Source organism: Cryobacterium fucosi, assembly GCF_004403515.1.
Classification (GTDB): domain Bacteria; phylum Actinomycetota; class Actinomycetes; order Actinomycetales; family Microbacteriaceae; genus Cryobacterium; species Cryobacterium fucosi.
The window spans coordinates 1-54,676 of sequence record NZ_SOHH01000066.1; the positions used below are offsets into that span (position 1 = coordinate 1).

The 54,676-nt window shown below is 67.3% G+C and carries 58 protein-coding genes, 2 tRNA genes and 2 pseudogenes (1 of these 62 cut by a window edge); 31 read left to right on the forward strand and 31 right to left on the reverse strand.

The genetic code is table 11. The annotated features are described in order from the left end of the window. Nucleotides 1–270 precede the first annotated feature (270 nt). From E3T48_RS09080 to E3T48_RS17605, 3 genes and pseudogenes are all read right to left on the reverse strand, one after another. Nucleotides 271–1,128 carry a Cof-type HAD-IIB family hydrolase gene (locus E3T48_RS09080; protein WP_134523746.1) on the reverse strand — a complete coding sequence of 286 codons (858 nt, stop codon included), beginning with the start codon at nucleotides 1,126–1,128 and terminating at the stop codon, nucleotides 271–273. A 72-nt stretch (nucleotides 1,129–1,200) separates the two neighbouring features. After that, a complete protein-coding gene (locus E3T48_RS09085) occupies nucleotides 1,201–2,193 on the reverse strand; it encodes a glycoside hydrolase family 1 protein (RefSeq protein WP_134523747.1) in 993 nt (330 codons plus the stop codon). A gap of 38 nt (nucleotides 2,194–2,231) precedes the next feature. Continuing rightward, nucleotides 2,232–2,437 (reverse strand): annotated as a pseudogene (locus E3T48_RS17605) (PTS sugar transporter subunit IIA); the annotation flags it as partial. Between the two features lie 206 nt (nucleotides 2,438–2,643). Between E3T48_RS17605 and E3T48_RS09095 the strand changes: the two are divergent. Further along, a complete protein-coding gene (locus E3T48_RS09095; protein WP_134523748.1) occupies nucleotides 2,644–2,898 on the forward strand; it encodes a hypothetical protein in 255 nt (84 codons plus the stop codon). Between the two features lie 232 nt (nucleotides 2,899–3,130). Here the strand turns inward: E3T48_RS09095 and E3T48_RS09100 are convergent, their stop codons facing one another. Next, on the reverse strand, nucleotides 3,131–3,724 hold the full coding sequence (locus E3T48_RS09100) for a TetR/AcrR family transcriptional regulator (RefSeq protein WP_134523749.1): 594 nt from the start codon (nucleotides 3,722–3,724) through the stop codon (nucleotides 3,131–3,133). Nucleotides 3,725–3,797: 73 nt separating this feature from the next. Here E3T48_RS09100 and E3T48_RS09105 point away from each other — a divergent pair, with 73 nt between their 5' ends. Together E3T48_RS09105 and E3T48_RS09110 are read left to right on the forward strand one after the other, a co-directional pair. After that, nucleotides 3,798–4,265 carry an anthrone oxygenase family protein gene (locus E3T48_RS09105; protein WP_166789681.1) on the forward strand — a complete coding sequence of 156 codons (468 nt, stop codon included), beginning with the start codon at nucleotides 3,798–3,800 and terminating at the stop codon, nucleotides 4,263–4,265. Continuing rightward, nucleotides 4,262–4,645: a hypothetical protein gene (locus E3T48_RS09110; protein WP_134523751.1), complete on the forward strand. Its 384-nt coding sequence runs from the start codon at nucleotides 4,262–4,264 to the stop codon at nucleotides 4,643–4,645. The genes E3T48_RS09105 and E3T48_RS09110 overlap by 4 nt, the downstream gene beginning before the upstream one ends. A gap of 209 nt (nucleotides 4,646–4,854) precedes the next feature. Here the strand turns inward: E3T48_RS09110 and E3T48_RS09115 are convergent. The 4 genes from E3T48_RS09115 to E3T48_RS09130 form a co-directional block, all read right to left on the reverse strand. Then, nucleotides 4,855–4,926 (reverse strand) — tRNA-Arg (locus E3T48_RS09115). 34 nt (nucleotides 4,927–4,960) lie between these two features. Next, nucleotides 4,961–5,959, reverse strand: a complete 999-nt coding sequence (locus tag E3T48_RS09120) for a CHAP domain-containing protein (RefSeq protein ID WP_134523752.1) — start codon at nucleotides 5,957–5,959, stop codon at nucleotides 4,961–4,963. Nucleotides 5,960–6,064: 105 nt separating this feature from the next. Beyond that, entirely contained in the window at nucleotides 6,065–6,562 is a 498-nt protein-coding gene (locus E3T48_RS09125; RefSeq protein ID WP_134523753.1) for an HNH endonuclease, read from the reverse strand. A gap of 463 nt (nucleotides 6,563–7,025) precedes the next feature. Then, nucleotides 7,026–7,733, reverse strand: coding sequence for an iron-dependent transcriptional repressor DtxR (locus tag E3T48_RS09130; RefSeq protein ID WP_134523754.1), 708 nt, complete (start codon nucleotides 7,731–7,733; stop codon nucleotides 7,026–7,028). 74 nt (nucleotides 7,734–7,807) lie between these two features. Here E3T48_RS09130 and serC point away from each other — a divergent pair, with 74 nt between their 5' ends. Both serC and E3T48_RS16990 read left to right on the forward strand, forming a co-directional pair. After that, nucleotides 7,808–8,926: a phosphoserine transaminase gene (serC, locus tag E3T48_RS09135; protein ID WP_134523755.1), complete on the forward strand. Its 1,119-nt coding sequence runs from the start codon at nucleotides 7,808–7,810 to the stop codon at nucleotides 8,924–8,926. A 75-nt stretch (nucleotides 8,927–9,001) separates the two neighbouring features. After that, entirely contained in the window at nucleotides 9,002–9,169 is a 168-nt protein-coding gene (locus tag E3T48_RS16990; RefSeq protein WP_241986754.1) for a hypothetical protein, read from the forward strand. 225 nt (nucleotides 9,170–9,394) lie between these two features. Here the strand turns inward: E3T48_RS16990 and E3T48_RS17240 are convergent. Both E3T48_RS17240 and E3T48_RS09145 read right to left on the reverse strand, forming a co-directional pair. Next, nucleotides 9,395–9,718, reverse strand: a pseudogene (locus E3T48_RS17240) (DUF3027 domain-containing protein); the annotation flags it as partial. Beyond that, the gene (locus E3T48_RS09145; protein ID WP_134523757.1) at nucleotides 9,711–10,091 is read right to left on the reverse strand and encodes a cold-shock protein; all 381 of its coding nucleotides are present in this window, start codon (nucleotides 10,089–10,091) and stop codon (nucleotides 9,711–9,713) included. The pseudogene E3T48_RS17240 and the gene E3T48_RS09145, both read right to left, overlap by 8 nt. A 93-nt stretch (nucleotides 10,092–10,184) precedes the next feature. On the opposite strand from E3T48_RS09145, the gene E3T48_RS09150 reads away from it, so the two are divergent. From E3T48_RS09150 to E3T48_RS09160, 3 genes are read left to right on the forward strand one after another with little or no spacing between them, the layout of a single operon-like run. Next, complete coding sequence (locus E3T48_RS09150; RefSeq protein WP_134523758.1) at nucleotides 10,185–10,460, forward strand: hypothetical protein; 276 nt, start codon at nucleotides 10,185–10,187, stop codon at nucleotides 10,458–10,460. Nucleotides 10,461–10,465: 5 nt separating this feature from the next. Then, nucleotides 10,466–12,343 (forward strand): helicase-associated domain-containing protein, encoded by a 1,878-nt coding sequence (locus E3T48_RS09155; RefSeq protein ID WP_134523759.1) that lies wholly within the window; start codon nucleotides 10,466–10,468, stop codon nucleotides 12,341–12,343. Nucleotides 12,344–12,387: 44 nt separating this feature from the next. After that, nucleotides 12,388–14,043: a DNA repair helicase XPB gene (locus tag E3T48_RS09160; RefSeq protein WP_134523760.1), complete on the forward strand. Its 1,656-nt coding sequence runs from the start codon at nucleotides 12,388–12,390 to the stop codon at nucleotides 14,041–14,043. 26 nt (nucleotides 14,044–14,069) lie between these two features. Here the strand turns inward: E3T48_RS09160 and E3T48_RS09165 are convergent, their stop codons facing one another. From E3T48_RS09165 to E3T48_RS09175, 3 genes are read right to left on the reverse strand one after another with little or no spacing between them, the layout of a single operon-like run. Beyond that, nucleotides 14,070–14,780 carry a pyrimidine reductase family protein gene (locus E3T48_RS09165; protein ID WP_134523761.1) on the reverse strand — a complete coding sequence of 237 codons (711 nt, stop codon included), beginning with the start codon at nucleotides 14,778–14,780 and terminating at the stop codon, nucleotides 14,070–14,072. Nucleotides 14,781–14,782: 2 nt separating this feature from the next. Further along, nucleotides 14,783–15,691, reverse strand: a complete 909-nt coding sequence (gene folP, locus E3T48_RS09170; RefSeq protein ID WP_198417647.1) for a dihydropteroate synthase — start codon at nucleotides 15,689–15,691, stop codon at nucleotides 14,783–14,785. A 1-nt stretch (nucleotide 15,692) separates the two neighbouring features. Next, on the reverse strand, nucleotides 15,693–16,946 hold the full coding sequence (locus E3T48_RS09175; protein WP_134523762.1) for an NAD(P)/FAD-dependent oxidoreductase: 1,254 nt from the start codon (nucleotides 16,944–16,946) through the stop codon (nucleotides 15,693–15,695). 110 nt (nucleotides 16,947–17,056) lie between these two features. Between E3T48_RS09175 and E3T48_RS09180 the strand changes: the two genes are divergently transcribed. The 3 genes from E3T48_RS09180 (at nucleotide 17,057) to E3T48_RS09190 (ending at nucleotide 19,924) form a co-directional block, all read left to right on the forward strand. Beyond that, nucleotides 17,057–17,749, forward strand: a complete 693-nt coding sequence (locus E3T48_RS09180) for a response regulator transcription factor (protein WP_134365269.1) — start codon at nucleotides 17,057–17,059, stop codon at nucleotides 17,747–17,749. 31 nt (nucleotides 17,750–17,780) lie between these two features. Next, nucleotides 17,781–19,511 (forward strand): sensor histidine kinase, encoded by a 1,731-nt coding sequence (locus tag E3T48_RS09185; protein WP_134523763.1) that lies wholly within the window; start codon nucleotides 17,781–17,783, stop codon nucleotides 19,509–19,511. Between the two features lie 122 nt (nucleotides 19,512–19,633). Continuing rightward, nucleotides 19,634–19,924: a WXG100 family type VII secretion target gene (locus E3T48_RS09190; RefSeq protein WP_134523764.1), complete on the forward strand. Its 291-nt coding sequence runs from the start codon at nucleotides 19,634–19,636 to the stop codon at nucleotides 19,922–19,924. 64 nt (nucleotides 19,925–19,988) lie between these two features. On the opposite strand, the gene groL is transcribed toward E3T48_RS09190, so the two are convergent. From groL to E3T48_RS09215, 5 genes are all read right to left on the reverse strand, one after another. Beyond that, complete coding sequence (gene groL, locus E3T48_RS09195) at nucleotides 19,989–21,608, reverse strand: chaperonin GroEL (RefSeq protein ID WP_134523765.1); 1,620 nt, start codon at nucleotides 21,606–21,608, stop codon at nucleotides 19,989–19,991. A 118-nt stretch (nucleotides 21,609–21,726) separates the two neighbouring features. Then, a complete protein-coding gene (locus tag E3T48_RS09200; RefSeq protein WP_166789682.1) occupies nucleotides 21,727–22,602 on the reverse strand; it encodes a DUF3048 domain-containing protein in 876 nt (291 codons plus the stop codon). Between the two features lie 266 nt (nucleotides 22,603–22,868). Beyond that, nucleotides 22,869–23,072: a cold-shock protein gene (locus E3T48_RS09205; RefSeq protein WP_134523767.1), complete on the reverse strand. Its 204-nt coding sequence runs from the start codon at nucleotides 23,070–23,072 to the stop codon at nucleotides 22,869–22,871. Nucleotides 23,073–23,340: 268 nt separating this feature from the next. Continuing rightward, a complete protein-coding gene (locus tag E3T48_RS09210; RefSeq protein WP_134523768.1) occupies nucleotides 23,341–23,904 on the reverse strand; it encodes a LytR C-terminal domain-containing protein in 564 nt (187 codons plus the stop codon). 57 nt (nucleotides 23,905–23,961) lie between these two features. Next, nucleotides 23,962–24,261 (reverse strand): DUF3263 domain-containing protein, encoded by a 300-nt coding sequence (locus E3T48_RS09215; RefSeq protein WP_134523769.1) that lies wholly within the window; start codon nucleotides 24,259–24,261, stop codon nucleotides 23,962–23,964. A gap of 187 nt (nucleotides 24,262–24,448) precedes the next feature. Between E3T48_RS09215 and msrB the strand changes: the two genes are divergently transcribed. The 3 genes from msrB to E3T48_RS09230 all read left to right on the forward strand — a co-directional run bounded on the left by msrB (nucleotide 24,449) and on the right by E3T48_RS09230 (nucleotide 25,860). Then, nucleotides 24,449–24,850 (forward strand): peptide-methionine (R)-S-oxide reductase MsrB, encoded by a 402-nt coding sequence (gene msrB, locus E3T48_RS09220; protein WP_134523770.1) that lies wholly within the window; start codon nucleotides 24,449–24,451, stop codon nucleotides 24,848–24,850. A 9-nt stretch (nucleotides 24,851–24,859) separates the two neighbouring features. Beyond that, nucleotides 24,860–25,402: a nitroreductase family protein gene (locus E3T48_RS09225; RefSeq protein ID WP_338145233.1), complete on the forward strand. Its 543-nt coding sequence runs from the start codon at nucleotides 24,860–24,862 to the stop codon at nucleotides 25,400–25,402. A 131-nt stretch (nucleotides 25,403–25,533) separates the two neighbouring features. Beyond that, nucleotides 25,534–25,860 carry a hypothetical protein gene (locus E3T48_RS09230; protein WP_134523772.1) on the forward strand — a complete coding sequence of 109 codons (327 nt, stop codon included), beginning with the start codon at nucleotides 25,534–25,536 and terminating at the stop codon, nucleotides 25,858–25,860. Here E3T48_RS09230 and E3T48_RS17610 read toward each other — a convergent pair. Continuing rightward, nucleotides 25,831–26,523 carry an ArsR/SmtB family transcription factor gene (locus tag E3T48_RS17610; protein WP_134523773.1) on the reverse strand — a complete coding sequence of 231 codons (693 nt, stop codon included), beginning with the start codon at nucleotides 26,521–26,523 and terminating at the stop codon, nucleotides 25,831–25,833. The genes E3T48_RS09230 and E3T48_RS17610 overlap by 30 nt on opposite strands. Before the next feature lie 115 nt (nucleotides 26,524–26,638). Between E3T48_RS17610 and E3T48_RS09240 the strand changes: the two genes are divergently transcribed. The 5 genes from E3T48_RS09240 (at nucleotide 26,639) to E3T48_RS09260 (ending at nucleotide 30,952) form a co-directional block, all read left to right on the forward strand. After that, a complete protein-coding gene (locus E3T48_RS09240) occupies nucleotides 26,639–28,012 on the forward strand; it encodes an MBL fold metallo-hydrolase (protein WP_134523774.1) in 1,374 nt (457 codons plus the stop codon). Continuing rightward, on the forward strand, nucleotides 28,009–29,292 hold the full coding sequence (locus E3T48_RS09245; RefSeq protein ID WP_241986749.1) for an MFS transporter: 1,284 nt from the start codon (nucleotides 28,009–28,011) through the stop codon (nucleotides 29,290–29,292). Before E3T48_RS09240 ends, E3T48_RS09245 begins: the two co-directional genes overlap by 4 nt. Next, complete coding sequence (locus E3T48_RS09250; protein ID WP_134523775.1) at nucleotides 29,289–30,026, forward strand: PIG-L deacetylase family protein; 738 nt, start codon at nucleotides 29,289–29,291, stop codon at nucleotides 30,024–30,026. Before E3T48_RS09245 ends, E3T48_RS09250 begins: the two co-directional genes overlap by 4 nt. Beyond that, a complete protein-coding gene (locus E3T48_RS09255) occupies nucleotides 30,023–30,373 on the forward strand; it encodes a DsrE/DsrF/TusD sulfur relay family protein (protein ID WP_134523776.1) in 351 nt (116 codons plus the stop codon). The genes E3T48_RS09250 and E3T48_RS09255 overlap by 4 nt, the downstream gene beginning before the upstream one ends. Nucleotides 30,374–30,568: 195 nt before the next feature. After that, nucleotides 30,569–30,952, forward strand: a complete 384-nt coding sequence (locus E3T48_RS09260; protein ID WP_166789683.1) for an OsmC family protein — start codon at nucleotides 30,569–30,571, stop codon at nucleotides 30,950–30,952. 181 nt (nucleotides 30,953–31,133) lie between these two features. Here E3T48_RS09260 and E3T48_RS09265 read toward each other — a convergent pair. Both E3T48_RS09265 and E3T48_RS09270 read right to left on the reverse strand, forming a co-directional pair. After that, nucleotides 31,134–31,209, reverse strand: a tRNA-Thr gene (locus E3T48_RS09265). 75 nt (nucleotides 31,210–31,284) lie between these two features. Beyond that, entirely contained in the window at nucleotides 31,285–32,193 is a 909-nt protein-coding gene (locus E3T48_RS09270) for a DsbA family protein (RefSeq protein ID WP_134523778.1), read from the reverse strand. Nucleotides 32,194–32,447: 254 nt separating this feature from the next. Between E3T48_RS09270 and E3T48_RS09275 the strand changes: the two genes are divergently transcribed. Together E3T48_RS09275 and E3T48_RS09280 are read left to right on the forward strand one after the other, a co-directional pair. Continuing rightward, nucleotides 32,448–33,545, forward strand: coding sequence for an ABC transporter ATP-binding protein (locus tag E3T48_RS09275; protein ID WP_134523779.1), 1,098 nt, complete (start codon nucleotides 32,448–32,450; stop codon nucleotides 33,543–33,545). A 79-nt stretch (nucleotides 33,546–33,624) separates the two neighbouring features. Further along, nucleotides 33,625–34,953, forward strand: a complete 1,329-nt coding sequence (locus tag E3T48_RS09280) for a DUF4032 domain-containing protein (protein WP_134523780.1) — start codon at nucleotides 33,625–33,627, stop codon at nucleotides 34,951–34,953. A gap of 19 nt (nucleotides 34,954–34,972) precedes the next feature. Here E3T48_RS09280 and rlmB read toward each other — a convergent pair whose 3' ends face one another. From rlmB to E3T48_RS09300, 4 genes are all read right to left on the reverse strand, one after another. Beyond that, the gene (gene rlmB, locus E3T48_RS09285; RefSeq protein WP_134523781.1) at nucleotides 34,973–36,049 is read right to left on the reverse strand and encodes a 23S rRNA (guanosine(2251)-2'-O)-methyltransferase RlmB; all 1,077 of its coding nucleotides are present in this window, start codon (nucleotides 36,047–36,049) and stop codon (nucleotides 34,973–34,975) included. Then, the gene (cysS, locus tag E3T48_RS09290; RefSeq protein ID WP_134523782.1) at nucleotides 36,049–37,464 is read right to left on the reverse strand and encodes a cysteine--tRNA ligase; all 1,416 of its coding nucleotides are present in this window, start codon (nucleotides 37,462–37,464) and stop codon (nucleotides 36,049–36,051) included. Before cysS ends, rlmB begins: the two co-directional genes overlap by 1 nt. Then, nucleotides 37,461–38,699, reverse strand: a complete 1,239-nt coding sequence (gene ispD, locus E3T48_RS09295; RefSeq protein WP_134523783.1) for a 2-C-methyl-D-erythritol 4-phosphate cytidylyltransferase — start codon at nucleotides 38,697–38,699, stop codon at nucleotides 37,461–37,463. Before ispD ends, cysS begins: the two co-directional genes overlap by 4 nt. A gap of 115 nt (nucleotides 38,700–38,814) precedes the next feature. Further along, nucleotides 38,815–39,297, reverse strand: a complete 483-nt coding sequence (locus tag E3T48_RS09300; RefSeq protein ID WP_134523784.1) for a CarD family transcriptional regulator — start codon at nucleotides 39,295–39,297, stop codon at nucleotides 38,815–38,817. A gap of 190 nt (nucleotides 39,298–39,487) precedes the next feature. On the opposite strand from E3T48_RS09300, the gene E3T48_RS09305 reads away from it, so the two are divergent. Next, complete coding sequence (locus E3T48_RS09305; protein ID WP_134523785.1) at nucleotides 39,488–39,967, forward strand: hypothetical protein; 480 nt, start codon at nucleotides 39,488–39,490, stop codon at nucleotides 39,965–39,967. Nucleotides 39,968–39,977: 10 nt separating this feature from the next. Here the strand turns inward: E3T48_RS09305 and E3T48_RS09310 are convergent, their stop codons facing one another. Beyond that, nucleotides 39,978–40,658, reverse strand: a complete 681-nt coding sequence (locus E3T48_RS09310) for a response regulator transcription factor (RefSeq protein WP_134523786.1) — start codon at nucleotides 40,656–40,658, stop codon at nucleotides 39,978–39,980. Between the two features lie 64 nt (nucleotides 40,659–40,722). Continuing rightward, nucleotides 40,723–41,877 (reverse strand): sensor histidine kinase, encoded by a 1,155-nt coding sequence (locus E3T48_RS09315; RefSeq protein ID WP_134523787.1) that lies wholly within the window; start codon nucleotides 41,875–41,877, stop codon nucleotides 40,723–40,725. A 180-nt stretch (nucleotides 41,878–42,057) separates the two neighbouring features. Here E3T48_RS09315 and phoU point away from each other — a divergent pair, with 180 nt between their 5' ends. After that, nucleotides 42,058–42,729: a phosphate signaling complex protein PhoU gene (phoU, locus tag E3T48_RS09320; RefSeq protein ID WP_134523788.1), complete on the forward strand. Its 672-nt coding sequence runs from the start codon at nucleotides 42,058–42,060 to the stop codon at nucleotides 42,727–42,729. 97 nt (nucleotides 42,730–42,826) lie between these two features. Here phoU and E3T48_RS09325 read toward each other — a convergent pair whose 3' ends face one another. From E3T48_RS09325 to E3T48_RS09340, 4 genes are all read right to left on the reverse strand, one after another. Beyond that, nucleotides 42,827–43,576 carry a phosphoglyceromutase gene (locus tag E3T48_RS09325; RefSeq protein ID WP_134523789.1) on the reverse strand — a complete coding sequence of 250 codons (750 nt, stop codon included), beginning with the start codon at nucleotides 43,574–43,576 and terminating at the stop codon, nucleotides 42,827–42,829. A 164-nt stretch (nucleotides 43,577–43,740) separates the two neighbouring features. Next, nucleotides 43,741–44,904 carry a CAF17-like 4Fe-4S cluster assembly/insertion protein YgfZ gene (gene ygfZ / locus E3T48_RS09330; protein ID WP_134523790.1) on the reverse strand — a complete coding sequence of 388 codons (1,164 nt, stop codon included), beginning with the start codon at nucleotides 44,902–44,904 and terminating at the stop codon, nucleotides 43,741–43,743. Nucleotides 44,905–44,924: 20 nt separating this feature from the next. Then, nucleotides 44,925–45,539, reverse strand: a complete 615-nt coding sequence (locus E3T48_RS09335) for a heme-binding beta-barrel domain-containing protein (protein ID WP_134523791.1) — start codon at nucleotides 45,537–45,539, stop codon at nucleotides 44,925–44,927. Nucleotides 45,540–45,690: 151 nt separating this feature from the next. After that, entirely contained in the window at nucleotides 45,691–45,954 is a 264-nt protein-coding gene (locus E3T48_RS09340) for a hypothetical protein (RefSeq protein WP_134523792.1), read from the reverse strand. Between the two features lie 72 nt (nucleotides 45,955–46,026). Here E3T48_RS09340 and E3T48_RS09345 point away from each other — a divergent pair, with 72 nt between their 5' ends. The 8 genes from E3T48_RS09345 to pstB all read left to right on the forward strand — a co-directional run. Further along, nucleotides 46,027–46,719 (forward strand): response regulator transcription factor, encoded by a 693-nt coding sequence (locus E3T48_RS09345; protein ID WP_134523793.1) that lies wholly within the window; start codon nucleotides 46,027–46,029, stop codon nucleotides 46,717–46,719. After that, entirely contained in the window at nucleotides 46,694–47,590 is an 897-nt protein-coding gene (mshD, locus tag E3T48_RS09350; RefSeq protein ID WP_166789684.1) for a mycothiol synthase, read from the forward strand. The genes E3T48_RS09345 and mshD overlap by 26 nt, the downstream gene beginning before the upstream one ends. Before the next feature lie 57 nt (nucleotides 47,591–47,647). After that, nucleotides 47,648–49,822, forward strand: a complete 2,175-nt coding sequence (locus tag E3T48_RS09355; protein ID WP_134523795.1) for an RNA degradosome polyphosphate kinase — start codon at nucleotides 47,648–47,650, stop codon at nucleotides 49,820–49,822. Continuing rightward, on the forward strand, nucleotides 49,819–50,757 hold the full coding sequence (locus E3T48_RS09360) for an NUDIX hydrolase (protein WP_134523796.1): 939 nt from the start codon (nucleotides 49,819–49,821) through the stop codon (nucleotides 50,755–50,757). The genes E3T48_RS09355 and E3T48_RS09360 overlap by 4 nt, the downstream gene beginning before the upstream one ends. Nucleotides 50,758–50,929: 172 nt before the next feature. Further along, the gene (gene pstS / locus E3T48_RS09365; RefSeq protein ID WP_134523797.1) at nucleotides 50,930–52,024 is read left to right on the forward strand and encodes a phosphate ABC transporter substrate-binding protein PstS; all 1,095 of its coding nucleotides are present in this window, start codon (nucleotides 50,930–50,932) and stop codon (nucleotides 52,022–52,024) included. A gap of 136 nt (nucleotides 52,025–52,160) precedes the next feature. After that, a complete protein-coding gene (gene pstC / locus E3T48_RS09370) occupies nucleotides 52,161–53,105 on the forward strand; it encodes a phosphate ABC transporter permease subunit PstC (protein ID WP_134523798.1) in 945 nt (314 codons plus the stop codon). Then, nucleotides 53,105–54,193, forward strand: a complete 1,089-nt coding sequence (pstA, locus tag E3T48_RS09375; protein WP_134523799.1) for a phosphate ABC transporter permease PstA — start codon at nucleotides 53,105–53,107, stop codon at nucleotides 54,191–54,193. The genes pstC and pstA overlap by 1 nt, the downstream gene beginning before the upstream one ends. Before the next feature lie 38 nt (nucleotides 54,194–54,231). Further along, nucleotides 54,232–54,676 carry the 5' portion of a phosphate ABC transporter ATP-binding protein PstB gene (pstB, locus tag E3T48_RS09380; RefSeq protein WP_134523800.1) on the forward strand. Its footprint extends 335 nt past the window's final position, so the window shows 445 of its 780 coding nt (coding positions 1–445); the start codon lies at nucleotides 54,232–54,234; the stop codon falls past the right edge of the window.

The following is a 54,676-nucleotide window of genomic DNA, read 5'->3' on the forward strand; positions in this document are numbered from 1 at the left end:
CAGACCACTGTCCGCGCCGCTGCCCGCGCCGGCATCCGCCTCGGTGAAGGCGGTGGTGGCACTGGGATCAGGGTTTCCTGCCATGCCCCCAGAATACCACAAATCGAACATGAATACGATAGAATCTCACTTTGAATTGAGATATTTTCGAACTGAATTGCACAACGGTAAACTGCACAACAGAGATCGTGACAACGCCGGGGCCGACGGTCGCCCCTGCGGCCACACGCCAAGCGATCGATGGATCCACCGCGCTCGAAGGGATCCCGGTCAGATCAAACCGTGGCGGCGGAAGGCGTTCCAGACGCCGTCATCGAGCACGGCCGTGGTGACCTCGTCGGCGTGGGCCTTCACCTCATCGGTGGCGTTCCCCATCGCGACACCGACACCACACACCTGCAGCATCTCAATGTCGTTGTTGCTGTCGCCAATGCCGATGGCGGATGCCGCGTCGATGTCGAGCAGGTCGAGTAGTTGCACGATCGTGCTGCCCTTGTTCACCCCGCCGAGGGTCACCTCTCCGCTGCCGCGACCCATGTGCGGGATGGTGCCCGTGATGACATGGAAATCTCCGCCGAGGGCTTCCAACACGCGATCGAACGCCATCAGGTCGCCGGCGAGGAACACCGACTTCGCGATGCCGGTGAAACTGAGCGGTCGCACATCGGCAAACGCTCTCAGGGCCGGGTGTTCGTCGTGGTCGGACACGGATTCGTGATCAGCCCGGATTTCCCCCCTGCGCTCCCGGTCATCTTCGAGATACGTCGCGAAGCGCCCGCGCACGCCGGGGCTCGGGTACAACTCGTCGAAGGCCTGCAGGTAGAAGTCGTACCCCGACTCCTCGTAAAAAGCAACCATGCGCGCCACCGCGTCTTCGGGCATCGTGCGGGTGATCACCAGCTCGTCGCCGACCTCGGCGAACCCGCCGCCGGCGCTGATGGCGCCGTCGAATCCGATGTCACGGATCGAGGGGTAGATTTCGACGGATGCGCGCCCGGTGCTGAGGTAGACCAGATGGCCTTTCTGTCGGGCGGTGCGCACCGCATCGATTGTTGACGGTGCGATCACCTCACCTGAGTCGATGAGGGTGCCGTCGACGTCGAGGAACGCGATGCGGGGGGAAACCATGGTGTGCTCCAAAAACGCGGCTGTCTCCGGGACGGTTCATCCCAGCGACAGCCGACAGGGTATGACTCGACGCTATCGCGTGAGTCCCGCGCCGTTCGTTCGGATGACCTCGGCGTACCAGTCGAACGACTTCTTCTTGTACCGGTCCAGGGTGCCGGTGCCGTCGTCGTTGCGGTCGACATAGATGAACCCGTAACGCTTGCTCATCTGCGCCGTGCTGGCGCTCACGGGGTCGATCTGCCAGCCCCACTCGGATGCCTTCAGCGTCGGGTTGCGCACACCGGGGAAGAGGTTGCCCTCGCCCGTGACGCGCTTCGACTCGTCGGCGGTCTCGGCCACGCTGACGTAGTAGCTGAGAGAGACGAAATCGACGGTGTTCTCTTTGAGCAGCGTGCGCTCTTCATCGGTGATCACCAGGTCGACGCCCTGGTCGCGCAGGCTCCGCAGGTAGTAGCCGGGGTATTCGCCGCGCACGTGGATGTCGCCGAAGGCGAGGTTGGTGCGTTCCGTGGTGAGCGACGCCATGACGTCGTCCGGGTCCGGCGACAGTGGGTAGGTCGGCATCGCGAGGATCATGCAGCCGATCTGGGCGGTGGGGGCGAGTTCGCGTTTGACCCAGCCGTCGTAGGTGTCGGCGAGGTTCAGCGGCGTCTCGTAGTGGGAGATCGTGACGAGCGGCTCGATGCCGTGCTTCTCGCACTCATCGATAACGCGATCGTAGAACGCGAGGCCCTCTTCGTTGGGCTCGATCTCGTCGCCCAACGAGAAGATCCGGCTCCAGGCGATGGAGAAGCGGAAGGCCTTGAAACCCATCTCGGCGAACAGGGCGATGTCTTCGGCGTAGCGGTGGTAGAAGTCGATGGCCACCTGCTTGAGGTTATCGTCGGTCGGACCCTCGGTGCGCGGCGTCGTGATTCCCTGCGGCATGACGTCCTGGATCGACAGGCCCTTGCCGCCCCCGTTGCAGGCGCCCTCGATCTGGTTCGCGGCCGTGGCGCCGCCCCACAGAAAGTCCGTGGGAAAGGTGCTAGTTGTTGTAACGGTCCTTCTTCTAGTCCTTGTAATGCGCGTGCAGAGGTGGGGGGAGCGGACAACCCGAACTCCACCAGGAGGTCGCCAGCCGGTACCCGCTGGCCCTTTTCGACCTTCAGGGTGAAGTGCTTGCCGTTGAGCTTGACGGTGTCGATCCCGACATGGATGAGCCCTCTGCGCCGTTGGCGTGTGTGACTCCGATGGCGTGACCGGTCGGGAAGGCCGCTACCACCACGGCGTCAAACGAGGCGTACAGGGCTCCGACACGGGGGATGATCGCGACGCCCCGGCTCGAGTCCGATCACGCATTTCACGGTGCGGGTCTTGCACTTCTACTCTAAACATTGCGCGGTAGGCATTAGCCCCCGTCAATTGAGGGAGAAAGCAGAGTCCGAGCGACGGCCACACGAGTTACCGGCAGCTCATAAGTCTGCACGACAGCTTCGCGCCCACGAGGTAGACGATCTCATTACCCGGTATCGCATGCTAAAGAACATCAATCAGGTGGCTCGAAAGTTCAAAATGTCTCGGACAACGGTGAAAGGCCACCTAGAACGACGAGGCATTGATATACCGAGTAAGCGGATGACCACGGCCGACATCGATCAAGCCATTCAGCTCTACGGCGAAGGTAAATCAAGCATGGTTATCGGTAAGCAGCTTGGCTTTGACAACCACACTATCTTGAAGGCGTTGAAGTTGAATGATGTCGTGATCAGGAAGCAGCTCGGGCGATGATTGCGGGCACGGGGGTAAGCCTTACGTGGACCCTTAGTTATCACTTTCAGCGTGAGCTACTTCTTCTTTAGATTGAGATTGAATCTGCCGCAGTCACATTTGAAGGTCTCTTCGCGGCCGGCCGACGACATAGATCCACCCGGGGCATTCCGAGTTTTCGCACGTGAAGAGATCGAGAAAAACGAAATGCCCCCGCCCGGGTTTGCGCGCGGGGTGATCGAAGCAGTACTGCTCATTCTCGTGGTGCGGTGGCGTTCTTGAAGAGTTCGACGTTTCCTGGGTAGACCGCGGCGAGCAGGTCGCGCACCATCTGGTTGTCGTCATATTCACGTGGAAGCTGAAGACCCAAGATCACGTTGGAGAGCATGCCCGCGGCCAGCACCTGCCCGGCCTGCTCGGGGGAAAGGCGTCCTTGGTCCACCAAGGTGCGGTAGACGCGGACGAAGCCCTCACGGGCGAGCGGTCCGATCGTCGGATCGGCGCCAGCGGTGAACGCGTGGGCCAGGCACAGCAAGAGGCCTTCCTCTTCCTGAAAAAGCCCGAGGTACGCAGCACCGATATGCGCGGGGAGTTCGTCCGGCGCGTGGGCGTCGATCGCGGCAACGAAGGCATCCACGACGCGCTGGATCGCATAGCCGACGATGTCAGCCACAAGAGCGTCCTTGCTGCCGAAGAGATGGATGACGTAGGGCTGGCTCACTCCTGCGTCACGTGCAATGTCACCGGTAGTCGCGGCAACGAAGCCTTTCTCAGCGAACACCCGGATAGCTGCCGCACGGACAGCAACCCGTCGTTCGTCCGAGTTGAGTCGAGTGCGCTGTTCCATATTGACATGTTATCAATCAATCAATAATGTTTTGATTGATCAATCAATAGGTAACTTAATCTGGAGGTGTTCTTTGGATCTACTACTCTTCGCAACCGTCGCTGTCACCGGTTTCACCGCGTCGGCCGAGTTTGGCTCCTATGCGTTCGTGCATCCCGTGATCAAGCGTCTCCCGCGGAGTGAGCACATCCTCGTGGAGCAGGGCCTGCTGCGCACCTTCGGCGTCGTCATGCCAATTCTCATGACCGGTTCCCTGGTGCTCACCATCAGCTACGCGGCCCGTCCAGACGGTGACGGGCTAACAGAAGTCCTCCGGTGGAGCGCCGCGGCGGTCTGGGCGAGCGGCATCGTCACGACCGTGCTCGTGAACGTCCCGACCAACCTCGCCACGCTGCGCTGGAACCATGAAGCTCCCCCCGAGAACTGGAAGGGGCGTCGCAACCGCTGGGAGTGGTTCCAGGGGTACCGATCGTGGGCATACCTCGCCGCATTCCTGCTCCTCGTGCTTCAGCTCGCCGTCACGCCGGGAGTTCTCGGATGAACATGTTTGAGATACTGAGGCTCATCGCTCTCGTGGCCCACTTCCTCGGGCTGGCGACCGTCATCGGTCCGTTCCTGGCACAACTGCGCCGGCGAGAGGGGTTCCATCTCGGGCTCATGCACGCTGGCGCGATAACGCAGCTCGTGAGCGGTGGCGTTCTCATCGCAGCCCGTCTGGCACAGCATCTCGCGGTAATCGAGTTCAAGATGGTGGCGAAGATCCTCATCGCGGCAATTGTGCTCGTGGCCCTGATCATCGCCATGGTGATCCAGCGCCGACGACGCACCTCAGGCGTTACGGATGCCGACGCGCGACCCTGGTTCTTGGCTGCCGGATCACTTGCTGTCGTGAATGTTATCGTCGCGACCGCCTGGACTTGAGGCCACATCAGACCGGGGCCGCACCGGCTTTTTCTCCAGGCTTCGCCGGGGAAGACTGCGGCCACCCTGACCGTCCTGTCCTCCCCAAGCAGGCGGGCCTGCTGTATCGCGCGCCGAGTCCGCGTGACGCGGCAGAGGTATCAGGATCTCGCAACCCTTCGATCGAAAATCAGTATCGTACCAGAACTCATCTAGTAAGCGTTCTACGGTGCCCCTGGAGGGATTCGAACCCCCAACCGTTTCCTTAGGACGGAACTGCTCTTCCGTTGAGCTACAGAGGCTGGCTGTGAAAGCTTAGCCGGTCCAGGCGGCCGGTCAGGCCGGCGGGTAGAGGAACAGCGGCACTTCGCTGGCCTTGATCGTGCGCTTGTTGTACGCGTGGGTACCCATCCAGTTGTATTCCTCCAGCACGACCGACCCGTCGCCACCGATCGACTGCACGTAGGCGACGTGGTTGTAGTTGAACCAGGCCACCGCACCGACGACGGGCGTCTTGCTGGTCGCCCAGCCGCGGCTCGACCAGGCGTTGGCCCAGTTGCTCGCGTTGCCGCCACTCGGGGTGAGGGAGCTCCAGGTCCACTTGAACGGGGCGCTCGTCGATCCGGCGTCACGGTTGAGGCGCCAGGCGACGAAGTCGACGCATTCGCGGTAGTAGTAGTTGAACGGCGAAAACCCGCCGCCCTGGGACTCGGTGGGCATGTTGTACCACTGGTAGTCGTCGCCCTCGGCGCGAACGCCGTAGACGGCGAAGGATGCCGCGGTCGTCCGGGCCGCTTCGGCCGCCTTCTGCGCCGCGAGGGCGCGCTTTGCGTCGGCTTCCTTCTGGGCGAGTTCTTCCTTGCTCGTGGCGGTGAAGCCGTCCCTGGCCACGGTCACCGCCGAGGCGCCGGCCGCCACGGTGACGCCCTGAGCGCCGGCCTCGGCCAGCGAACGGGTGGATGCCGCACCCTGGTTCGCGCCGGCCCCGGGTGAGAAGGCGTAGGCGGGAAGACCCGCGGTGAGGAACAGTCCGGGAATCGCCAGGAGAGTGACGGCGATCTTCAGAGGGCTGCGCCGGTTGGAGACCCGGGCGGGCCGAGGAGCGGGGCGCGGGGCCTGCGCGGGGGACGCCACCGAGCGGCGGCCGGACTGCGACACGATCGCCGGGACATCCGGAACAAGGCCGGGCGCGGACGCCGCGGTCGCGGGGACCAGCGCCGAAGCGTTCGACTGGGCAGAACCGGGTTCGCGCTGCGCGCGCAACTCACGGCGCGACAGGATCGCGTTCTGGTTCTCTGGAGGAACGGATGTGCCGGGTTCGCCGGAATGGGGCAAAATCTGATCCTCTGCGTGGCCTGGTTCTGGTCAAAGCTCCCCCCACCCTATGGGAATACGGGCCGGAAGTCACCCCTTGCGTTACCTTTTCGTTACATGTGCTGGTCAGGCCGCAGGCGCGAGGAACTCATCCCATTGCGGCAGCGGCCGCTCGGCGCCGCGCACCACCCAGGTCGTGCCCAGCGGCATCCGCGGGTGGAAGAGCAGGTTCCAGCCCATCTCCCCCGGCGTCCGGTCGCTCTTGAGGTTGTTGCAGCGCAGGCAACACGCCACGAGATTGTCCCAGGTGTCCCGGCCGCCCCTCGACCTGGGCAGCACATGGTCGATCGTGTTCGCGGTCTTGCCGCAGTAGCAGCAGTGATGATCGTCACGGCGCAGCACGCCCCGCCGGCTGACCGGCACCGAGCGTAGCCGCGGGATGCGCACATACCGGGTGAGCAGGATCACGCTCGGCCGGTCCCACGACCCGGATGACGCCCAGACCGGGTGACCCTGGTCGGACTGGACGATCGTGGCCTTCTGGTTCATGACCAGGATGAGGGCCCGTTTGAAGGAGACCACGGCGAGGGGCTCGTACCCCGCGTTGAGGACCAGTGTGCGCATGCGTTCCCTTTCGAAAAGGGCTGGACGGCTTCCAGCCATTCGAACTACGTCCCAATGCGGCGAATGGGAAGCGAGCGGGCAAACAAAAAGGACGCCGTCACAATGACGACGCCCTACTGGAAACAACGTGGCTGAGACACGCGCGACCGAGACATGCTTGACTGCTGTGCCGTGGCGCGAAGCGGCAGCGCACATCCATGGTGTGGATCGTGCGCCGCTCTCGCCGTGGCTCTTCCGAAAATTCGCAGAACATCAGGTCATCAGGTTAACCCAGATTCGGCACCGGGCGAAACGCCGGGCGCCGAATCTGCCAGCTGTTACGAAACGTTCACCTCTGCCGGGCGATCAGATGCCGTAGACCGACGCGAGGTCGAAGCTTCATCCACTTGTCACCCGAAATTCTCTTCTTCTAACAAGTCGGTAACGAAACCCGCGTCGTTTCGGGGCGATCGGGCGGCGAAAGCTACGCCGGAACCAGTGGCGTCGTCACGAAGATGTGGCTCGCCACCTCGTGCGGCAGTTCGAGGCCGGCGCCGCATCCGTCGACTCGCACGAGCACGTAGGAACCGGCCGCGGAGAACACCCCGGTGTTGCCCGGGAGCACCCCGGAGTTCTTCAGCTGGGCCAGCAGCTCCGGATCGAATTGCACCGGCTCACCGAGGCGACGGATGACCGCGGTCACCGGCTCGGCGGAACTCCCGACCACGTCGACCAGACTGGTCACTCCCGCCATGAATGCGACGGCCGGGGAATCGCCCAGTTCGTCGAGCCCGGGGATCGGGTTGCCGTACGGGGACTCGGTCGGATGGCCCAGAATCTCAAGGATCTTGCGCTCAACCTGCTCGCTCATCACATGCTCCCAGCGGCATGCTTCGTCGTGCACGAACTCCCATTCGAGCCCGATCACGTCGCTCAACAGGCGTTCGGCGAGGCGGTGCTTGCGCATCACATGCACGGCCTTGCGACGACCGGCCAGGGTCAGTTCGAGATGCCGGTCACCGGAGACGACGACGAGGCCGTCCCGCTCCATCCTGGCGACGGTCTGCGACACGGTCGGGCCGGAGTGGCCGAGCCGCTCCGAAATGCGCGCCCGAAGGGGAACGATGTTCTCCTCTTCGAGGTCCAGAATCGTCCGGAGATACATCTCGGTGGTGTCGATCAGATCAGTCATCCCCAGAGCCTCCCGGTCGGCCTCCATGCAAGTGACAACCTTACCGTCGTGGCACCGCCAACTAGAATCGCCCTATGCAGAATCTAACTATTCCCTCTGAACTCTTGCCCCTCGACGGACGATTCGGCTGCGGCCCGTCCAAAATCCGACAGGAACAACTCGACTACTTGTTAGCCGTCGGATCCAGCGTCCTCGGCACTTCGCACCGCCAGGCCCCGGTTAAGAATCTGGTTGGCCGGGTGCGCGCCGGGCTCGGCGAGATGTTCCGGGCGCCGGACGGTTATGAAGTCGTCCTCGGCAATGGCGGGTCGACCGCCTTCTGGGACGCAGCAGCTTTCTCCCTTATTTCGAAGCGAAGCCAGAACCTCGTCTTCGGCGAGTTCGGCGGCAAGTTCGCCAGCGCCGCGGCAGCCCCGTTCCTCGAGGCCCCCGATGTGATCAAGGCTCCGCCCGGTTCGCGCAGCGCGGCCGTGGCCACCGAAGGGGTCGACGTCTACGCCTGGCCCCAGAACGAGACCTCCACCGGCGTGATGGCACCCGTCACCCGGGTGAACGGCGATGTGGGCGCCCTCACCGTGATCGACGCCACGAGCGCGGCGGCCGGAATCGACTTCGAGGCCGACCAGGCGGATGCGTATTACTTCGCCCCGCAGAAGAACCTCGCCTCGGACGGCGGCCTGTGGATCGCACTCTTCTCCCCCGCCGCCATCGAGCGGGTCGAACGCATCGCGGCCAGCGGACGGTACATTCCCGAGTTCCTGAGCCTGAAGAACGCAATCGACAACTCCCGCCTCAACCAGACCCTGAACACTCCGGCCGTGGCCACCCTGCTCCTGATCGAGAACCAGCTCGACTGGATCAACGGGAACGGCGGCCTCGCCTGGGCGTCCGCGCGCACGAAGGAATCGTCATCCGTGCTCTACGACTGGGCCGAGAGCGTCGACTACGCCACGCCGTTCGTGACTGACCCCGACCACCGTTCACAGGTCGTTGCCACGATCGACTTCGACGACCGGATCGACGCCGCGGCAGTGGCGAAGACCCTGCGGGCGAACGGTATCTCGGACACCGAGCCCTACCGCAAGCTCGGCCGCAACCAGCTGCGCGTGGCCACGTTCACGGCGATCGAACCGCACGACGTACGTCAGCTCGTCAAGTCGATCGAGTACGTCGTGCAGAACCTCGGCAGCTAGGTACGCACCATGCGCCTCTGGTTGAAAGACAGCGAACGCCGGCCTGATCCGATGCCGGCGCGCACGGACGCCCGGATGGCGATCCTCGCGGGATCGGCCGGCTGGCTCCTAGCCCTGGCGCTCGCTGTCTTCTTCCAGGGCGACCTTGCGGCGGCGGGACTTGGCTGGTGGCCGGCGTGCGCCGCCATCGGCCTTGGCCTGGGGCTCGTCGGCCTCGGCTGGGTTCAGTTCCGGCGCAGGTAGCACCTCACCGAAGTCGATCCCGTCGAGCACGTCCACGCCGCGGTCGTCGTCGAAGTCGTCGTCGAGGGCGAGCGAGTCGTCGTCCGGCTCGTCGTCCTCGCCGTCGTCCGGCTCGTCGTCGTCATTGTCCGACTCGTCGTCGTCCTCCGACTCATCATCATCGTCATCGTCATCGTCATCATCGTCGTCGTCCGTGTCGAGTGTCTCCGCCGCGGCGACCGCGGCGGCGAGCTCCTGCGCGGTGCGATAGTCGGCGAGCCGGTCGGACCACGGGATCCAGTCGGGGGCGACCAGGGCCTCGTCGCCGGGGGTGAGTTCGGTCTCGAGGATGGACGGCAGGGAATCGTCGTCGACCCGGGACAGGCTCACTGTCCATCGCCACCCCGGGTAGCCGCTCATGGTGCAGTCGAAGAGCAGAGTCAGTACGTGTTCGCCCTCGACGATGTGGCCTACGACCTCGCCGACGGTCCCGGCCGGGGTGATATCGAGCAGAGCCTCGCGGGCCTGGTCAACGGCCGCCAGAAGAGCGGGATCCGCCTGATCAGGCATCGAGTTCCTCCGCGACCTTGCGCAGCATCGCGGCGATCTTGTGGCTGTGCGTGCTGTCGGGGTAGCGACCCCGGCGCAGGCTCGCACCGATGCCGTCGAGAACCTTCACGAGGTCCTCGATGATGATCGCCATGTCATCGGCCGGCTTGCGGCTGAGCTTCACCAGGCTCGGCGGGGCCTCGATGATGCGCACGGACAGTGCCTGGGCGCCCCGCTTGCCATCGGCGATGCCGAATTCGAGTTTCGTCCCTGCCTTGACCGTGACTCCGGCGGGCAGCGCAGAAGCGTGGAGGAAGACCTCATGGCCGTCATCAGAACTGATGAAACCAAAACCCTTCTCCTCGTCGTAGAACTTGACCTTGCCGGTGGGCATCTGGACCTCGCTGCATTCCGGGCGCGCGGAATGCGCGCCAACCGCACTCAGCCTATTCGGTCGGACCGGGAGATGCCCCGTATCCTTGGGAGTGTGACCAATCAAACTCCACATGCCGCGAGCCGGCTCGAACGCATCCTGGCTTACATGGTTGCGGGTGTGGTGGGTCTGTCGATCCTCGCCTTCCTCGCCGTGATCATCGGCACCGCCGCCGGCGCAGGAGCCGACAACGGTTTCGGCCAGGGGGTCTGGCCGGCCGTGCTCGCCCTGCCGCTCTTCGGCTTGCCGCTCGGATTCCTCCTGATCATCGCCCTCCTGGTGATGACCGCCATTCGCCGCGCACGCGAGGCACGTCAGAACAGGGAGTAGCCGCCATGCTCACGCTCGCCTCACGCCTTCGGGCACTCGACGACGCAGCGTTGCGTCGCACACTCGCAATCCGCGCCGTCTCGGCCACCGGCATCCGCGACTTCTTCGACCTTGCCGAGACCCTCCTCGAACCTGACGCCGTGCAGCGCGCCCTGGCCCAGCTCGACCGGGCCACCGTCGCGGTCCTGGCCGTCGCCGGGGAACTGTCGATCGCCACCGACCCGGACTCCGCGCCCACCGCGCCCACCCTTGCCGAGCTCGCCGAACGCCTGTCCGAACTGGCCGGCTCCCCCGTTCCCGAAACGGATGTCGCGGCCCGCGCCGCCGTGCTGGACTCCCTGATGCTGGGCCGCCTCTCCGACCAGCGATTCCGGCCGTACGACGCCGTGGCCGCCCAGCTCCTGACCTGGCCGGCGCGCGGACTGCCGGCCGCGACCGAACTGGCGGGGGCACCCGCGCCCTCGGCCCTGGCCGGCGTGTCCGCGACCGACACCCGGTTCACCGACCGGCTCGCCGCCGAGCGCGCGTTCGCCGCCGTGTCGTCGATCGCCGAACTCGTCACCGAGCTCGCCCGCGAACCGGCGAGGGAACTCAGCCGCGGCGGCCTCGGGCTGCCCGACACGAAGCGCCTTGCCGCGGTCATGGGCGCCGAATTGGAGGTGGTGGCATCCTTCGTCGCCACCGCGGCCCGCGCCGGCCTGATCGCACACGTCAACGGCTACTGGAACGAAACCGAGGCCGGCGAGGCCTGGCTCCTCGAGGGCACGGCACGCCGCTGGGCGACGATCGCCGAGTCCTGGCACGCCGCTCTCCCGCCGGACGTTCGCGGCATCCTCGCCCGGCGTCCCGGCGTCTCCTGGGGTGAGGGCCTTCGCTCGTTCGTCGCCTGGCTCTACCCCGCCGGCGGCGAATGGATGGACGGCCGGGTCACCGAATTCGCCGACGACGCGGAACTCATCGGGATCACCGCCCACCAGACCACGAGCCCGGCCGGTGCAGCGGTGTTGGCCGGCGACCTCCAGGCGGCGATCGCCACAATGACGGCCGCCCTGCCTGCCGAGGTCGGCGCCGTGTACCTGCAGAACGACCTGTCCATCGTCTCGCCCGGTCCGCTCGCCCCGTCGATCGACGCCCGCCTGCGCGGACTCGCCGACGTCGAGAGCCGTGAACTCGCCCTGAGCTATCGCATCTCGGCGACCTCGGTCAATCGAGCACTCGCCGCCGGGGAGAACGCGGACTCGCTGCTCGACTTCCTTCGCGCGGTATCCCTCACCGGGATCCCCCAGCCGGTTGACTACCTGATCCGCGAGTCCGCGGCCCGGTACGGCCGGGTGCGGGTGGGCCCGACCGACCCGGGCGAGTCGCCGACCCAGAGCTACGTGCGATCCGAGGACTCTGCCCTGCTCGGCACCATCGCCGTTGACCAGACTCTCGCCCCCCTCGGCCTCGTCCGCGGCGACGGGAACCGGCTGACCAGCCGGTTCGGCAGCGACGTCGTATTCTGGGCCCTCAGCGACGCACGCTACCCGGTCGCCGCCGAGAACGCGGCGAACGAGATCGTGCACCTGCGCCGCCATCAGCTCGCGCGGGTTGTGCCGGTGACGACCGTCGACCCCGCGATCGCCCTGGTCGAAAAGCTGCGCGCCAGCGACGGCGGCGAAGGCCAGGCAGCGGATGCCTGGCTCGCCAGGCAGCTCGACTCCGCGATCAAGGCCAAGCAGACCGTCGTCGTGAGCATTGCCATGCCGGGCGGCGTGGTCGTGGACTACCTGCTGGAGCCCGCCAGCGTGGGTGGCGGACGTTTTCGCGCCCGTGACCGACGAGCCGACATCGAACGCACCCTGCCCCTGTCGAGCATCATCAGCATCACGCCAGCCCCGTAAGCGGGTGGCTGTCGTTCCAGCACACGCGGGTAGGATTGACGGTTATGTCTGATGGCCCACTGATCGTCCAAAGTGACCGCACCGTGTTGCTCGAAGTCGCGCACCCTCTCGCCGAGGATGCCCGCCACGATCTGGCCGTGTTCGCCGAGCTGGAACGCGCGCCGGAACACATCCACACCTACCGGATCACCCGGCTCGGCCTGTGGAATGCGCGCGCCGCCGGACACGACGCCTCCGACATGCTCGCCACGCTAGAGAAGTACTCGAAGTTCCAGATCCCGCAGACCGTCAGTATCGACATCACCGAGACCGTCGGACGCTACGGACGCCTCGTCATCGAGCGGGATGCCGAGGGCCGGCTGATCCTGCAGAGCAACGACCAGGCGGTGCTCACCGAGGTCGCCGGCGCCAAGCGCATCTCACCGCTGCTGATCGGGCATCCGTCGCCGGATTCGTTCCTGGTCGAGCCGTGGGCCCGAGGGCAGCTCAAGCAGGAGCTCGTGAAGCTGGGCTGGCCGGCCGAGGACCTCGCCGGGTACACGCCGGGCACCCCGCATCCGATCTCGCTCCTCGAAGACGGCTGGGCGCTCCGGGACTACCAGAACAAGGCCGTCGCCAGCTTCTTCGACGGCGGTTCCGGTGTGGTCGTGCTGCCCTGCGGCGCCGGGAAGACCCTCGTCGGGGCCGGGGCCATGGCCACCGCCAAGACGAACACGCTGATCCTGGTCACCAACACGGTCTCCGCCCGTCAGTGGCGCGACGAATTGCTCAGGCGCACCACTCTCACGGCCGAAGAGATCGGCGAGTACTCCGGTCAGGTCAAGGAGGTCAAGCCGGTCACGATCGCGACCTACCAGATCCTCACCGCCAAGCGGAAGGGCGAGTACGCCCACCTCGAACTGCTCGACGCGATGGATTGGGGCCTGGTGATCTACGACGAGGTGCATCTGCTGCCGGCGCCCGTCTTCAAGCTCACCGCCGAGCTCCAGGCGCGCCGCCGCCTCGGCCTGACCGCGACGCTCGTGCGCGAGGACGGCCGCGAGGGCGACGTGTTCAGCCTGATCGGCCCCAAGCGGTTCGACGCCCCGTGGAAGGAGATCGAGGCCCAGGGCTTCATCTCGCCGGCGTCCTGCTACGAGGTGCGGATCGACCTGCCGCAGTCAGAACGGCTGAGCTACGCCGCGGCGGCGGACGACGAGCGCTACCGGATGGCCGCAACGGCGCCGGCGAAGCTGGACGTGGTCAGGCGCCTGGTGGCCAAGCACCCGGGCGAACGCATCCTCGTGATCGGCCAGTACCTCGACCAGATCGACGAACTCGCCGACGCCCTGGACGCCCCCAAACTCACCGGTGCCACGCCCGTCGACGAACGCGAACGCCTGTACCAGGCGTTCAGGGTGGGCGAGGAGAACCTGCTCGTGGTGTCGAAGGTCGCGAACTTCTCGGTCGACCTCCCGGAGGCCACCGTCGCCATCCAGGTTTCCGGGTCGTTCGGTTCACGCCAGGAGGAGGCCCAGCGCCTCGGCCGCCTGCTCCGCCCGAAGGAGTCCGGCCTGTCGGCGAATTTCTACACCCTGGTCGCCCGGGACACCGTCGACCAGGACTTCGCCCAGAACCGCCAGCGCTTCCTCGCCGAACAGGGCTACAGCTACACGATCCTCGACTCGCAGAACCTGGACTCCCCCACCCTGGTCGCCTGACCCTTCGGCGAGGTGGCCGGCCCAGGTCAGGCCGAACCGCGGCCGTAGCGCAGGAAGAGCATGTCGCCGGCGGTGAGCACGTGCAGCAGCGCCATCCGCCGGGTGACGGCGGAGTCGTTACGGGCGATCCGGCCCGCGCCGCCGCCCTCGAGCACCGGGCTGATGGTCAGGCAGAGTTCGTCGACGCAGTCCGCCGCGATCAGCGCGCCGAACAGATGCGGGCCGCCCTCACAGAGGATCTGGCCGAGCCCGCGGGCGACCAGCGCCGCGACCATCACCGCCGGGTCCATGGCCTGCTCCCCGCAGACGAGCACATCGGCCACCGCCGAGAGTTCGGCCCGGCGCCCGGCCGACGACCCGCCGTGCGTGAGCACGATCGGGCGCACCGCCGCATCGCGGAAGAACGGATGCCCCGGCTCCAGCTCGAGCCGCGACGACACGACCGCCACCGGAACCTGGGGCGGCAGGCCGTGGCTGAGCCGCCAGGCGGCATCCGCCGGGCTGAGACGGATGCCGCCGTACCCCTCGGCGCGCACGGTCCCCGCACCCACGACGATCACGTCGGAGAGCAGCCGCAGGGTGTCGAAGACGAGCTTGTCGTCGTCGTTGCCCAGCCCGCCGCTGCGGCCGTCGACGGTGGCGGCCCCGTCCAGGCTGGTGATGAAGTTCACCCGCACCCGCGTTAAGGTGCGGTCGGCGACCTGGTAGCGCCTGATCAGTTCGGCCCGGTCCAGCATGCTCAGGCCTGGTTGTGGCGCAGGTAGGCCGGCTGGCGAAAGCCCAGGATCGCTTCGGTCATCCGCACCGCGTCCACGGCGGCCACCACATTGTGCATGCGCACGATCCGTGCCCCCTGGAGGATGCAGTACACCGCGGCGGCAAGGGACCCCTCGACCCGGGCACCCCGCTCGCGATCGAGCGTCTCCCCCACGAAGTCCTTGTTGGACACCGCGACCAGGGTCGGGTAGCCGATCGCCGTGATCTCCGCGAGCCGCCGGGTCAGCTCGAGCGAGTGGGAGGTGTTCTTGTTCAGGTCGTGGCCCGGATCCACGATGATCCGTTCGGCGGGAATCCCGTGATCCCGGGCGAGCGCGACCCGCTCCCGCAGGAATGCGGACACCTCGTCGACGACATCGATGTAGCTCGGCGACGGGTGGACTGTGCGCGGCGGGGCCAGGCTATGGGTGATCACGAGGGTGGCGTCGCTGTCCGCGACGACGTCCGCCATCGCCGGGTCGTGGACGCCGGTGGTGTCGTTGATCACATGCGCGCCGGCCGCGATGCCGGCGGCCGCGACCTTCGGGTGGAACGTGTCGACGGAGATGACTGCGCCGGAACCGCTGAGTGCTTCGACGACGGGAACCACCCGGTCGATCTCCTCGTCGATCGGGATCGGAGGGCCAGGGGCGAATTTGGCGCCGCCGATGTCGATCCAGTCCGCGCCGTCCTCGATCGCCCGGCGGGCGGCGCTGACCGCGGCGTCCAGCGCGAAGGTGGCCCCCTTGTCGTAGAACGAGTCCGGGGTTCGGTTGATGATGGCCATCACCGCCACTTCGCGTGAGAAGTCGAACATCCGGCCGCCGATCATGCGGCGGGGCCGGAGCAGGTCGGGGAGCGCGATGAACGGTCGGGCGGGCGCGGTGTCCATGTCAATTCCCCTGGTCGGCTGCTGCTGCGAGTACTCCCTCGAGTGCAATGCTCTCATTTCCGAGCAGGTGCGGGTCGAACCGGAGCCCCGAACGGATGATGGCCTGGACGGTCTCGTTCACGTCCCGGACGTTCACGTTCATGCCGGCGACCACCCGGCCGTCCGCCAGCCAGAATGCGACGAAGGCCCGCCGGGCACGGTCCCCGCGGAAGACGACGTCGGTCTTCCGCGCCAGCGCACCGTAGCCGGAATACTCCATCCCCAGTCCGAACTGGTCGGTAGAGAAATACGGGATGGCGTCGTAGCTGACCGCATGGTCGAGCATGGACCTCCCCGCAGCGGCCCCCGCATTCTCGGCGTTGGCCCAGTGTTCGACCCGGAAATGGTGGCCGAGAACCGGGTGGTACACGCTCGCGACATCCCCCGTCGCGTAGACATCCGGATCGGTGGTGCGGAAGGCCGCGTCCACCACGATGCCGTCGTCGACGTGCAGCCCGGCGGCGCGAGCCAGGCCATCCTCCGGCAGGGCGCCGATCCCGACCACGACGACATCCGCCGGCACCACCTCCCCGCCCGCGAGAAGCACCCCGGCCACCCGGCCGGAGCGGCCGGTCAACTCCGCCACGGCCATGCCCATCCGGAGGTCCACCCCGTTGTCGCGGTGCAGCCCGGCGAAGACGGCGCCGACCTGGTCGCCGACGGCGGAACCCAGCGGAACGCGCCCCCGGCCGAGCACCGTGACGGCGTTGCCGTGGCCGCGGGCGGCAGCGGCAACCTCGAGGCCGATCCAGCCGGCCCCCACGACGACGACCCGGCGGCCGCCACCTTCCAGCTCGGCACGCAACCGCTCGCTCTCGGTCACCGTGCGCAGGTGGTGCACGCCGGCCAGGTCCGCCCCGGGGCCGGCGAACCGCCGCGGGGACGCACCCGTCGCCAGGAGCAGCTTGTCGTAGTGCAGCGTGCGCCCGTCGGTGATCGTCAAACGATGAGTGTCCAGTTCGAGCCCGGCCGCCGGGCGTCCGCGCAACACCTCGATCTCCTGGTCGGCGTACCACCCGGGCACGTGCACGTCCACGGACGCCCGGTCGACGCTTCCGGCCAGGTAGGCCTTGGACAGGGGCGGCCTGAGGTAGGGGAACTCATCCTCCCCCGCGACCAGGATGAGCCGACCGCCGAATCCCTCCGCACGGAGGGACTCCGCGGCGCGCGCCCCGGCGAGTCCGCCGCCGGCGATCACGAAGGTCGACACACTCACGACAGGCTCCCAACGCCGCAATCCCGTTGACTCTGACACCAATCTACCCACGCAGGCGCCGCGCCAACAGCTCTCAGGAAACCACCAGCTAACGCGCAGATACTTGGGGCATGACCGATGGCCCCCGCATTCTTATTGTCGACGACGAGCCCAACATCAGGGATCTCCTCACCACCAGCCTACGCTTCGCCGGTTTCGCCGTGCGCGCCGTCGGCAACGGGGCGCAGGCGATTTCCGCCGTGCTCGAGGAAGAGCCGGACCTCATCATCCTGGACGTGATGCTGCCGGACATGAACGGCTTCGGCGTGACCAAGCGCCTCCGTTCGGCCGGGTACACCGCGCCCATCCTCTTTCTCACCGCCAAGGACGACACGGAAGACAAGATCACCGGGCTCACGGTGGGCGGCGACGACTATGTCACGAAGCCGTTCAGCCTCGACGAGATCGTCGCCAGGATCAAGGCGATCCTCCGCCGCACCATGCACGCGGACGAAGACGCGGTCATCCGCGCCGGCGAGCTCACCATGGACCAGGACACCCACGAGGTGCTCGTCGGCGACGAGCCCATCGAACTCAGCCCGACGGAATTCAAGTTGCTGCGCTACCTGATGCTGAACCCGAACCGGGTGCTGTCCAAGGCCCAAATCCTCGACCACGTCTGGGAATACGATTTCAACGGCGACGCCGGCATCGTCGAGTCCTACATCTCCTACCTCCGCCGCAAGGTCGACGCTCACTCGACCGAGCCCCTCATCCAGACCAAGCGTGGCTTCGGCTACATGCTCAAGGCAGCCAAGGCGTAGTCCCAGACTCCGCCTCTACACTGGGGGCCTGATGCATCAGTCACTAATGGAGCGGTGGAGTCGCATCTCCCTCCGCTCCAAGATCACCGGCGTGACCGTGCTCATGCTGACGCTCGGCCTGCTCGTTTCCGGCGTCGGCACCATGGCCATGTTGCGCCAGTACGTCATCCAGCAGGTCGACGCACAGCTGCAGGCGGATGCCCAGACCGCCTCCAACGGCTACTCCGCCAGCGCGCTCGGCCAGGGCAACCCCGCGGTGGTGTCGTCCGACTATTTCGTCGCGCTCTACGACGAACACGGCACCGTCAAGGACCACACCTGGAAAGACCGGCCGACGCAGGAACTCCCGGTGATCAGCTCGCCCCTTGACCTCCAGTCGGTCATCGAGCTCGACGGCAAGACCGTCACCCTCACGGACTCGGCGCGGGACACCGAGTTCCTGGCCGTCGCGGTTCCCCTCGTCATCACGCCCCAGGGCACCCTGGGCACACTCGTGATGGCGGTCTCGCTCAAGCAGACCGAGAACACGATGGCCACCTACCTCACCATCTTCCTGGGCTTCGGACTCGGCGTGGTGCTCGTCGGCGCCCTGCTCACCCGGCTGCTGGTCACGACCACGTTCGCGCCCCTGCGCGAGGTGGAGCGCACCGCGGCGGCGATCGCCGACGGTGACTTCAGCCAGCGCCTCGGCGGGGCGACGCCGAACACCGAGGTCGGCCGTCTCAACCGGTCCCTGAACACCATGTTGAGCCGCATCGACCGGCTCTTCAAGGATCGTGCGCGCACGATCGACCAGATGCGCCGCTTCGTCGGGGACGCCAGCCATGAGCTGCGCACCCCCCTCGTTTCGGTGCGCGGCTACGCCGAACTCTACCGGATGGGCGCCCTGCAGACGCCCGAGGAGGTTGCCCAGGCGATGGAACGCATCGAGAAGGAGGCGATCCGGATGGGCGGCCTGGTCGAGGACCTCCTCGAACTCGCCCGCCTCGATGAGACCAAGCCCCCCGCCCTCGCCCCCGTCGACCTGATGCCGCTCGCCAGGGACGCCGCCCTCGACGCCATGGCCTCCTCCCCGGGGCGGAGCGTCACGGTCGTCACGCCCACCCCGACCGAGTTCGAGGATGCCGGCGACCGGCCGCAGATCGACCTGGCACACTCCACCGGGGAGGTCGCGACGCCGGCTCTAGCCCTGTCCACCGCTGCGTCCCCGCCGAAGCCGGGGGAGCAGGCCGTCCACGCCGGCAATGTCTTCTTCGCCGGTGCCACTCTCGCCCGGCTGCGCACCCGCAAGCCGCGCAGGACTGATGCCACCGGGCCGCTCCCGGCGCCCCCGCCGTTGACCCCGCCCGGCAACGTGCAGGCGATCATCATGGCCGAAGAGAACAAGATCCGACAGGTGATCACGAACCTGATGGGCAACGCCCTGCGCTTCAGCCCGCCGGACAGCCCGGTCGAACTCGAGGTGGCGGTCGACCGCAGGAACCAGCGCGCCTCCGTGGCCGTCGTCGACCATGGCGAGGGCATTCCGCCCCAGATCCGGGACAAGATCTTCCAGCGCTTCTGGCGCGCGGACACCTCCCGGGCCAGGGAGACCGGTGGCAGCGGCCTCGGCCTGGCCATCGTCGCCTCCATCGTCGCAAGCCACAACGGCACCGTGCAGGTTCTCGACACGCCGGGCGGCGGAGCAACCTTCCGGGTCTGGTTCCCGCTCGCCGGGTCGCCGAACGCGCCGCAGCGCCTCCACGTGTCGTCCGCCTCGTAACGCCCCGGCATCCCTCCCCCGGGGTCTCCCCGCACATCCTCTGCACGGCCTGAACGGGATTCAGCCGCGGTCGCCGAGGTGGCTCCTAGCCTGTTCGGCATTCCCCTGCCGAAAGGACAACCATGACCCGATACCAGGTCGACAGCGAGGCCGTGCTCAGCACGACCGTCGCGACCCGCGCCTCAATGGGACGCATCCAGGCCGAGGTCGCCGCCCTCGTCGCCCTGCTCACCGCGTTGGAGGGCACCTGGTCCGGTCAGGCCGCCACTGCCTTCCAGGCTGCTGTGGCCGACTGGCGCGCCACCCAGGACCAGGTCGCCGAGTGCGCGGAGGCGCTCGGCCAGGCGTTGAGCCAGGCCGGGCAGCAGTACGCGGAGATCGAGCAGGCGAACGTGCGTCTCTTCTCCCGGTGACAGGCCGGGCAGACGAAAGCAGGGCGCCCCCGAAGGAGACGCCCTGCCGTGAATCGGTTCGGACTTAGAAGTCCATGCCACCCGACGGGTCGCCGACCGGCGCGGAGTGCTTCTCCGGCTTGTCGGCAACGACGGCCTCGGTGGTGAGGAACAGTCCGGCGATCGACGATGCGTTCAGCAGCGCGGAACGCGTGACCTTTACCGGGTCATTGATTCCGGCGGCGAGCATGTCGACGTACTCACCGGTCGCGGCGTTGAGGCCCCAACCGATGGGCAGGTTGCGCACCTTGTCGGCGACAACGCCCGGCTCCATGCCGGCGTTGAGCGCGATCTGCTTGAGCGGAGCATCGATGGCCACGCGCACGATGTTCGCGCCCGTTGCCTCGTCGCCGGTCAGTTCCAGCTTCTCGAAGGCGGTCTTGCCGGCCTGGATCAGCGCAACGCCACCACCGGCGACGATGCCCTCTTCGACGGCAGCCTTCGCGTTGCGGACGGCGTCCTCGATGCGGTGCTTGCGCTCCTTGAGCTCAACCTCCGTCGCGGCGCCGGCCTTGATGACGGCAACGCCGCCGGCGAGCTTGGCGAGACGCTCCTGGAGCTTCTCACGGTCGTAGTCGCTGTCGGTGTTCTCGATCTCGCTGCGGATCTGCTGCACGCGTCCGGCGATGGCTTCGGGGTCTCCGGCGCCTTCGACGATGGTGGTCTCGTCCTTGGTGATGACGATCTTGCGTGCGTTGCCGAGCAGGTCGAGGGTGACGTTCTCAAGCTTGAGACCGACCTCCTCGGAGATGACCTGGCCACCGGTCAGGATGGCGATGTCCTGCAGCTGCGCCTTGCGACGGTCGCCGAAGCCCGGAGCCTTGACGGCGACCGACTTGAAGATTCCGCGGATCTTGTTCACGACGAGCGTGGCCAGGGCCTCGCCGTCGACGTCCTCGGCAATGATGAGGAGCTGCTTGCCGGTCTGGATGACCTTGTCCACGATGGGGAGCAGGTCCTTGATGTTCGAGACCTTGGAGTTGACGATCAGGATGTACGGGTCTTCGAAGACCGCTTCCTGACGGTCGGGGTCGGTCACGAAGTAGGCGGACAGGAAGCCCTTGTCGAAGCGCATGCCCTCGGTGAGCTCGAGCTCGGTGCCGAGGGTGTTCGACTCCTCAACGGTGACGACGCCTTCCTTGCCGACCTTGTCGATGGCCTCGGCGATGATCGCGCCGATTTCAGCGTCGCCGGCGGAGATCGATGCGGTGGCCGCGATCTCTTCCTTGGTCTCGACCTCTTTGGCGTTGGCGATCAACTCGGCGATGACGGCAGCCGTCGCCTTCTCGATGCCGCGCTTGAGGCTGATCGGGTCGGCGCCGGCCGCGACGTTTCGCAGGCCTTCGCGGACGAGGGCCTGGGCCAGGACCGTGGCGGTGGTGGTGCCGTCGCCCGCGACGTCATCCGTCTTCTTGGCGACCTCTTTGACGAGTTCGGCACCGATCTTCTCGTACGGGTCGTCGAGTTCGATTTCCTTGGCGATGGAGACGCCGTCGTTGGTGATCGTGGGGGCGCCCCACTTCTTCTCCAGCACGACGTTGCGTCCACGCGGGCCGAGGGTGACCTTGACGGTGTCAGCGAGGATGTTCAGGCCACGCTCAAGGCCGCGACGGGCCTCTTCGTTGAAAGCGATGATCTTTGCCATATGTGTTTCTCGTCCCTCCCGGACGTTACCAAAACGATGATGGGTTGGCACTCAAAGAGATAGAGTGCCAAATCGATTCTGGCACTCTGGGGTCGAGAGTGCAAGTGAACGGCGGGGGCTATGGCACCAGGGTGACCGAGCCGCGATCCACCGGGACCAGCTCGATCCAGGTGTTGCCCGCTGCGAGGCGGATCGTGACCCCGTTGTCGTCGGTCAGACGGATCGGTGCGTCCTGGGCGGCCTTGGTCCAGAGCGCGTGCACTGTCTTGCCGCCGGCGGACACCCAGGCCTCTCCTGACCCGATCATCGTGGTCTTCGGAACGTTGAGGTAGGTGTCGTCGATTTCCACCCGCAGGGCCAGCACGTTCGTCGACCGGAGTTGCACGCCGCCCGCGTCGAGGTCGGGCGCTCCCTCCTGATTGCGCAGGTAGGAGGTTGACGCGGCATCCCAGGTCCAGTCGGGCCAGCGCGAGTCGGAGAACCGTGAGCTGATCGTGGTCACCGGTGTGCCGTCCACTGTTGCGGAGGACTCCGGGACGGTCGCCGCATAGGCGAACTGCTGGGATGGTGCCGGGACGGTGTCGTTCCGGTCTACGAGTGCCTTCGACTGCAGGACGACGTTGTGCGGCGCCTCCCGTTCGCCGGTGCGGGAGAACAGGCCGGTCTCGTCGGAGTCGAAGGCCGCGTTGACCACGGAGGTGCGGGTCATCAGGTCGATGAATTGCTGCTGCCCACCCGAGTAGGCCACGATCCCGCCCAGCGGGGCGATGATGTCAGGGTCCATCGGCCGGATCGACCTGATCGGTCCGACAACGTCGGGGATGTCGGAGTGCCAGACGGCGACATAGCGGGTCAATCCGCCCTCGACGAGTTCCTCGAAGACGACGTCGGTGCGCTCAAGGCCGAATTGGGGCCTGGCCGCCTCGTGGTTGTCGATCTTCGCCGCCAGGGACGGATGCGCCAGGCTGCCGGTCGGAACGCTCGTCCCGCGCAACGGGGCCGTCTCCGTCGCGGGCGGAGCGGTGTAGCTCGACTCCGCCTGGCTGGCTCGCGGGCTCGCGGTGGGCGCCGGCTGGTCCGCGGAGCACGCCGAGAGGAGTAGCGCACAAGGAAGAAGCACGGCGCCGAAGATCCGGGCCGTGCTCCTCCGCCTGTCTGGTGTTCTGTACGCTCTCACGTCCCACACACTAACGCCACGCGGTCAAACCGCCTGCGCGCCTGGGGGCGTGCCTTGAGATCCGATTCGCCTGGTCTGAAGTATCAGACCGCGCGCACCGATTCAGCTTGTGGCCCCTTTGCCCCGGTCCCCAGTTCGAAGATGACGTGCTGGCCCTCTTCGAGAACTTTGTAGCCGTGCATGTCAATTGCGGAGTAGTGGACGAACACGTCCTGTCCACCCCCATCGACAGTGATGAAGCCGAAGCCCTTTTCAGCGTTGAACCATTTGACGGTTCCGTTCGCCATGTCTAACTCCCTGTTGCAGTCGTTCCTTCAGCACTCGCCTTGTGGCCGTACCGGGCCTGGCGCAGTGACTGCGTCCATCGTTTCCGAGCAGTGGAATACGCCCCCTACGGAGCGCCTGTGCGAATAAATGAGCGACCAATTCCAGATAGTACTGAAGCCTCAAGGGAACGAAAGGGGGTTGACGACGGGCGGGCCGACGTATATACGAAAAGCCGAAAGTGGAGTCTCGCCTGCACTTTCAGCGATCGCCGCGGAAAAGGGGCGCGGGTCAGCCCGCCGGGACGTAGTCGTTGCCGACCACGACGGTGAGGTCGGCACCGGATTCGGCGAAGTCCGTGGCGAGAAGCACGTCCGCCCCGGGAAGGGACGCGGCAACACCGCGGGCCGCGCCCTCCAGCTTCGCGTCGGCGTAGTAAACGGTCGTCTTCGGCACATCTTCGTTGCTGGCGTTGCTGAGCGCTCCGACGGTCCAGCCGGCGGCCGTGAGAACGTCGCCCACCTCGGCGGCAACACCGGCCCCGGCGGTTCCGTTGAGCACCGTGACGGACAGCCCGGGGTCGACGGTGGCCACGGCCGTGGGCGCCGTCGTCGGCGTGGCGACCGGTGCGGACGCACTGGACGAGGCGGAAGATCCGGGCAGGTCGAAGCTGAGGCGATTGTTCAGGCTGGCGAGCACGGCCACGCCGGCCCCGATGAGCACGACCGTCGCGGCCAGGGCCCACCAGAACGCGACCCAGCCGCGGCCCTTCTTCGGCGGGGCGCGGTGCGCGCCGACCCGTTCCGTCGTGTGCGGCAGGTGGTCGAATCGGTCTTTGGGGTGGGAGGTGGTCATCGTGGGACTGATTCGTTCCTTTTTAGGCTGTGCGTTGGCTGGTCGAACGGACGAGCGCTAGTCGGTTGAACGGAGTGAGCGGCCGTCCCTGGCCTGAGCCCGGGCATCCCGCATCCGATGCAGGCGCTTCACCAGCATAGGATCATGGGCCAGCGCGCCCGGCAAATCGATCAGGATGCCCAGGAGTTGATAGTACCGGGGGGCCGAAAGGTCGAACTGGGCGCGGATTGCCTGTTCCTTCGCTCCGGCATGCCTCCACCATTGACGTTCGAAGGCGAGGATGGCCGCATCCCTCTCGGTCAAGCCGGCGGGAAGCCCCACGCGCTCGGCCGCGTTCGCCGCCTGCGTTCCGTCCACCTGCCACCTCCTTGACTGTCATCCTATTTGCCACGATCTGGATACTCGCTGGACCACCCCGGCAGCGTGAAACGGGATGTGAATCCGCTGTGCGGTCTCCCGGGCCGGAATACCGACCGGTCCGGGCGAGTTTAGGGTTGGGAGAAGAGAAGTCGGCCGCGCCCCGGCCGAGACGGAAGGACGCACGTTGGACTACGAAGTCAGGAAGTCAGACGCCGAGTGGCGCGAAGAATTGAGTCCGGAGAGGTACGCGGTCCTGCGCGGCGCCGCCACCGAGCGCGCGTGGACCGGAGAGCTTCTCGATGAGGGGCGTTCCGGCGTCTACACCTGCGGAGCCTGCGACGCCGAGCTTTTCAAGAGCGGAACGAAGTTCGACTCCGGTTGCGGCTGGCCGAGCTTCTATGAGTCGGTGCGACCGGAGGCGGTCGAGCTGATCGAGGACCGCTCGCTCGGTGTTGTGCGCACTGAGGTGCGCTGCGCGAACTGCGGTTCGCACCTGGGCCACGTATTCGACGACGGTTTCGGCACCCCCACCGGCGATCGGTATTGCATGAATTCCATTTCGCTGAACTTCACGCCGGTCGAGTAGCCGTTGTCCGTGGTCCTCGACGCGGTCGGCGCCCGCCGTTCCTATTCCAGGGTGACGGCGGCCGTGCCCACCCACGAAGACCTCCTGCCCCTCGTCGCTGCGGCGGCCAGGGTCGCCGACCATGGTGCGCTGCGCCCGTGGAGGCTGATCGAGCTACGCGGCGACGCTCGCCGCCGGCTGGGCGGCGCGCTGGTGGCGGCATCCGGTCTCGCCGGCGCTGACGCTCTCAGGCTGGCCGAGAAGCCGCTCCGCGCGGAGCTGCTCATCGCCGTGGTCGCCAGTCGACGCGACAACGCCAAGGTCGCCGACTGGGAGCAGGACGCCGCGGCCGCGGGGGTCGGGCACGCCTTGAGCCTTCTCCTCGCCGATGCAGGCTGGGGCGTGATGTGGCGCACCGGACCGCTGACCAGGACCCGCCAGGTCCACGATCTGCACCGCCTCACCGAATCGGAGGAACTCCTCGGCTGGCTGTACGTCGGCGGGGTCCCTGAGGATGCCAAGCCAGGGGTGCGTCAGGCCATCGACCCGGCGGAGTTCCTGAGCGTGCTTTAGCCGGTGGCTCCGACGAGCGGATACCGGCGGCCCGGTCCGACCACACGTCACCCCGAATGGACACCGTCACTTCACGGAATCGTCGGTTTCGCCTCCACGCCGCCGTCACTGACGCGTTCTACTCTCAAGCCGTGAGCACAGACACCAGCACCCCAGTCATCCGCATTCCACCCGTCGGCAGGCAGGACATCGGCAGGCGGGAGTTCACCGGCCCCGTGATCCGCACGCCCGGCGGGGGTCCACGCCTCGAGCCGATGGTCGACACCGTCCTGCGCCTGCTCTGGCAGCTCGTGGGCGTCTATGTCTGGCTGGTGCTGCTCGCCAAGCGGGAACGACCCGCACGAGCCACTGTGTGGGGCCGGCCACGGGACAGCCTTGGCTTCAGCCTGGCTGCGCGAGCGGTCAAGGGGGCGCCAAGGCAGAGTCACTCAAGCAGCAGCCTCGGAGGCCACCGGTAGTTTGGCCAGTCGCCACTCCAGCATCCCCTCGTTCAAGCGGGTTGCTCGGCGGCCGCTCCGGCGCAGCAGGCTAATGGCCTCGTAGGCGAGCACGCAGTACGCGCCGCGGCAGTAAGCGACGACGTCGCGTCCCGGCGGCAGCTCACTGAGCCGGTCACTGAGTTCCTCGAGGGGGATGGAGAGGGCGCCGGGGATGTGTGCGGCCTGGTATTCCTGCCATGGCCGGACATCCAGCACGGTTACCGTCCCCGCCGCGGCTCGGGCGAGAAGTTCCTCTCGGGTGATCTCCTCTCCCGCTTCATGGACCCCCGGCTCGGGTTCATCGCGCCCAAGGTAGGCGACACGCTTCAGTTCCACGTCGGACAAGCGTGTCTGAGCGACGGTGCGCACGAGGCTGTACAGCCGGGCAACGTCGTCTCCGGCCAGTTGGTAGTGAATCCGCGTGCCCTCCCTGCGGGTGGTGACCAGACCCGCATGTTTGAGGGTCTGCAGGTGGGCGGATGCGGTGGTCAGCCCAAGGCCGGCAACGGTCGCCAACGATTCCACCGTGCGTTCGCCCTGGGAGAGAAGGTCGATCAGCTCGAGGCGTTTGCCGCTGCCCAAGGCCTTCCCGACGCGTGCGAACTGCTCGAACAGCTCCGATTTCTTCTCACGATCACCCATGCGCGTCCTCCTTGGTTCCCTCCACACTAGTATCAACTAATAATCCATGGTTTTATGGAATATGTGAGTTTCCTGCTGCACGGCAGGGGTCGTCTGAGTTGAGGAGTGCGTGCACATGGCAACATTGCATCTTGTTCCGGTTGTTGACGAGGGGTTGGGTAACTCCACCTACCTTCTGGATGTCGGTGAGGATCGGGCGCTGGTGGTGGACCCGGAGCGGGACCTGCGCCAGGTGCGCGCGGAGGCTCGGCAATTGGGGCTGACGATCGCCTACGCCGCAGAAACCCACCTGCACGCGGACTTCATCTCCGGCGTGCGCGAGCTGCAGCACACTGAAGGCGCCACGGTGCTCGCCCCGGAGGCCGGCCCGCGCGAATTCGCCCACACGGTAATCAACGATGGCGACACCCTGGACCTCGGCGACTTCACTCTGCAGGCGCTCGCGACACCCGGCCACTCGCCCGAACACCTCTGCTACCTGCTCCTCGACCACGGGCGCATCGTCGGCGTGTTCACCGGCGGGTCCCTCATGGTCGGGACCGCCGGTCGCACCGACCTCGTGAGCCCGGACATGACCGTTCCGCTGGCCCGTGCCCAGTACCACTCGTTGCACCGGCTAATGGAGCTACCCGACGACACACCGGTCTGGCCCACCCACGGCGCCGGGTCGTTCTGCTCGGCCGCAGCCGGTGGTGAACGTACGACCACGATCGGCCGGGAACGCGCGACCAACCCGCTGCTCCAGGTCGTCGGCGAGGACGCCTTCGTCGAGGCGCTGCTCGGCTCCCTCGGCACCTTCCCGGACTACTTCCTGCGCCTCGGCGAGGTCAACCGGCGGGGACCCGTCGTGCTCGGGACAACCCCGTCCCTGCCGGCGCTGTCCGCCGACCGGGTGAAGGAGCTGCAGGAGCAGGGCGCGCAGATCGTGGATGCCCGCCAGCCCGCGGACTTCGCGGCCGGGCACATCCCCGGCTCCCTGTCCATCGCGCTGCGCCCGGCGTTCGCCACCTGGCTCGGCTGGCTGGCCGACCCCAATCGGCCAATCATCATTGTGCGGAATCCGGACCAGGATCCGGAGGACATCGTCTGGGCGTCCGCGAAGGTCGGCTTCGACGCCCTCACCGGTGAACTCGACGGCGGCATTCCGGCGTGGACTCGCTCATCCGCAGCCGTGACGGCATCGCTGATTGACGCCGAGCGTCTGGTCTCAGGCGCCGAGGCATCCGCCGCCGTGATCGATATCCGGCAGGCCTCGGAGTATGCGACAGGTCACGTGGCCGAGGCGCGGAGCATCGAGTTGGGTGGCCTGACCGAGCATCTTTCCGAACTCCCCACGGGTCCGCTGGTCGTCATGTGCGGGCACAGTGAGCGGGCCATGAGCGCCGCGAGCATTCTCGAGCGCTCAGGCCGGACCGACGTCTCCGTCCTGGACGGTGGTCCAGCGGATTGGATGCGGGCTGCAGGTCGCAGCCTGGAGAACGGACGATGAAGGCCGCGCGCGCCGTCATCACGCTGGGACTTCGGCAGAACATCGCCCAGTTCATGCTTCTCGTCGCCGTGAACGCCCTCGTCGGCGGCACGCTCGGCCAGGAACGCACGGTGCTTCCCCTGCTGGCAGACCAAGTCTTCCACCTGGATCTGTACACGAGCGCCCTGACCTACATCGTCGCCTTCGGCCTGGCCAAGGCCGGCACCAACTACTTCGCGGGCACCCTCTCCGACCGGTACGGTCGCAAACCCGTCCTGATCTCCGGCTGGCTGATCGCCATCCCCGTGCCGCTGCTGCTGATCTTCGGCCCGTCGTGGGGGTGGATCGTAGCGGCCAACGTCGTCCTCGGCATCAGCCAGGGCCTGACCTGGTCGACCACCGTGATGATGAAGATGGACCTCGTCGGCCCGGAACGTCGCGGACTGGCGATGGGCTTCAACGAGGCCGCCGGTTACCTGGGCGTCGCGGGCACGGCCCTGGCCACCGGGTACATCGCGGCCAACTATGGCCTGCGCCCCGGCCCGTTCCTGCTCGGCGCCGCCTTCATCGCCCTGGGCCTCGGACTCTCCGTGCTCTTCGTGCGAGAGACGCACCACCATGCCAAGGTCGAGGCGGCCAACCACGTCTCCGTGCACGCCCAGGCCGGCTCCACCCTCAGCAACCGGCAGGTGTTCACCCTCACCAGCTTCCGGGACAGATCGCTGTCTTCGGTCAGCCAGGCCGGCCTGGTCAACAACCTCAACGACGGCCTGGCCTGGGGACTGTTCCCGATCCTGTTCGCGGCCGCCGGCCTGAGCATCGAACGCATCGGCATCCTCGCCGCCGTCTACCCGGCGGTCTGGGGAGCCGGCCAACTCATCACCGGAGGCCTCTCCGACCGGATCGGCCGCAAGTGGTTGATCGTCGGCGGGATGATCGTGCAGGCCGTCGCCCTGGGGATGGTGGCTTTCGGACACAGTTTCGGGGTCTGGCTGGCGGCCGCCGTGCTGCTGGGGGCCGGCACAGCCATGGTCTACCCGACCCTGCTCGCCGCCATCGGCGACGTCGCCCACCCCGAATGGCGCGCTCGCGCCGTGGGAATCTACCGGTTGTGGCGTGACGGCGGGTTCGCCGTGGGGGCGCTGCTCTCCGGGCTTCTGGCCGACGCCTTCGGCATCCCGTGGGCTGTCGCCGTGGTCGCCGCGCTGACGGCGGCATCTGGACTCATCGTCGCCGTCCGGATGCGCGGCTCTGACCACCACCACCGGCCGCCGCTGCCTGTGAAGTTGAGCGTCGCATGACCGCAAACCTCCTACCAGCGTGGCGTCGAGTTCTCGTTGTCGTTGCCCATCCTGATGACGAGTCGTTCGGTCTCGGTGCAGTTCTCGCGTCCTTTGTGGGATCTGGCTGTGAGGTGTCGGTACTTTGCCTGACGCGAGGTGAGGCTTCCACGCTCCATGGCGTCGCAGGGGACCTTGCGAAGATCCGGGGCGCGGAACTGGCGGGAGCTGCACGCGAGCTCGGCATCGGACGGGTCGAACTGCGCGACTACCCTGACGGTCAGCTGTACGACGTGCCGCTCACCGTCCTCATCGATGAAATCGCGACGTTCGCTGCGGGGCAGCGCGGTGATGGCATCCTCGTGTTCGACCCGAGTGGCGTCACCGGCCATCCCGATCATCGGCGGGCAACCGAGGCAGCTCTCGCCTTCGCCCAAATTCATGGCAGTCCCGTCCTGGGCTGGACGCTGCCCTCAGCCGTGGCGCTGGCATTGCAGACGGAGTATGGCGCGCCATTCCTCGGCCACGCACCGGCGGACATCGACATGGTCGTCAGCGTCGACCGTGCCACACAGAAGAAGGCCGTGGCCTGCCACCCGAGTCAGGCCGTCCCGGGCCATGTCCTGTGGCGCCGACTGGAACTCCTCGGCCCCCACGAACACCTGCGATGGCTTCACGGGGATGAATCTCAGGCAGTTAGAGACAACGATCCGGCACTTGATCGGGCGCACAACCACCAAGAAAGAATCTCATGAATGTCTTGATGATCATCAACGGATCGGCCTACGGGCTGGACTCCACCTTCAACGCCATCCGACTCTCCAACACCCTCGCCAAACGAGACGGCGTCGATGTGACCGTTTTCCTCATGGGAGACGGCGTGACCGCAGCGATGTCCGGGCAGAAGACCCCGGACGGCTACTACAAACTCGACCGAATGCTCGGCACCATCACCCGCAGCGGCGGCCAAATCCTGTGCTGCGGCACCTGCATGGATGCCCGCGGCATCACCGAGGCGATGTTAGTGGAGGGCGCTAGCCGATCCACCATGGAGGCGCTCGCCGACCACACACTCGCTGCGGACAAAGTCCTCGTCTTCTGACCCCTCCATACCCACCCCCAATTCAATCGACCAAATCTTGTCAGGACCAAAACCATGAAGCCCAACAACATTGATCTGACAGTCATTGCCGGTATCCTCGAACGAGGAAAACAGGACCCAACGGCCCTCAAAATACACAAACGAGTCGAAGGCACCTGGAATTTCGCTCAGGGGGCCCCTGCCTTCACAGCAACCATGGCCCACGGGACGCAGACGACCACCTTGCACGTCGACATTGCCCCCGGATTCGGCGGTGCCGGCCTGGCACCCGACCCCCTTCAGTACATGCTGCTCGGACTCGGCTCCTGCTACGCGGCAACCGTCGTCACCATCGCAGCCCTCGAGAACACCGAGGTAACTGACCTGCAGGTCATTGCCGAGAGCCATGCGGACGTGTCCAGCGTCTACGACATCGCCGACAACCCCCTGATGGAACGAGTGTCCGTCATCGTCAAGATCACCGCGGACGTCGACGACGACACGCTCAATCGGTGGCAGCAGAGCGCGCGGGACAAGTGCCCCTTCGCTTACACCGTCATGAGTGCGGTTCCGTTGGAGACTCGCATCGAACGGGCGTAAGCGGCCACGGTTCACCAAGCGGGTCCCGTCCCCGGTGACCGAAGTGCGACAACACCGGACGTAGAAGTTTGTACACTGGCGTCCGGGCGCTGAAGGGTCGGAGTTCACGACCTACGCACGCACATCCTGCCCCGCTGGGGCGCCGGTCGCCATCGGCTCGATCAGCCGCCACGAAGGGTTGTGGGGCCGGCCACGGGACTTGAACCCGTAACCCCCACTTTACAAGAGTGGTGCGCTACCAATTGCGCCAGGCCGGCATGAGACGGATGCCGCCTCGAGACTCATCCTAAATCACGAACGCGACCGACGGGGCCACCCGGGTTCGCGCCCGACTATCCGGCGGGGGTCGGGGTCGGGGTGGACGTCGAGTAGGTTTCCCCTGCGGACTGGAGCACGAAGGCCGCGAATTCCTTGGGGTCGTCGAGAGCCCCGACGTACTGCTTGCCATTGACGAGCACGGTGGGTGTCCCGGTGATCGCCTTGACCGCACTGTTGGGCAGGGGCCCGGACAGCGCCCGATCGGTGGCCGCCACGACCCAGGACTTGAAGGTTGCTTGGTCAATGCACGTGTTGACCTTCGTGCGGGCGGCACCGACCCCCGCACTCTTCACGAGGCTCTTGATCTTCGAGTTGTCGAGCCCGGCCGTGCCTTCCTTGGGCTGGTTGCCGAACAGAGCCGCGTTGAAGGCGTAGAAGTCGTTCGGGGAGTAGTTGGCGACGCAGGTCGCCGCGTTTGCGGCGCGCAACGAGTACTGCGTGCCCGCCGATTTGCTGGTCAGGATGGAAATGGGGTGGATCTCCACGGTCGCGGCCCCCGACTTCACCCACTGGACGACCTGGGCGCTGTTGGTCTTCTCGAACTGTCCGCAGAACGGGCAGAGGTAGTCGACGTAGACCCTGATGTCGGCCACGGTGCCGGTCGAGTCGGGCTTGGACGCGATCGGCTTCGCCTTCGGCTGGAGCGCGGCCGTCTTGACGACCGCCATTCCCTCGCCGATCAGGACGCCGTCGCTGGCCATGTTCGCGGGGCCGGGGCCGGCCGGCCGGATCGAGTTCATGATGATGAGGGCGATGACCGCGACGACGGCGATGGACGCCACGGCGATGCCACCCTGCAGGAAGACCCGGTTTCGGCGATCCTTCTTCTTCTGTTCTACGCGTAACCGGGTGGCCTTGATCCGAGCCGCGTCGCGCCGCTGGTTCTTAGAGGGACGGCCCTCGACTGATCCGCCAATAGTCATGAATGTTCGCTCCGGGTAGACGAGTGCACGAACATTTCGTCTGCGCATGCATTCCAAATAGTAGGTGCCCAGTCTGGGAAATCCCCAGACGGAGCCTACTAAAGGTTGCGGCGACGGGATGATCCGCCGGGCGCTCCACGTCACGTGACATACTGGAGAGGTCGGACTTCGGTGAACAGCCGGTGACCGACCGCTAAAATCCCATCACTACGGATCGTCCGGCACGTACCTGCCGGTGAAGGAGAATACAGAAAATGGCTTCAGTCACGTTCGACAAGGCAACCCGTCTCTACCCGGGTTCCACCCGCCCCGCGGTCGACCACCTCGACCTTTCGGTCGCCGATGGTGAATTCCTCGTACTGGTCGGCCCCTCCGGCTGCGGAAAGTCCACCTCCCTGCGCATGCTCGCCGGCCTCGAAGAGGTCAACGACGGCAACATCTTCATCGGTGAGCGCAACGTGACGGATGTCCCGCCGAAAGACCGCGACATCGCCATGGTCTTCCAGAACTACGCTCTGTACCCGCACATGACCGTCGCCGAGAACATGGGCTTCGCGCTCAAGATCGCCGGCGTCAACAAGGACGAGCGCGCTGCGCGGGTCCTCGAAGCGGCCAAGCTGCTCGACCTCGAACCGTACCTCAGCCGCAAGCCGAAGGCCCTCTCCGGTGGCCAGCGTCAGCGCGTCGCCATGGGACGCGCCATCGTGCGTCAGCCCCAGGTGTTCCTGATGGACGAGCCGCTGTCAAACCTCGACGCCAAGCTGCGCGTGCAGACCCGCACCCAGATCGCGTCGCTGCAGCGCCGCCTGGGGGTCACCACCGTTTACGTCACCCACGACCAGACCGAGGCCCTCACCATGGGCGACCGCATCGCGGTGCTCAAGGACGGCGTGCTCCAGCAGGTCGGCACCCCCCGCGACCTGTACGCGAAGCCGAACAACGTGTTCGTCGCCGGCTTCATCGGCAGCCCGGCCATGAACCTGTTCCTGGCAGACACCGTCGATGGCGGCATCAAGTTCGGCACCGCGACGGTCCCCGTGCCCCGCGAGACGCTCGCCGGCTCCACCGGCAAGAAGGTCACCATCGGAGTCCGCCCCGAGGACATCCACCTGTCGGCCACCCCGGGCGACGGCCTCGAAGTTGCCGTCGACCTGGTCGAGGAACTGGGCGCCGACGGCTACCTCTACGGGCACTCCACGGTCGAGGGCAAGCGCACCGACATCGTCGCCCGCGTCGATGGCCGCTCGCACCCCGCGGCCGGCGACACCGTCTACCTCACCCCGACGGCGCACCACCTGCACGTGTTCGACGCAGAGTCCGGCCTCCGCCTCGGCGGGGCAGTCACTGACTAAGACAGAGTTCACCACTGAAGCGGCCGGACGGAGCATCGCTTCGTCCGGCCGCTTCGCTATGCACAGTTAGGCCCCCGACATGAGCGGTTCTCTCAATATCACCTCGGCCACGGCCGATCCGGCCCTGCTCGATCTGCCCTGGCAGCTTCCGTTGGACGCCTGGCCGAACGAGAACATCGCGGCGCTGCCCAAGGGCCTCTCCCGGCACCTGGTGCGTTTCGCGCACCTCAGCGGGCGCGTCGTAGCCATCAAGGAAACGACCAGCGAAATGGCCAGGCGCGAGTACGAGATGCTGCGCACTCTGCAGGGACTCGAGATCCCCTGCGTCGAGCCGCTCGCCGTGATCACCAACCGGACGACGGATGACGCCGAACCGTTGAACTCGGTGCTCGTGACCCGGCACCTCAAGTTCTCGCTGCCTTACCGCGCCCTGTATTCGCAGACCCTGCGCCCCGACACCGCCACCCGCCTGGTTGACGCCCTCGCCCTCCTCCTCGTGCGGGTGCACATGGCCGGGCTGTTCTGGGGCGACGTGTCCCTCTCGAACACGCTCTTCCGCCGGGACGCCGGCGCGTTCGCCGCGTACCTCGTCGACGCCGAAACCGGCCAACTCTACCCCGGGGGGCTCTCCAACGGGCAGCGGGAAAACGACCTCGAAATCGCCCGCGTCAACATCGCCGGCGAACTGATGGACCTCGAGGCCGGCGGCCGCGTCGCCGACGAGCTCGACCCCATCCGGGTCAGCAACGGCATCGTCGCCGCGTACCGGTTGCTCTGGACCGAGCTCACCGGCTCCGAGTCCTTCTCCAGCACCGAACGCTGGCGGATCACCGAACGTGTCGAACGCCTCAACGACCTCGGCTTCGACATCGAGGAACTTGCGATCAAGACCGACAGCGCCGGCACGACCGTGCGGATCCAGCCGAAGGTCGTCGACGCGGGCCACCACCAGCGCCGCCTGTTGCGGCTGACCGGCCTCGACGCCGAGGAGAACCAGGCCAGGCGCCTGCTCAACGACCTCGACTCCTACCGGGTCACCTACGGCGACCCGGACGCCGACGAGGAGATGCTCGCCCACGAGTGGCTCGTGCGGGTCTTCGAACCGGTGATCCGGGCCATCCCCCGCGACCTCAAGGGCAAGCTCGAACCGGCCGAGGTCTTCCACCAGTTGCTGGACCACCGGTGGTTCATGGCGCAGAACCAGGGCCGGGACATCCCCCTGGCCGAGGCCGTCACGTCCTATGTCAAGGATGTCCTCCGTCACCGCCGTGACGAGGCGACGGTGATCGAACCGCCGACCGGCTCGATCACGGTGCCGATCGACGTGACCGACGACGAGGTCGCCGCTGCTGCGGACGCGGCCGACACCGCTGCCGACGACGAGGCCGACTGGCGCCTCAAGGTCTAGACCGAGCGGTTGAGGAACGTCAGGCCGTCGCGGCCGCCTTCGCGGCCTTGGCAGCCTTCGCGGCGGCGCGGAGGCGGGAGATCTCGTACAGGGTGACGCTCGCCGCGATGCCGGCGTTCAGCGACTCCGTCGTGGCGCTGATCGGGATCGAGACGATGGCGTCGCAGGTCTCGGTGACGAGGCGGGACAGGCCCTTGCCCTCGCTGCCGACGACGACCACGATGGGCCGTTCGGCGAATCCGATGCCGAGCTCCGGCAGGGAGGTGTCGCCCGCGCCGTCGAGGCCGATCACGAGCACGCCCTTCTCCTTGAGCGCCTTGAGCGTCTGGGTGAGGTTGCTCGCCATCGCGACCGGGGTGCGCGCCGCGGCGCCGGCGGAGGTCTTCCAGGCGGACGCGGTGACGCCGACGGAGCGACGCTGCGGCACGATGATCCCGTGTCCGCCGAAGGCGGCCGTCGAACGGATGATGGCACCCAGGTTGCGCGGGTCGGTGATGCCGTCGAGCGCGACGAAGAGCGGCTTGTGCCCGCGGCTGATCGTCAGCTCGAGCAGTTCCATCGGGTGCGCGTATTCGTAGGCGGGCACCTTGAGGGCGAGGCCCTGGTGCACGGAGTCGCGGCCGGCGAGGCGGTCCAGCTCCGGACGCATCACCTCGAGCACGGGGATGCCGCGGGTGGTGGCGAGGGTAAGGACTTCCTTGACCCGGTCATCCATCTCGATGCGCGTCGCGATGTAGAGGGCGGATGCGGGGATCTTGGCTCGCAGGGCCTCGAGCACGGAGTTTCGGCCGGTGACGACCTCGTGCTCGTCCGCCTGCTTCGCCCGTCGGGTCGACGTGCCGCCGCCACCGCTGTTCGCGGTGCTGCGGGGCGCCTGCGAACCGGCGGTGCTGCGGCTGCGGCCACCGCCGGCCGCGGCGAAGCGGTCCTGGGCTGCCTTGCGCTTGCCGGCGGGGTGGTACGGACGGTCTTCTGCCTTGGGGGTGGGCTTCTTGCCCTCGAGGGCCTGTCGTCCCTGGCCGCCGGAGCCGACCTGCGGCCCACGGCTGCCCTTGCGCACGGACCCGGTACGCGCCTTGCGGTCAGTGTTCTTCATCAGTCAAAACTCCAATGTGCACCCGACGGGGTGTCTTCGATGGTAATTCCGGCGGCGATGAGCTCGTCCCGGATACGGTCTGCGGCCTTGTAGTCACGGCCCTGCCTGGCGATCTCGCGGTCGTCGAGCAGGCGCTCGACAAGGGCGGTGAGGGCGATCATGGCCGGTTCGTCGGTGGCGACTGCCCAGCCGGGCGACAACGGGTTGATCCCGAGGACTTCGCTCATCGCGAGCACGTGCCCGCGGGCGGCCGCGGCGGCGTGGAGGTCTTCGGCGTCGAGCGCGGCGTTGCCGGTGCGCACGGTCTCGTGCAGCACGGCGAGGGCCTGCGGCACGGCGAGGTCGTCGTCCATGGCGATCGCGAATTCGTCCGGGACGATCTGCACGCCTGAGCCGGCGAACCGGGTGTCGGCGAGCCGCCGGTCGGCACGGTCAAGGAAACTCTCCACGCGTTCGAGCGCGGCCTCGGCCTCGACCAGCGAACCCTCGTGGAAGTCGATGGTGGACCGGTAGTGCGCGGCGCCGAGATAGTAGCGCACGACGATGGCACGGGCCTGCTCGAGGAGTTCGGCCGCGAACACCGAGTTGCCGAGCGACTTCGACATCTTCTGCCCGTTGACGTTGACGAGGCCGTTGTGCATCCAGTAGTCGGCGAAGGCGTCCCCGGCCGCGCCGGACTGGGCGAGTTCGTTCTCGTGGTGCGGGAAGCGCAGGTCCAGCCCGCCGCCGTGGATGTCGAACTGCGCGCCGAGATAGCGAGAGGCCATCGCGGAGCATTCGATGTGCCAGCCCGGGCGGCCGGCGCCCCAGGGCGAAGGCCAGGAGGCCGACTCCGGCTCGTCGGCCTTGTGCCCCTTCCACAGGGCGAAGTCGCGGGGGTCCTTCCTGGCGCGCGGGTCAGCATCCGTCGCCGACTCCATGTCGCCGGCGCCCTGGCGGGTGAGGGCGCCGTAGCTCGGCCAGCTCTTCGTGTCGAAATAGACGTCGCCGGAGCCGTCCGGGGCCGGGTAGGCGTGGCCGCGTTCGATCAGCCGGGCGATGAGGTCCTGCATCTGCTGCACGCTGGCGGTGGCCCGAGGTTCGTAGCTGGGGGCGAGGATGCCCAGACGCTGGTAGCCCGCGGTGAATTCGAGTTCGTAGCGGTAGGCGAGCGCCCACCATTCCTCGGTGGTGCCGGCGGCGTTGGCGAGGATCTTGTCGTCGATGTCGGTGACGTTGCGCACGAAGGTCACGTCGAGGCCGCGGTAGGTAAGCCAACGGCGCAGCTGGTCGTAGACCAGGGCGCTGCGCAGGTGGCCGATGTGTGGCGACGACTGCACGGTCGGTCCGCAGACGTAGATGCCGACCGCACCGGCCTTCAACGGGATGAAGTCACGAAGGGCCTGGGCCTGGGAATCGTAGAGTCGGATGGTCACGCCTCCCAGCTTAGAACAGGGCGCACGGCGGAAACGGGGAACAGGATCGCGGTCGCGAGGGCCGCGACGCCCTCGCCACGGCCGGTGAAGCCGAGCGCATCCGTCGTCGTCGCGGAGACGCTCACCGGCGCGCCGAGGAGGGCGCTCAGCCTGGCTTCGGCCTCGGCGCGGCGCGGCGCGAGTTTCGGACGGTTGCCGATGATCTGCACGGTCACGTTCCCGACCCGGAATCCGGCCTCGGCGACCATCCTGAGGGTCTCCCGCAGGAACACATCGCCGTGGGCCGCCGCGAAGGCCGGGTCGTCGGTGCCGAATACCCCGCCGATGTCTCCGAGCCCGGCCGCGGCGAGCAACGCGTCGCAGACGGCGTGCACCGCGGCATCGCCGTCGCTGTGCCCGGACAGACCGCGCTCTGCCGGCCAGTGCAGGCCGGCGAGCCAGAGCGGCACGCTGTCGTCGAAGGCGTGCACGTCGAGGCCGGTGCCGACCCTGGGGTCCCGGCCGGCGGTCGCACCGGAGGTGCCGGCCGCGGCCGCCCAGGCGCTGAGCAGTGATTCGGCCCGGCGCAGGTCCCACGGCGTGGTGATCTTGAAGGCGAGGGCGTCGCCGGGGATGACGGTCACCGGGTGCCCGGCGGACGCCACCACGGCGGCGTCGTCGGCCGCCTCGCCCGTCGCGGCGGCTGCGGCTTCGACGAGCACGTCCCGGGGGAAGCCCTGGGGGGTCTGCACCGCGGACAGCTCGGACCGGTCGACGGCGCCGAGGATCGCGCCGCCCTCGCCGACACGCTTGATGGCGTCGACCACGGCCAGGCCGGGGACGATCCCGTTGCCGGTCGCCCGAACGGCGTCGACCACCGCATCGCACAGGGCCGACGGGGTGAGCGCCCTGGCGGCGTCGTGCACGAGGACGGTGAGCACGCCTGGCCGCAGCACGGCCAGCCCACGGTTCACGGAATCCTGCCTGCTCGGTCCGCCGGCGATGACGTCCACCCGGCCGCCGACGGGCCCGGCGACGGCACCGGCGATCGCCCGCGCCTGGTCGAGTCGGTCTTCGGGGGCGACGACGATCACCTGGGCCGGCTCCCGCATCCCGAACACGGTCAGCAGGGCGCGCTCGAGCAGGGTACGGCCGGCGAGGGACACGAAGGCCTTGGGTTCGCTGTGCCCGAGACGGCTGCCGCTGCCGGCGGCGACGACAATGACCGCGACCAGGGGCGCAGGGAAATCAGTCATGTCTGGAGGCTATCTGGTGAGGTCGACGTCGGACAGGGCGGCTGCGCTGACGACTCGGGAGGAGAAACGCGAAAGGCGGCACCCTGCGGCGCCGCCCTCCAACGAAAGAACGGTGTTACGAGGCGAGCACCTCGTCGAGAACGGTGGATGCCTTCTCTTCGTCGGTCTTCTCGGCCAGCGCCAGTTCGGAGATCAGGATCTGGCGAGCCTTTGCCAGCATGCGCTTCTCCCCGGCGGACAGGCCGCGGTCCTGGTCGCGGCGCCACAGGTCGCGCACGACCTCGGACACCTTGATGACGTCGCCGGAGGCGAGCTTCTCCAGGTTTGCCTTGTAACGGCGTGACCAGTTCGTGGGCTCCTCGGTGAACGGCGCGCGGAGCACCTCGAACACCTTGTCAAGCCCCTCTTTGCCGATCACGTCGCGCACGCCGACGAGGTCGACATTCTCGGCGGGCACCTCAATGGTGAGATCGCCCTGAGTAACATTGAGCTTCAGGTACAATTTCTCTTCACCCTTGACAATCCGCGTCTTCACCTCGGTGATTGTCGCGGCTCCATGGTGGGGATAAACGACGGTTTCGCCAACCTCAAAAAGCATGTATGTATATCCCTTCAGCAACGTCTAGGATACCACAGCTGACGGTGGTAGGGTTCGCCGCGCCAACCGCCCCCACCCTCCCCCGGGTCGTGCGCGACCAGTAGGCTAGGCTCAAAGCCAAATTTCCGGTGCGTCGCCATGGGCGGGGTCACCGAACTGTTGTGGAGGTCTTGTGAGGGCTCGAGTCATAGTGTCTGTCGTTCTGGCGGCCGGCGTCCTGTTGGGCACCAGCGGCTGCAACCTCCTGGCACCGCAGTCGACCACCAAGAACTACGACGCCGGCGACGGAGTGAGCGGCAACGTGGGCGACCTCGCCATCCGCAACGCCATTGTGCTCTCGGAGGACGGCAGCACCGGCAGTCTGCTCGTCACAGTGGTCAACTCGGGCGACTCGGCGCACAGCCTCAACGTGCAGTTCACCGGCGACGCGGGCAAGGTGACCCAGAAGGTCACCGTGAAGGCCGACTCCACGACCTCCTTCGGCACCGAGGACTCCCCGGTCGTCGCCATGGACGCCATCACGGCCCCGCCGGGGTCGCTGTTCCCGGTCTTCTTCCAGTACGGCAATGAGACCGGCGTCGAGCTGCTCGTGCCGGTGCTGGACGGCTCCCTCGGCCCGTACTCGACGCTCGTTCCCACGGCCACGGCCACGGCCACTCCCACGCCGTAGCCCGCCCTGGTCAGGCCTCGAAGCGGTAGCCCAGTCCGCGCACGGTGACCAGCATGGTCGGCTCGGACGGCGTGGCCTCGATCCGTGAGCGGATGCGCTTGATGTGCACGTCGAGCGTCTTGGTGTCGCCGAAGTAATCGGTTCCCCAGACCCGGTCGATCAGCTGGCCGCGGGTGAGCACCCTGCCGGCATTCCGGAGGAGGAACTCGAGCAGTTCGAATTCCTTGAGCGGCATGTTCACAACCTCGCCGGAGACCGACACGACGTGCCGTTCGATGTCCATGCTCACGGTGCCGGCCGTGAGGACGCTGTCGTCCTCGAGCTCAACCTCGGTGCGCCGGCGGGACACGGCCCGGATGCGTGCGAGCAGCTCCCGGGTCGAGTACGGCTTGGTGACGTAGTCGTCGGCGCCCAGCTCGAGCCCGACGACGATGTCGACCTCGGAGTCCTTCGCAGTCAGCATGATGATCGGGACGGTCGACCGGGTGCGGATCTCCCGGCAGACCTCGGTGCCCGGGATTCCCGGGAGCATGAGGTCGAGCAGGATGAGGTCGGCCCCCGTGCGGTCGAATTCGCGGATGGCGCTCGGGCCGTCCTCGGCCACCGTGACCTCGTACCCTTCCCGCTCGAGCAGGAAGCTCAGCGGCTCGCTCAGGGCTTGCTCGTCTTCGACCAGAAGGATGTGCGTCACTGTGATTCTCCTGTTTCAATCGGCTGGAGGAGAGTCGCCGGGTGGCGTGTCACCGCGTGACGAGTCACTGTGGCGCTCCTGTCGTCGCTGGGGCGGGATGGGGTGCCTCGGGGAGGCGGATGGTGAAGGTCGACCCGCTGCCGGGTTGAGACCAGACACGGATGTCGCCACCGTGGATCTGCACGATGTGCTTGACGATCGAGAGGCCGAGGCCGGTCCCGCCGGTGTGCCGGGACCTGGCCTGGTCGACCCGGAAGAAGCGTTCGAAGATGCGGTCCAGGTCTGCCTCGGCGATCCCGACGCCCTGGTCGGTGACGGTGATCTCCACCACACCGTCGTGTCGGCGCACCCCGACCCCGACTCGGGAGCCCTCCGGCGAGTAGTGCACGGCATTGGCGACCAGGTTGTGCACGGCCATCACCAGCAGGCGCTCGTCGCCGCTCACCTCTGCGCCGGACTTCTTGCCCACGGCGATGGTGATTCGCGCGGCATCCGCCACCACCCGGCTCTGGTCGACGGCGGCGGAGACGACGGCGTCCACGTTGAGGCGCTCCGGTTCGGAGAGCGAATCCTGCGCCTGGAGCCGGGACAGTTCGATGATCTCCTGGGTCAGGCGGGTCAGCCGGCCGGACTCGGTGGTCAGCCGGTTGGCGAAACGACGAACCTGCACCGGTTCATCCGCCGCCTGGTTGAGCGCCTCGGCGAGAAGTCCGACGGCGGCGATCGGCGTCTTCAGCTCGTGGCTGATGTTCGCGACGAAATCGCGGCGAACCTCGTCGAGCCGGAAGGCCTCTGTGCGGTCCTCGGCCAGGACCAGGACGTACCGGGCGCCCAGTCGCGCCAGTCGCACCCGCACGCGCATGCTCGCGTCGTTGAACGGGCCGCGGGAGAGGATCAGGCTCTCGGAGATCGGGTCGCCGGAGCGGCGAACCTTCCTGGCCAGTTCGAGCAGTTCGGGGTGCACCAGCTGCTGGTTCCAGACCAGGCCCATGGACACGGCGGCCGGTGACGCCTTGATGACGTTGTTCGACGGGTCGAGCACGGCCCCCGCGCTTTCGAGGGCGTCGAGCACCTGGTCGATCCCGTCGGGGACCGCCGGATTCACCACCTCGGCGGCGCGCCGGCCGTGGCGTTCGGCAACATGCAACAGGGTGACGAAGCCGGCACCGACGGCGAGGCCGAGTGCCAGCGACACCAGCACCAGCCATGTCGATTCCATTTAGCCAGATTACTGACAGTTAATCGGGCCGGTTGACGTGCGGCCGCCGGGCGCAAGCTACTTTAGGAAGTGTTCAAGCCCACGGCACCTGCCGTTAACCTCGGTCCAGCATGATTCGCTGGGGCCAGGTGGGTCTCACGTGTCTGCGCGTAACGCGCGCCCAGGAAGGACCACACACTCATGCGTGAAGTATTCCAACAGGAGCTCGCCGAGGTCCAGGACCGTCTCGTTGAGATCTCCCGCCTCGTGGCGATCTCGATCAACAAGGCCACCCAGGCGTTCAACGAGTCCGATGTCAGCCTCGCCGAGGAAGCGATCAGCGAAGACGAGAAGATCGACGAGTTGACGATCGAACTCGACGAACTCGCGATCACCATCCTCGCCCGGCAGCAGCCGGTCGCCCGCGACCTCCGCATCGTCGTCAGCGCCCTGCGCATCAGCGCCTCGCTGGAGCGGATGGGCGACCTGTCAACGCACATCGCCCAGCTCGCCCGGTATCGCTTCCCGGACAAGGTCGTCCCGAAGAGCCTGCGCGGCACCTTCGCCGAGATGGGCAGCCTGGTCACGGCGATCGCGAACATGCTCACCGAGCTCCTCACCAATGAGGACATGGCGCTGGCCGAGACGATCCGCAACGAGGACGACAAGGTCGACGCCCTGCACCTGAGCGTGTTCGACGCCGTGCTCGGCGAGACCTGGAAGGGCGAGGCCGCCGACACCGTCGACGCAACCCTGGCCAGCCGCTATCACGAGCGGTTCGCGGACCACGCCGTCTCCATCGCGAAGAAGGTGCAGTACCTCGGAACGGGCGCCTGGCAGCAGAACACCGGCGCGCCCCACACGAGCGCGTAAGACCGTCGCCGGCCCGGCCGGTCAGGCCGTCAGGCACGAGAAAGCCCCGGAAGCGATCGCTTCCGGGGCTTTCTCGTTCGATCGGTGGACGGGAAGGTTACTTCTTACCCTGGGCGGCGACGGCAGCGGCGCCGGCAGCGGCGGCTTCGGGGTCGAGGTAGGTGCCGGGGCCGAGCGGCATGAGGTCCTCGCCGAGGCGGTAGACCAGCGGGATGCCGGTCGGGATGTTCAGCTCGGCGATGTCGGCGTCGGAGATGCCGTCCAGGTGCTTGACCAGGGCGCGGAGCGAGTTGCCGTGGGCGGTGACGAGCACGGTCTTGCCCGCGCGCAGGTCGGTGGCGATGTCGGACTCCCAGTAGGGCAGCATCCGGTCGACGACGTCGCTGAGGCATTCGGTGCGCGGGAGGAGGTCACCGAGGCCGGCGTAACGCGGGTCGTGCGCCTGGGACCAGGGGGAATCGTCGGCGAGCACGGGCGGCGGCACGTCGAAGGAGCGGCGCCACAGCTGGAACTGCTCCGGGCCGAACTTGGCCAGGGTCTCGGCCTTGTCGAGCCCCTGCAGGGCGCCGTAGTGGCGCTCGTTCAGGCGCCAGGACCGCTTGACGTCGATCCAGAGCCGGTCGGCCTCTTCGAGCGCGATGTTCGCGGTCTGGATTGCACGGGTAAGTAATGAGGTGTGCAGCACGTCGGGCAGGAGGCCCGACTCGGCGATGAGCTCGCCGGCCCGGCGAGCCTCGGTCGCTCCCTGCTCGCTGAGCCTCACGTCCACCCAGCCGGTGAAGAGATTTTCTTGGTTCCATAGGCTCTGGCCATGGCGGAGAAGGATGAGATTGTAGGTTTCTGACATGCCTTCAACTCTACCGAGGTGCCGGGTCTCGACAGGCTCGACCACCGGTGATTGAGCCTGTCGAAATCACCCTCTCGGTCTCTGACAGGCTCGACCACCGGTGCGGGCGGGGTCTCGACAGGCTCGACCACCGGGGCGGCTCGGACACCGGGGCGGGCCGACGGTCAGTGACCGGGGGTGCGGATGCCCAGCCGCGGCAGGCGGGGAATCTCCGCCACGGAGCCGGCCGATTGCGGCACGATGATTTCCTGGGCCGCCGCGACGGAGATCCCCTGCGATTGCACGTGCAGGGTGACGTCGGCCGGGACGGTGCGCTTGATCACGGCGAGGGCGATCGGACCGAGTTCGTGGTGCCGGGCGCTCGAGGTGATCACGCCGACGGCGCGACGCTCCGTCTCGCCGTCCGCCAGCCGCTTCGTCGCCTGCACCTCGTCGCCGTGCACGGGCAGCACGGCATCCGACCCGTCCAAGTGGAGCAGCACGAGCCGGCGCGGCGGGTGGCCGAGGTTATGCACCTTCGCCACGGTTTCCTGGCCGCGGTAGCAGCCCTTGCTCAGATGCACGGCACTGCGCAGCCAGTCCAGTTCGTGCGGGAGGGTCTTCTCGTCGACCTCGGTGGCGCGGCGTGGGCGCCAGACCGCGATCCGGAGCGCCTCGAGGGCCAGAGTGCCGGCGGCGGAGACCGTGCCTGCCCGCACGGCGTCGCGCAGCGCAGGGAGCCCGTCGCGGGGCACGAGGGTCTCGGTCCAGTGCCAGTCCGCGGCGGGGTGCGCCGGCGCGTCGGCATACTGGAACCCGCCCGTGCCGACCCGGCCCCACGGGTCGCGCCAGGCCAGCGCAACACCGTTCGGTGCGGCCGGAGCAAGGTGCACATCGGACGGCTCGGCCGCCATCGTGCCGACCACCGCGTAGGCCAGGCTGTGGTCGACGACCTGCACCCGCAGGGTGAAGCGCATCTTGTCGAGCCAGGCGTGCAGGCCAGGCAGCTCTCCCGCCTCCAGTATCAGCCAGGTTTCCACGCCGTCGTCGACGACCGCCATCGCGTATTCGATCCGGCCGTTCGGGTCCAGCAGCAGGGTCTCGGTGGATTGCCCCGGGGTGAGGCCGCGCAGTTCCTGGCTGGAGATCGAGTTGAGCCAGGTGAGCCGGTCGGGCCCGGCCACGCCGAGCACGCCCCGGTTGGACAGGTCGACGACGGCCTCGCCGGCCAGAAGCCGGCGCTGCTCGATCATCGGGTTGCCGTAGTGCGCGGCGACCCCCGCGTCGAGGCCGTCCGCCTGCACGGCGCCGTCGAGTTCGAGGAGGGGGGAAACGCCTGCTTGGGTCATGATCGCTCTTTCCAGAATTTCTATTCGACCCGTTTGAGCCGGCCGGAGGCGTGGGTGCGGAGCGGCTGGCCCAGCGCGGCGATGTCCCAGGCCCACAGCAGATGGCCCTCGACGAGGCCGTACAGCCGGGTGGCCGCCGAGTACGCCTTGGCACCCTGGGTGCGCATCACGGCATCCGTGGCCAGGTCGATCCGGGGCCCCTTCACCTGGCCCAGGTAGATCTCGGCCACGCCCCCGGGATGCACGAGCGTCACGTCGATGTCGAACCCGCCGTCACTGTTGCGGAGCGTCTCGACCGCCGCCGCGGTGACGAACGGATGCTCGCCCTCGGCGGGCAGCAACCCGGGGCCTGGATCGCCGGGCCCCTGCGGTCGGCTCAGCCGCCAGTAGCCCGTCTCCGTCATCAACGGGGTCTTCTCATCGCTGCCGGTGCCCGGCACCGGTTCGAGCCAGGTGTAGGAGTTGTAGTTCAGGTGCGGCAGACCGTCATGGCTGAAACTCAGCCGATGGCCGAATTCCCTCGTGACCGACGTGTCGCCGATGGGATAGTCGAGGATGCCGGAGCCCTCCCAGACGCCCAGAAGCCACGAGAGCGGTACGAGTTCGGACGGGAGCTGAGTCGGAAGCTCGAACATCGAAGGTTACCGCTGCCCCCGAAACAACTTGAACAGGACGATTCCGGAGACCCAGGCGATCGACAGACTCGCCAGCGCGAGGAGCCCCAGGAAGAAGATTTCGAGTGCGAGGGTTGACATGAGCCAACTCTAGCCCGACGACGGTCGAAATCTAGGCGAAGCCGGCCAGGGCGAAGATTCCGGTGGCTCCGGCCAGCACAACCACGGCGCCGACCAGGCTCACCGTCACCCGGTTGACGTAGCCCTCTTTGCGGCCGGTCGCGAGCTGCACGCAGAGCGTTCCGATCATGCAACCGGCGAACGACAAGCCGATCCAGACCAGCGCCTGGCCGGGGAACGAGAACAGTCCGGTCAGCACGGCGCAGACGAGCGCGAACAGCCAGACCACCACCACGCTCTTCCACTGCCAGCTCACTCTCCCATTCTGCCCTGCCCGGGGCACATTCGCGGCACGCTAGGATGGGGCCACAATCCTTGGAGGGTGCGCGTGGCGCAGTTGTTGATCCTGACCTCGGCGGTCAACAGTGAGGTTCTCCCCGCCCTGGCGTTGCTGTCGCACGGCACGCGCATCATTCCGGCCCAGCCGGACCAGCTCGTCAACGCACCCGACGCCGACGTGATCCTGGTCGACGCCCGGACCAACCTGATCGGCGCCAGGTCCCTCTGCCAGATTCTCCGCACCACCGGGAACACGGTTCCCCTCATGCTCGTGATCACCGAGGGAGGGCTGGCCGCGGTCAGCGCCGACTGGGGCGTCGACGACGTGATCCTCGACGCGGCCGGTCCGGCCGAGGTGGACGCCCGCATCCGTCTCGCGATCGGCCGCTCCCCCAGACCGGAGGAAACGGCCACGATCCGCGCCGCCGGCGTGGTGATCGACGAGGCCAGCTACTCGGCGAAGGTGCATGGGCGGCCGCTCGACCTCACCTACAAGGAATTCGAGTTGCTGCGTTTCCTCGCCGCGCACCCGTCGAGGGTGTTCACCCGGGAGCAGCTGCTCAGCGAAGTCTGGGGCTACGACTACTTCGGCGGCACCCGCACGGTCGACGTGCACGTGCGCAGACTGCGCGCCAAGCTCGGCGACCAGGAGTCGCTGATCGGCACGGTGCGCAACGTCGGTTACCGTTTCAACGTGTCGGAAGAGGACGGTGTGCGTGGAATTCATCCGGTCGGGGCCTGACCTGGCGGATGCCGCGTTCACGGCTGAGTTCCGGGGCATCGCGGCCGAGGCCGGTGAGGCCGACGGTTATCACCCGTTCAACGAGCAGTCCCTGTTCGACGTCTCCGCCGGACGGCGCACCCCGCTCCTCCTCTCCGACGCGGGACGCCACGTCGGCGCCGTGATCACCGGCCGGGGCGAACTCGACCTCGTCGTACGGCCAGGCGTCCGCCGTCTCGGGCACGGCGGCGCCGCACTCGGGACGCTCCTGCCCGGCAGGCCAGGGGAGCTGACCGCCTGGGCGCACGGCGACCATCCGGGCGCCAGGGCCCTCGCCACCCGCTTCGGCTTCACCGCCGACCGCACCCTGCTGCAACTGCGCCGGCCGCTCCCCGAGGACACGGGCGGCGGCGATCCGGCGGACCTCGACGACACACCCGCCGCCGCGACGGACATCGGCCCCTTCCGCCCCGGGGCCGACGACGCCGAGTGGGTCACCCTGAACGCCCTCGTCTTCGCGGGTCACCCGGAGCAGGGTGCGCTCACCCGGGCCGACCTCGAGGACAGGCAGTCCGAGCCCTGGTTCGACGCGGGTGATTTCCTGCTCGCCCGTGACCGGGCAAGCGGCCGCATCCTCGGCTACAACTGGCTCAAGATCGAGCCGGACGCTGCCGTCGGCGAGGTCTACGTCATCGGTGTGCACCCGGATGCCGCCGGGCGCGGCGTCGGCCGCCGGCTGATGCTCGCGGGCCTCGAACGACTGCGTTCCAGAGGCTGCCGTGCCGCGGCGCTCTACGTCGAGGCGGACAGCACAGCGGCCGTGCACCTCTACCGCTCCCTCGGTTTCGCCGACCACACCGTCGACGTGCAGTACCGCCGGGACCCGCGTTAGCCATCCGTTCATGCCGGATCGTCGCCTCTGCCCCGCACTCGGTGTCAAGATGGACAGATGGACGGCGACAACATCCCGACGGACTCCGGTCTCGGCACTGACTTCGACGACGATTTCGATCCCCTGGTCGGCACGAACGACCCCGCTCTGCCCTCGGACCGTTACCTCGATCGCGAACTGAGCTGGCTGGCCTTCAACCAGCGCGTGCTCGAGCTCGCCGAAGACCCTGACCTGCCGGTGCTCGAGCGCACCAACTTCCTCGCCATCTTCGCGAGCAACCTGGACGAGTTCTTCATGGTGCGCGTTGCCGGGCTCAAGCGGCGCATCCTCACCGGCCTCGCCGTGCCCACCAACATCGGGCGGGCTCCCCAGGACGCCCTCTCCGACATCTCCGCGGCGGCGCACGTGCTGCAGGCCAGGCACGCGCACGCCTTCCAGGACCAGGTGATCCCGGCGCTCTCCGAGGCCGGCATCGACATCGTCAAGTGGGACACCCTCGACGAGGCCGACCACCGGTCCCTCCGCGGCTACTTCTCGAACCAGATCTTCCCGGTGCTGATGCCGCTGGCCGTCGACCCGGTGCACCCGTTCCCGTACATCTCCGGGCTCTCGCTCAACCTCGCCGTGCGCGTGCGCAACTCCAAGACCGGCAAGCAGGAGTTCGCCCGGCTCAAGGTGCCGACCATGCTGCCGCGCTTCATCCGGGTGGACCGGCGCGAGAACGTGGAGAGCGTGCGCTTCATCACGCTGGAAGACCTCATCGCCAACCACCTCGGCGACCTGTTCCCCGGCATGGACATCCTCGAACAGCACGTCTTCCGGGTGACCCGGAACGAGGACGTCGAGATCGAGGAAGACGAAACCGAGAACCTGATCAAGGCCCTCGAGAAGGAACTGCTGCGCCGCCGTTTCGGCCCGCCCATCCGCCTCGAGATCACCGAGGACATGGACGAGGTGACCCTCGGCCTCCTCGTTCGCGAGCTCGACGTGTCCGAGCAGGAGGTCTACCGGCTGCCGGCGCCGCTCGACCTCGGCGGCCTCTTCGACCTGCGGATCGACCGTCCCGACCTGCACTACGCGAAGCACGTGCCGACCACGGCCGTGCAGCTGATGGCCGGCGAACCGAACGCGCAGCCGGACATCTTCAGCTCCATCCGCCGCCGGGACATCCTGCTGCACCACCCGTACGAGTCGTTCGCCACCAGCGTGCAGGCGTTCCTCGAACAGGCCGCCGCCGACCCGAACGTGCTCGCAATCAAGCAGACCCTGTACCGCACCTCGGGGGACAGCCCCATCGTCGAGGCCCTCATCGACGCCGCGGAGTCCGGCAAGCAGGTGCTCGCCCTGGTCGAGATCAAGGCCCGCTTCGACGAGCAGGCCAACATCTCCTGGGCGCGCAAACTGGAGAAGGCCGGCGTGCACGTCGTCTACGGCCTGGTCGGGTTGAAGACGCACTGCAAGCTCGCCCTGGTCGTGCGCAACGAAGACGGCCTGCTGCGGCACTACAGCCACATCGGCACCGGGAACTACAACCCGAAGACCAGCCGGCTCTACGAGGACCTCGGGCTGCTCACCACCGACCCGCAGGTCGGCAAGGACCTCACCCGGCTGTTCAACGAACTGTCCGGTTACGCCATCGAGAAGAAGTTCAAACGACTCCTCGTGGCTCCGCTGCACCTGCGCCGCGCGCTGCTCAAGAGCATCGCCGACGAAACCGCGGCCGCCCTCGCCGGCAAGCCATCCGGCATCCGCATCAAGGTGAACTCAATGGTCGACGAGGCCATCATCGACTCGCTCTACCGGGCCAGCCAGGCCAGGGTGCCGATCGAGATCTGGGTGCGCGGGATCTGCAGCCTGAAGCCGGGGGTCCCTGGGATGAGCGAGACGATCCGGGTGCGGTCCATCCTCGGCCGCTACCTCGAGCACTCGCGGATCTTCTCCTTCCACAACGCCGGCGACCAGCAGGTGTTCATCGGCAGCGCCGACATGATGCACCGCAACCTCGACCGCAGGGTCGAGGCGCTCGTGCGCCTCGTCGACCCTGAGCACCTCAGCGAGATCGATGGGCTGTTCAACCGGGCGATGGACGACCGCACCGCGTCGTGGTGGCTGGACAGCTCGGGCGAGTGGATCCGTCGCCACCTGGACGGCGCCGGGCATCCGCTCGACGACATGCAGAACCGGCTCATGCAGCAGATCTCCCTCCGCAAGCGTCCGGCAGGTCGTCGGTGACCGAGTCGCCGGTCTTCGCCGCCGGCGCCGTCTGCTGGCGCCTGATCGAGGGCAGGATGCACGTGCTTCTCATCCACCGCACGGTCTACGGCGACGTGACCATTCCCAAGGGAAAGGTCGATCCGGGCGAGACGCTCCCGCAGACGGCGGTGCGGGAGATCGAGGAGGAAACCGGGCTGGCGGTGGCCCTCGGCGTTCCGCTGGGGATATCCACCTACTCGATGCCGGGCGGCCGGGAGAAAATCGTGCACTACTGGGCCGCCGAGGTGAGCCCGGAGTCGATCCAGCGTTCCACCTTCGTGCCCAACGGCGAGGTCGCCGCGATCGAGTGGGTCACGATCAAGAAGGCCAGGACCTATCTCAGCTACACCCCCGACGTCGAGATCGTCGACGCGTTCGCGAAGCTCGTTGACGCCGGCGTCACCCGCACCTTCGCGCTGATCGCACTCCGGCACGGCAAAGCGGTGCAGCCCGGCAACTGGGACGGACCGGACGCCACCCGCCCCCTCACCGAGCGCGGGGTCAGCCAGGCGGCCGGTCTCGTCGGCACGATCGCCGCGTGGCGTCCCCGGCGCATCATCTCCAGCACCGCGACCCGCTGCGTCACGACGGTGGCGCCGCTCTCCGCCGCCACCGGCATCCAGATCAAGCGCACCGAGGTGTTCAGCCAGGACGCCTACGAGCAGGGTCTCGCCGACGTGCGCGCGGGCATCGGAAAACGGGTGCGTTCACGCAAGTCCGCCGTGATCTGCAGCCACGGGCCCGTGCTGCCCGAGATCCTCCACGAAATCGCCCTCGCCACCGGGACGACCTTCGGTTCGTTCGTGGCCGACGCCGCGAGCCTCGACACCGGGGCGTTCGCCGTCGTGCACCTCTCGTCCGAGAACCCGAGCGCGGGCATCGTCGCCATCGAAACGCACGCCCCCGCCGCGTAGGCACCCCGTTGGTCGTTCGTCACGACCGACGATTCGTTGACGCGCGTTAACCTGCCGTTCACCTCACGGGGGGAATGTCGTTAATCATGCCGAATATGGTCTCACCGAGGCCGGCACCGGCCTCTGCCTTGCACTCAAGTAATTCTGCAGTCAACCCTCGAAAGGGATCCTTGTGAATTTCACGCGTTTTGGCCGACCCGCGGTCATCGCCGTCGTTGCCGCTCTTGCACTCTCCTCCTGTGCCGCGAATGAGGCCGCACCCGCCGCCTCGGACGCCGCCACGGCCAGCGCCCTCACCGGCACCCTGACCGGCGCGGGCTCGTCCGCACAGGGCTCCGCCCAGGAGGCCTGGATCGCAGCGTTCCAGACCGCCAACCCCGACGTCACCGTCAACTACGACCCGTCCGGCTCCGGCGCGGGCCGCGCAACGTTCATCGCGGGCGGCTCCGACTTCGCCGGCAGCGACTCCTACCTGAAGGACGAGGAGCTGGCCGGCACGTTCGCCGCCTGCGCCCCCACCGGTAAGGCAGTCGACCTCCCGGTCTACATCTCCCCCATCGCCGTCATCTTCAACGTCGAGGGCGTCAAGGACCTCAACCTCGACTCGCCCACCCTCGCCAAGATCTTCAAGGGCGACATCACCACCTGGAACGACCCGGCGATCGCCGCGTTGAACCCGAAGGCCACCCTGCCGACCACGGCGATCACCGCCGTGCACCGCTCGGACGACTCCGGCACCACGAAGAACTTCTCGGACTACCTGAACCAGACCGCACCCGATGTGTGGACCGAGAAGCCGGGCGACCCCTTCCCGTACCAGACCGGTGAGGGCGCCAAGGGTACCTCCGGTGTCGTCGACGCCGTCACCAACGGCACCGGAACCATCGGTTACGCGGATGCGTCCAGGGCCGGCAAGCTCGGCGTTGCGAAGATCAAGGTCGGCGACAAGTTCGTCGGTTACACGGCCGAGGCCGCCGCCGCCGTCGTGGCCGAGTCGCCTCTCGTCGAGGGCCGCGACGCGAGCGACCTCGCCATCAAGGTCGACCGTCTGACCACTGACCCGACGCACTACCCGCTCGTGCTCGTGAGCTACGCGCTGGTCTGCACCGAGTACGCCAAGCCGGCCCAGGGTGAGCTCGTCAAGGCCTACGTCAGCTACATGGCAGGCACCGACGGCCAGTCCGTCGCAGCCTCCGCCGGTGGCGCAGCGCCGCTGTCCGCCGATCTGGCCGACAAGGTCGCCGCGGTCCTCGAGTCCATCAAGTAACACCGCGTGAAGTCTGCCCGGCCCGGGAGTCGCATTGCATGCGCCCCCGGGACCGGGCACACTTAGGTTTGTGGCCAGCGGCTCGAACCTGCTCCCCCCCAATTCAGCACCTCACCACTCCAGGGAGACGCCCGGCATGACCACCATCGTTGCCCGTGACACCATCCGGGCGCCCCAACGGGCCGGCGATCGCATCTTCTCGACCGCAACCGTGGTGGCCGGCAGCCTCATCCTCGCCGTCCTCGCCGCCGTGGCAGCGTTCCTGCTCGTGCAGAGCCTCCCCGCGTTCGTCGCCACACCGGCCGACTTCAAGGGCGACGCCGCCAACTTCTGGGCCTACGTCTGGCCCCTGGCCTTCGGCACGCTCTGGTCGGCCCTGCTCGCGCTCCTGATCGCCATTCCGCTGGCGATCGGCATCGCCCTCTTCATCTCGCACTATGCCCCCCGCAAGCTCGCCCAGGGCCTCGGCTACATCATCGACCTTCTGGCCGCCGTGCCGTCGGTGGTCTTCGGCCTGTGGGGCATCGGCGTGCTCGCCCCGCTCCTGCAGCCCTTCTACACGAGCCTGGTCGAATGGTTCGGCTGGATCCCCCTCTTCGCCGGCCCCGTCTCCGGGACCGGGCGCACGATCCTGACGGTCTCGATCGTTCTGGCCGTGATGGTCTTGCCGATCATCACCGCGATCTGCCGGGAGATCTTCCTGCAGACCCCGGTGCTCTACGAGGAGGCCTCCCTGGCCCTCGGCGCGACGCGCTGGGAAATGATCGCGATGGCGGTGCTGCCCTTCGGCCGCTCCGGCATCATCTCCGCGTCCATGCTCGGCCTCGGCCGCGCCCTCGGTGAGACGATGGCCGTCGCCATGGTGCTCTCGCCGAGCCCGCAGGTCATCTTCGCACTGCTGACGTCCCAGAACCCGACGACGATCGCCGCGAACATCGCCCTCAACTTCCCCGAGGCGCACGGGACCGGAGTGAACATCCTCCTCGCCACCGGCCTCGTACTGTTCGTGATCACCCTGGCCGTGAACATGGTCGCCCGGGTCATCATCAACCGCCGCAAGGCATTCTCCGGAGCGAACTGATGAGCACCACCACAGTGGCCGTGCCCCTCACCAACTCGCTCACCGCCGGCAAGCTGCCCAGGCACTCCGGGCCGGTCGTGCTGCTGGTGAGCTGGCTGGTCACCGCGGCCGTCTTCCTGATCGTGCAGCTCTCCGGCGCCAGCACGAGCTTCAACGTCGCCGGCACCCTGTTCTTCGGCACCGTGCTGTACTGCATTGCGATCTATCTGCTCTCCTTCTTCGTCGAGGGCGTGCGGAAGGCCAAGGACCGGCTGGTCACCGCCCTCGTCACCGCCGCGTTCGTGATCGCTCTGCTCCCCCTGATCTCCCTCGTCGCAACGACGGTCATCAGCGGGCTGCCGGCCTTCCTCACCCCGACGTTCTTCACCTCCTCCCAGCGCAACGTCGTCGGCCCCGGCGGCGGCGCACTGCACGCCGTGATCGGCACCCTGCTCATCACGGGCCTCGCAACGTTGATCTCCGTGCCGATCGGGCTGCTCTCCGCGATCTACCTGACCGAGTACGGCCGCGGCCGGCTGGCGCGGGCGATCACCTTCTTCGTCGACGTGATGACGGGCATCCCGTCGATCGTGGCCGGCCTGTTCGCCTTCGCGCTGTTCTCCCTGCTGTTCAATGACCCCGGGATCCGGTTCGGGTTCGGCGGTGCGATCGCCCTGTCGGTGCTGATGATCCCCGTGGTCGTGCGCTCGAGCGAGGAAATGCTCAAGCTCGTGCCTAACGAGCTGCGCGAGGCCGCCTACGCGCTCGGCGTGCCGAAGTGGCTGACCATCCTCAAGGTGGTGCTGCCGACATCCCTGGCCGGGATCGTCACCGGAATCATGATCTCGATCTCCCGCGTGATCGGCGAGACGGCGCCGCTGCTGATCATCTCCGGCTTCACCGCCAGCATGAATTACGACCTGTTCAACGAGCGGATGATGACCCTGCCGGTGTTCGTGTACACCCAGTACGCCAACCAGGGCACGGACACGCAGGCCTACCTCGACCGGGCCTGGGCCGGCGCGCTCACGTTGATCCTGATCGTGATGGTGCTCAACGCCCTCGCCCGGCTGATCGCCAAACTCTTCTCCCCCAAGCTCGGCCGATAGGCTCCACCCGGCCGCTGGCCTCCAACTCGAAGGAATGCATGTCCAAGCGCATTGAAGTCAACGACCTCAACGTCTACTACAGCAAGTTTCTGGCTGTCGAAGGCGTGTCGCTGACGATCGAGCCTCGCACCGTCACGGCCCTGATCGGGCCGAGCGGGTGCGGCAAGTCCACCTTCCTGCGCACGCTGAACCGTATGCACGAGGTCATCCCGGGCGCCTACGTCAAGGGTGAGGTGCTCATCGACGGCAACAACCTCTACGGCCCCGGTGTCGACCCGGTGCTCGTGCGCCGCCAGGTGGGCATGGTCTTCCAACGCCCGAACCCGTTTCCGACCATGTCGATCGGCGACAATGTGCTGGCCGGGGTGAAGCTGAACAACCGCCGGATGGCGAAATCCGACGCCGACGACCTGATCGAGAAGTCGCTCCGGGGGGCCAACCTGTGGAACGAGGTCAAGGACCGCCTGGACAAGCCCGGCTCCA

Coding starts and splice junctions, on each gene's coding strand:
- groL (WP_134523765.1), bottom strand. CDS start 21,608: ATGGCAAAGATCATCGCTTTCAACGAAGAGGCCCGTCGCGGCCTTGAG.
- E3T48_RS09210 (WP_134523768.1), bottom strand. CDS start 23,904: ATGACCACCTCCCACCCCAAAGACCGATTCGACCACCTGCCGCACACG.
- E3T48_RS09250 (WP_134523775.1), top strand. CDS start 29,289: ATGACCGCAAACCTCCTACCAGCGTGGCGTCGAGTTCTCGTTGTCGTT.
- pstC (WP_134523798.1), top strand. CDS start 52,161: ATGACCACCATCGTTGCCCGTGACACCATCCGGGCGCCCCAACGGGCC.
- E3T48_RS09325 (WP_134523789.1), bottom strand. CDS start 43,576: ATGTCAGAAACCTACAATCTCATCCTTCTCCGCCATGGCCAGAGCCTA.
- E3T48_RS09355 (WP_134523795.1), top strand. CDS start 47,648: ATGGACGGCGACAACATCCCGACGGACTCCGGTCTCGGCACTGACTTC.
- E3T48_RS09185 (WP_134523763.1), top strand. CDS start 17,781: ATGCATCAGTCACTAATGGAGCGGTGGAGTCGCATCTCCCTCCGCTCC.
- rlmB (WP_134523781.1), bottom strand. CDS start 36,049: ATGAAGAACACTGACCGCAAGGCGCGTACCGGGTCCGTGCGCAAGGGC.
- E3T48_RS09080 (WP_134523746.1), bottom strand. CDS start 1,128: ATGGTTTCCCCCCGCATCGCGTTCCTCGACGTCGACGGCACCCTCATC.
- E3T48_RS09255 (WP_134523776.1), top strand. CDS start 30,023: ATGAATGTCTTGATGATCATCAACGGATCGGCCTACGGGCTGGACTCC.
- folP (WP_198417647.1), bottom strand. CDS start 15,691: ATGGACACCGCGCCCGCCCGACCGTTCATCGCGCTCCCCGACCTGCTC.
- E3T48_RS09280 (WP_134523780.1), top strand. CDS start 33,625: ATGAGCGGTTCTCTCAATATCACCTCGGCCACGGCCGATCCGGCCCTG.
- E3T48_RS09245 (WP_241986749.1), top strand. CDS start 28,009: ATGAAGGCCGCGCGCGCCGTCATCACGCTGGGACTTCGGCAGAACATC.
- E3T48_RS09130 (WP_134523754.1), bottom strand. CDS start 7,733: ATGACTGATCTGATCGACACCACCGAGATGTATCTCCGGACGATTCTG.
- E3T48_RS09275 (WP_134523779.1), top strand. CDS start 32,448: ATGGCTTCAGTCACGTTCGACAAGGCAACCCGTCTCTACCCGGGTTCC.
- E3T48_RS09300 (WP_134523784.1), bottom strand. CDS start 39,297: ATGCTTTTTGAGGTTGGCGAAACCGTCGTTTATCCCCACCATGGAGCC.
- E3T48_RS09205 (WP_134523767.1), bottom strand. CDS start 23,072: ATGGCGAACGGAACCGTCAAATGGTTCAACGCTGAAAAGGGCTTCGGC.
- E3T48_RS09240 (WP_134523774.1), top strand. CDS start 26,639: ATGGCAACATTGCATCTTGTTCCGGTTGTTGACGAGGGGTTGGGTAAC.
- serC (WP_134523755.1), top strand. CDS start 7,808: ATGCAGAATCTAACTATTCCCTCTGAACTCTTGCCCCTCGACGGACGA.
- E3T48_RS17610 (WP_134523773.1), bottom strand. CDS start 26,523: ATGGGTGATCGTGAGAAGAAATCGGAGCTGTTCGAGCAGTTCGCACGC.
- E3T48_RS09100 (WP_134523749.1), bottom strand. CDS start 3,724: ATGGAACAGCGCACTCGACTCAACTCGGACGAACGACGGGTTGCTGTC.
- E3T48_RS09160 (WP_134523760.1), top strand. CDS start 12,388: ATGTCTGATGGCCCACTGATCGTCCAAAGTGACCGCACCGTGTTGCTC.
- E3T48_RS09270 (WP_134523778.1), bottom strand. CDS start 32,193: ATGACTATTGGCGGATCAGTCGAGGGCCGTCCCTCTAAGAACCAGCGG.
- E3T48_RS09125 (WP_134523753.1), bottom strand. CDS start 6,562: ATGCGCACACTGGTCCTCAACGCGGGGTACGAGCCCCTCGCCGTGGTC.
- E3T48_RS09180 (WP_134365269.1), top strand. CDS start 17,057: ATGACCGATGGCCCCCGCATTCTTATTGTCGACGACGAGCCCAACATC.
- phoU (WP_134523788.1), top strand. CDS start 42,058: ATGCGTGAAGTATTCCAACAGGAGCTCGCCGAGGTCCAGGACCGTCTC.
- E3T48_RS16990 (WP_241986754.1), top strand. CDS start 9,002: ATGGCGATCCTCGCGGGATCGGCCGGCTGGCTCCTAGCCCTGGCGCTC.
- E3T48_RS09155 (WP_134523759.1), top strand. CDS start 10,466: ATGCTCACGCTCGCCTCACGCCTTCGGGCACTCGACGACGCAGCGTTG.
- E3T48_RS09110 (WP_134523751.1), top strand. CDS start 4,262: ATGAACATGTTTGAGATACTGAGGCTCATCGCTCTCGTGGCCCACTTC.
- pstA (WP_134523799.1), top strand. CDS start 53,105: ATGAGCACCACCACAGTGGCCGTGCCCCTCACCAACTCGCTCACCGCC.
- E3T48_RS09095 (WP_134523748.1), top strand. CDS start 2,644: ATGCTAAAGAACATCAATCAGGTGGCTCGAAAGTTCAAAATGTCTCGG.
- E3T48_RS09335 (WP_134523791.1), bottom strand. CDS start 45,539: ATGTTCGAGCTTCCGACTCAGCTCCCGTCCGAACTCGTACCGCTCTCG.
- E3T48_RS09165 (WP_134523761.1), bottom strand. CDS start 14,780: ATGCTGGACCGGGCCGAACTGATCAGGCGCTACCAGGTCGCCGACCGC.
- ispD (WP_134523783.1), bottom strand. CDS start 38,699: ATGACTGATTTCCCTGCGCCCCTGGTCGCGGTCATTGTCGTCGCCGCC.
- ygfZ (WP_134523790.1), bottom strand. CDS start 44,904: ATGACCCAAGCAGGCGTTTCCCCCCTCCTCGAACTCGACGGCGCCGTG.
- E3T48_RS09145 (WP_134523757.1), bottom strand. CDS start 10,091: ATGCCCACCGGCAAGGTCAAGTTCTACGACGAGGAGAAGGGTTTTGGT.
- E3T48_RS09190 (WP_134523764.1), top strand. CDS start 19,634: ATGACCCGATACCAGGTCGACAGCGAGGCCGTGCTCAGCACGACCGTC.
- E3T48_RS09260 (WP_166789683.1), top strand. CDS start 30,569: ATGGCCCACGGGACGCAGACGACCACCTTGCACGTCGACATTGCCCCC.
- E3T48_RS09315 (WP_134523787.1), bottom strand. CDS start 41,877: ATGGAATCGACATGGCTGGTGCTGGTGTCGCTGGCACTCGGCCTCGCC.